55 protein-coding genes and 3 riboswitches (1 of these 58 only partly in view) are annotated in these 55,629 nt (G+C 67.7%); of the genes, 28 read left to right on the top strand and 27 right to left on the bottom strand.

Features of this window, described 5'->3' with window-relative positions; all coding sequences use genetic code 11:
* Positions 1-132, top strand: the final stretch of a protein-coding gene (locus AC5RWT_RS13360; RefSeq protein WP_494080606.1) for an alpha/beta hydrolase. Its footprint begins 885 nt before the window's first position; 132 of the gene's 1,017 nt are visible here — the last part of the coding sequence; its start codon lies beyond the left edge, outside the window; its stop codon occupies positions 130-132.
* Between the two features lie 34 nt (positions 133-166).
* Here the strand turns inward: AC5RWT_RS13360 and AC5RWT_RS13355 are convergent, their stop codons facing one another.
* Positions 167-1,741 carry an MDR family MFS transporter gene (locus tag AC5RWT_RS13355; RefSeq protein WP_494080605.1) on the bottom strand — a complete coding sequence of 525 codons (1,575 nt, stop codon included), beginning with the start codon at positions 1,739-1,741 and terminating at the stop codon, positions 167-169.
* A 223-nt stretch (positions 1,742-1,964) separates the two neighbouring features.
* Here AC5RWT_RS13355 and AC5RWT_RS13350 point away from each other — a divergent pair, with 223 nt between their 5' ends.
* Positions 1,965-3,002, top strand: coding sequence for an aldo/keto reductase (locus AC5RWT_RS13350; protein ID WP_494080604.1), 1,038 nt, complete (start codon positions 1,965-1,967; stop codon positions 3,000-3,002).
* Between the two features lie 33 nt (positions 3,003-3,035).
* Here AC5RWT_RS13350 and AC5RWT_RS13345 read toward each other — a convergent pair whose 3' ends face one another.
* The 3 genes from AC5RWT_RS13345 to AC5RWT_RS13335 form a co-directional block, all read right to left on the bottom strand.
* Entirely contained in the window at positions 3,036-3,542 is a 507-nt protein-coding gene (locus AC5RWT_RS13345; RefSeq protein ID WP_494080603.1) for a flavin reductase family protein, read from the bottom strand.
* A gap of 41 nt (positions 3,543-3,583) precedes the next feature.
* A riboswitch (SAM riboswitch) is annotated at positions 3,584-3,698 on the bottom strand.
* Between the two features lie 62 nt (positions 3,699-3,760).
* Positions 3,761-4,630, bottom strand: a complete 870-nt coding sequence (locus AC5RWT_RS13340; RefSeq protein WP_494080602.1) for a prephenate dehydratase — start codon at positions 4,628-4,630, stop codon at positions 3,761-3,763.
* A 102-nt stretch (positions 4,631-4,732) separates the two neighbouring features.
* On the bottom strand, positions 4,733-4,960 hold the full coding sequence (locus AC5RWT_RS13335; RefSeq protein ID WP_494080601.1) for a hypothetical protein: 228 nt from the start codon (positions 4,958-4,960) through the stop codon (positions 4,733-4,735).
* 274 nt (positions 4,961-5,234) lie between these two features.
* On the opposite strand from AC5RWT_RS13335, the gene AC5RWT_RS13330 reads away from it, so the two are divergent.
* Positions 5,235-5,687, top strand: coding sequence for a hypothetical protein (locus AC5RWT_RS13330; RefSeq protein ID WP_494080600.1), 453 nt, complete (start codon positions 5,235-5,237; stop codon positions 5,685-5,687).
* A gap of 16 nt (positions 5,688-5,703) precedes the next feature.
* On the opposite strand, the gene AC5RWT_RS13325 is transcribed toward AC5RWT_RS13330, so the two are convergent.
* The 4 genes from AC5RWT_RS13325 to AC5RWT_RS13310 form a co-directional block, all read right to left on the bottom strand.
* The gene (locus tag AC5RWT_RS13325; RefSeq protein WP_494080599.1) at positions 5,704-6,510 is read right to left on the bottom strand and encodes an amino acid ABC transporter ATP-binding protein; all 807 of its coding nucleotides are present in this window, start codon (positions 6,508-6,510) and stop codon (positions 5,704-5,706) included.
* Positions 6,497-7,156, bottom strand: a complete 660-nt coding sequence (locus tag AC5RWT_RS13320; protein WP_494080620.1) for an amino acid ABC transporter permease — start codon at positions 7,154-7,156, stop codon at positions 6,497-6,499. Before AC5RWT_RS13320 ends, AC5RWT_RS13325 begins: the two co-directional genes overlap by 14 nt.
* A 43-nt stretch (positions 7,157-7,199) precedes the next feature.
* Positions 7,200-8,018 (bottom strand): amino acid ABC transporter substrate-binding protein, encoded by an 819-nt coding sequence (locus AC5RWT_RS13315; protein ID WP_494080619.1) that lies wholly within the window; start codon positions 8,016-8,018, stop codon positions 7,200-7,202.
* A 176-nt stretch (positions 8,019-8,194) separates the two neighbouring features.
* A complete protein-coding gene (locus AC5RWT_RS13310) occupies positions 8,195-9,121 on the bottom strand; it encodes a diacylglycerol/lipid kinase family protein (protein ID WP_494080598.1) in 927 nt (308 codons plus the stop codon).
* Between the two features lie 172 nt (positions 9,122-9,293).
* On the opposite strand from AC5RWT_RS13310, the gene AC5RWT_RS13305 reads away from it, so the two are divergent.
* Positions 9,294-11,177, top strand: coding sequence for a penicillin-binding transpeptidase domain-containing protein (locus AC5RWT_RS13305; RefSeq protein ID WP_494080597.1), 1,884 nt, complete (start codon positions 9,294-9,296; stop codon positions 11,175-11,177).
* A 125-nt stretch (positions 11,178-11,302) separates the two neighbouring features.
* Here the strand turns inward: AC5RWT_RS13305 and AC5RWT_RS13300 are convergent, their stop codons facing one another.
* From AC5RWT_RS13300 to AC5RWT_RS13275, 6 genes are all read right to left on the bottom strand, one after another.
* Complete coding sequence (locus AC5RWT_RS13300) at positions 11,303-11,845, bottom strand: AMIN-like domain-containing (lipo)protein (RefSeq protein ID WP_493966866.1); 543 nt, start codon at positions 11,843-11,845, stop codon at positions 11,303-11,305.
* Positions 11,846-12,276: 431 nt separating this feature from the next.
* Complete coding sequence (locus tag AC5RWT_RS13295; protein ID WP_494080596.1) at positions 12,277-12,573, bottom strand: acylphosphatase; 297 nt, start codon at positions 12,571-12,573, stop codon at positions 12,277-12,279.
* 49 nt (positions 12,574-12,622) lie between these two features.
* Positions 12,623-13,012 (bottom strand): VOC family protein, encoded by a 390-nt coding sequence (locus AC5RWT_RS13290; RefSeq protein ID WP_494080595.1) that lies wholly within the window; start codon positions 13,010-13,012, stop codon positions 12,623-12,625.
* A gap of 180 nt (positions 13,013-13,192) precedes the next feature.
* The gene (locus AC5RWT_RS13285) at positions 13,193-13,441 is read right to left on the bottom strand and encodes a hypothetical protein (protein WP_494080594.1); all 249 of its coding nucleotides are present in this window, start codon (positions 13,439-13,441) and stop codon (positions 13,193-13,195) included.
* Positions 13,442-13,801: 360 nt separating this feature from the next.
* On the bottom strand, positions 13,802-14,173 hold the full coding sequence (locus tag AC5RWT_RS13280) for a glyoxalase superfamily protein (protein WP_494080593.1): 372 nt from the start codon (positions 14,171-14,173) through the stop codon (positions 13,802-13,804).
* Positions 14,174-14,321: 148 nt separating this feature from the next.
* Positions 14,322-15,569: a pyridoxal phosphate-dependent aminotransferase gene (locus AC5RWT_RS13275; RefSeq protein ID WP_494080592.1), complete on the bottom strand. Its 1,248-nt coding sequence runs from the start codon at positions 15,567-15,569 to the stop codon at positions 14,322-14,324.
* A 163-nt stretch (positions 15,570-15,732) separates the two neighbouring features.
* Between AC5RWT_RS13275 and AC5RWT_RS13270 the strand changes: the two genes are divergently transcribed.
* Positions 15,733-16,128, top strand: a complete 396-nt coding sequence (locus AC5RWT_RS13270; protein WP_494080591.1) for a RidA family protein — start codon at positions 15,733-15,735, stop codon at positions 16,126-16,128.
* Positions 16,129-16,510: 382 nt separating this feature from the next.
* On the opposite strand, the gene AC5RWT_RS13265 is transcribed toward AC5RWT_RS13270, so the two are convergent.
* The gene (locus AC5RWT_RS13265) at positions 16,511-16,981 is read right to left on the bottom strand and encodes a carboxymuconolactone decarboxylase family protein (protein ID WP_494080590.1); all 471 of its coding nucleotides are present in this window, start codon (positions 16,979-16,981) and stop codon (positions 16,511-16,513) included.
* A gap of 78 nt (positions 16,982-17,059) precedes the next feature.
* Between AC5RWT_RS13265 and AC5RWT_RS13260 the strand changes: the two genes are divergently transcribed.
* Both AC5RWT_RS13260 and AC5RWT_RS13255 read left to right on the top strand, forming a co-directional pair.
* Positions 17,060-17,800, top strand: coding sequence for a DUF427 domain-containing protein (locus AC5RWT_RS13260; RefSeq protein ID WP_494080589.1), 741 nt, complete (start codon positions 17,060-17,062; stop codon positions 17,798-17,800).
* A gap of 557 nt (positions 17,801-18,357) precedes the next feature.
* Entirely contained in the window at positions 18,358-19,071 is a 714-nt protein-coding gene (locus AC5RWT_RS13255) for a sigma-70 family RNA polymerase sigma factor (protein WP_494080588.1), read from the top strand.
* Here the strand turns inward: AC5RWT_RS13255 and AC5RWT_RS13250 are convergent.
* The gene (locus tag AC5RWT_RS13250) at positions 19,004-20,020 is read right to left on the bottom strand and encodes a glycosyltransferase family 9 protein (protein WP_494080587.1); all 1,017 of its coding nucleotides are present in this window, start codon (positions 20,018-20,020) and stop codon (positions 19,004-19,006) included. The genes AC5RWT_RS13255 and AC5RWT_RS13250 overlap by 68 nt on opposite strands.
* Positions 20,021-20,173: 153 nt before the next feature.
* Between AC5RWT_RS13250 and AC5RWT_RS13245 the strand changes: the two genes are divergently transcribed.
* The 7 genes from AC5RWT_RS13245 (at position 20,174) to AC5RWT_RS13215 (ending at position 27,100) form a co-directional block, all read left to right on the top strand.
* Entirely contained in the window at positions 20,174-20,713 is a 540-nt protein-coding gene (locus AC5RWT_RS13245; protein WP_494080586.1) for a D-glycero-alpha-D-manno-heptose-1,7-bisphosphate 7-phosphatase, read from the top strand.
* Complete coding sequence (locus AC5RWT_RS13240; RefSeq protein ID WP_494080585.1) at positions 20,710-21,777, top strand: glycosyltransferase family 9 protein; 1,068 nt, start codon at positions 20,710-20,712, stop codon at positions 21,775-21,777. The genes AC5RWT_RS13245 and AC5RWT_RS13240 overlap by 4 nt, the downstream gene beginning before the upstream one ends.
* Entirely contained in the window at positions 21,774-22,778 is a 1,005-nt protein-coding gene (locus tag AC5RWT_RS13235; protein WP_494080584.1) for a glycosyltransferase family 4 protein, read from the top strand. Before AC5RWT_RS13240 ends, AC5RWT_RS13235 begins: the two co-directional genes overlap by 4 nt.
* Complete coding sequence (locus AC5RWT_RS13230; protein ID WP_494080583.1) at positions 22,775-24,037, top strand: glycosyltransferase; 1,263 nt, start codon at positions 22,775-22,777, stop codon at positions 24,035-24,037. Before AC5RWT_RS13235 ends, AC5RWT_RS13230 begins: the two co-directional genes overlap by 4 nt.
* Positions 24,038-24,153: 116 nt before the next feature.
* On the top strand, positions 24,154-24,852 hold the full coding sequence (locus AC5RWT_RS13225; protein ID WP_494080618.1) for a D-sedoheptulose-7-phosphate isomerase: 699 nt from the start codon (positions 24,154-24,156) through the stop codon (positions 24,850-24,852).
* Positions 24,849-26,258 carry a PfkB family carbohydrate kinase gene (locus tag AC5RWT_RS13220; protein WP_494080582.1) on the top strand — a complete coding sequence of 470 codons (1,410 nt, stop codon included), beginning with the start codon at positions 24,849-24,851 and terminating at the stop codon, positions 26,256-26,258. The genes AC5RWT_RS13225 and AC5RWT_RS13220 overlap by 4 nt, the downstream gene beginning before the upstream one ends.
* A 140-nt stretch (positions 26,259-26,398) precedes the next feature.
* Positions 26,399-27,100 (top strand): SDR family oxidoreductase, encoded by a 702-nt coding sequence (locus AC5RWT_RS13215; RefSeq protein ID WP_494080581.1) that lies wholly within the window; start codon positions 26,399-26,401, stop codon positions 27,098-27,100.
* Here AC5RWT_RS13215 and AC5RWT_RS13210 read toward each other — a convergent pair.
* Entirely contained in the window at positions 27,066-28,274 is a 1,209-nt protein-coding gene (locus AC5RWT_RS13210) for a glycosyltransferase family 9 protein (RefSeq protein WP_494080580.1), read from the bottom strand. The two genes, AC5RWT_RS13215 and AC5RWT_RS13210, sit on opposite strands and share 35 nt — an antisense overlap.
* 353 nt (positions 28,275-28,627) lie before the next feature.
* Between AC5RWT_RS13210 and AC5RWT_RS13205 the strand changes: the two genes are divergently transcribed.
* From AC5RWT_RS13205 to AC5RWT_RS13195, 3 genes are read left to right on the top strand one after another with little or no spacing between them, the layout of a single operon-like run.
* The gene (locus AC5RWT_RS13205; RefSeq protein ID WP_494080579.1) at positions 28,628-30,025 is read left to right on the top strand and encodes an aldehyde dehydrogenase family protein; all 1,398 of its coding nucleotides are present in this window, start codon (positions 28,628-28,630) and stop codon (positions 30,023-30,025) included.
* Positions 30,022-31,665, top strand: a complete 1,644-nt coding sequence (gene rfaE2 / locus AC5RWT_RS13200; RefSeq protein ID WP_494080578.1) for a D-glycero-beta-D-manno-heptose 1-phosphate adenylyltransferase — start codon at positions 30,022-30,024, stop codon at positions 31,663-31,665. Before AC5RWT_RS13205 ends, rfaE2 begins: the two co-directional genes overlap by 4 nt.
* Complete coding sequence (locus AC5RWT_RS13195; RefSeq protein WP_494080577.1) at positions 31,662-32,519, top strand: glycosyltransferase family 2 protein; 858 nt, start codon at positions 31,662-31,664, stop codon at positions 32,517-32,519. The genes rfaE2 and AC5RWT_RS13195 overlap by 4 nt, the downstream gene beginning before the upstream one ends.
* Before the next feature lie 54 nt (positions 32,520-32,573).
* On the opposite strand, the gene AC5RWT_RS13190 is transcribed toward AC5RWT_RS13195, so the two are convergent.
* A complete protein-coding gene (locus AC5RWT_RS13190; protein ID WP_494080576.1) occupies positions 32,574-32,903 on the bottom strand; it encodes a hypothetical protein in 330 nt (109 codons plus the stop codon).
* 13 nt (positions 32,904-32,916) lie between these two features.
* The gene (locus tag AC5RWT_RS13185) at positions 32,917-33,114 is read right to left on the bottom strand and encodes a hypothetical protein (RefSeq protein WP_494080575.1); all 198 of its coding nucleotides are present in this window, start codon (positions 33,112-33,114) and stop codon (positions 32,917-32,919) included.
* An 865-nt stretch (positions 33,115-33,979) separates the two neighbouring features.
* Between AC5RWT_RS13185 and AC5RWT_RS13180 the strand changes: the two genes are divergently transcribed.
* Positions 33,980-35,164, top strand: coding sequence for a TerC family protein (locus AC5RWT_RS13180; protein WP_494080574.1), 1,185 nt, complete (start codon positions 33,980-33,982; stop codon positions 35,162-35,164).
* A gap of 258 nt (positions 35,165-35,422) precedes the next feature.
* The gene (locus AC5RWT_RS13175) at positions 35,423-36,580 is read left to right on the top strand and encodes a baeRF2 domain-containing protein (RefSeq protein ID WP_494080573.1); all 1,158 of its coding nucleotides are present in this window, start codon (positions 35,423-35,425) and stop codon (positions 36,578-36,580) included.
* 68 nt (positions 36,581-36,648) lie between these two features.
* Here AC5RWT_RS13175 and AC5RWT_RS13170 read toward each other — a convergent pair whose 3' ends face one another.
* Together AC5RWT_RS13170 and AC5RWT_RS13165 are read right to left on the bottom strand one after the other, a co-directional pair.
* Positions 36,649-38,538 carry a glycogen debranching N-terminal domain-containing protein gene (locus AC5RWT_RS13170; RefSeq protein WP_494080572.1) on the bottom strand — a complete coding sequence of 630 codons (1,890 nt, stop codon included), beginning with the start codon at positions 38,536-38,538 and terminating at the stop codon, positions 36,649-36,651.
* A 121-nt stretch (positions 38,539-38,659) separates the two neighbouring features.
* Positions 38,660-38,923, bottom strand: coding sequence for a hypothetical protein (locus tag AC5RWT_RS13165; RefSeq protein WP_494080571.1), 264 nt, complete (start codon positions 38,921-38,923; stop codon positions 38,660-38,662).
* Positions 38,924-39,030: 107 nt separating this feature from the next.
* Between AC5RWT_RS13165 and AC5RWT_RS13160 the strand changes: the two genes are divergently transcribed.
* From AC5RWT_RS13160 to AC5RWT_RS13130, 7 genes are all read left to right on the top strand, one after another.
* Positions 39,031-39,708, top strand: coding sequence for a GntR family transcriptional regulator (locus AC5RWT_RS13160; RefSeq protein WP_494080570.1), 678 nt, complete (start codon positions 39,031-39,033; stop codon positions 39,706-39,708).
* A gap of 96 nt (positions 39,709-39,804) precedes the next feature.
* Positions 39,805-41,187, top strand: coding sequence for an MFS transporter (locus AC5RWT_RS13155; RefSeq protein WP_494080569.1), 1,383 nt, complete (start codon positions 39,805-39,807; stop codon positions 41,185-41,187).
* A gap of 36 nt (positions 41,188-41,223) precedes the next feature.
* Positions 41,224-42,276: a S66 family peptidase gene (locus tag AC5RWT_RS13150; protein WP_494080568.1), complete on the top strand. Its 1,053-nt coding sequence runs from the start codon at positions 41,224-41,226 to the stop codon at positions 42,274-42,276.
* A gap of 126 nt (positions 42,277-42,402) precedes the next feature.
* The gene (locus AC5RWT_RS13145) at positions 42,403-42,915 is read left to right on the top strand and encodes a mycothiol transferase (RefSeq protein WP_494080567.1); all 513 of its coding nucleotides are present in this window, start codon (positions 42,403-42,405) and stop codon (positions 42,913-42,915) included.
* A gap of 100 nt (positions 42,916-43,015) precedes the next feature.
* Positions 43,016-43,116: riboswitch (glycine riboswitch) on the top strand.
* A riboswitch (glycine riboswitch) is annotated at positions 43,117-43,232 on the top strand.
* A 54-nt stretch (positions 43,233-43,286) separates the two neighbouring features.
* Entirely contained in the window at positions 43,287-46,166 is a 2,880-nt protein-coding gene (gene gcvP, locus AC5RWT_RS13140; protein ID WP_494080566.1) for an aminomethyl-transferring glycine dehydrogenase, read from the top strand.
* A 38-nt stretch (positions 46,167-46,204) separates the two neighbouring features.
* Positions 46,205-47,335: a glycine cleavage system aminomethyltransferase GcvT gene (gene gcvT, locus AC5RWT_RS13135; protein WP_494080617.1), complete on the top strand. Its 1,131-nt coding sequence runs from the start codon at positions 46,205-46,207 to the stop codon at positions 47,333-47,335.
* 77 nt (positions 47,336-47,412) lie between these two features.
* Positions 47,413-48,840 (top strand): L-serine ammonia-lyase, encoded by a 1,428-nt coding sequence (locus AC5RWT_RS13130; RefSeq protein WP_494080565.1) that lies wholly within the window; start codon positions 47,413-47,415, stop codon positions 48,838-48,840.
* Here the strand turns inward: AC5RWT_RS13130 and AC5RWT_RS13125 are convergent.
* Entirely contained in the window at positions 48,837-49,598 is a 762-nt protein-coding gene (locus AC5RWT_RS13125) for a hypothetical protein (RefSeq protein ID WP_494080564.1), read from the bottom strand. The genes AC5RWT_RS13130 and AC5RWT_RS13125 overlap by 4 nt on opposite strands.
* A 259-nt stretch (positions 49,599-49,857) precedes the next feature.
* Here AC5RWT_RS13125 and AC5RWT_RS13120 point away from each other — a divergent pair, with 259 nt between their 5' ends.
* Positions 49,858-51,204 carry an NAD(P)/FAD-dependent oxidoreductase gene (locus tag AC5RWT_RS13120; RefSeq protein WP_494080563.1) on the top strand — a complete coding sequence of 449 codons (1,347 nt, stop codon included), beginning with the start codon at positions 49,858-49,860 and terminating at the stop codon, positions 51,202-51,204.
* 278 nt (positions 51,205-51,482) lie between these two features.
* Positions 51,483-52,730, top strand: coding sequence for an MFS transporter (locus AC5RWT_RS13115; RefSeq protein ID WP_494080562.1), 1,248 nt, complete (start codon positions 51,483-51,485; stop codon positions 52,728-52,730).
* Positions 52,731-52,750: 20 nt separating this feature from the next.
* Here AC5RWT_RS13115 and AC5RWT_RS13110 read toward each other — a convergent pair whose 3' ends face one another.
* From AC5RWT_RS13110 to AC5RWT_RS13090, 5 genes are all read right to left on the bottom strand, one after another.
* On the bottom strand, positions 52,751-53,602 hold the full coding sequence (locus AC5RWT_RS13110; RefSeq protein ID WP_494080561.1) for a DNA-3-methyladenine glycosylase family protein: 852 nt from the start codon (positions 53,600-53,602) through the stop codon (positions 52,751-52,753).
* Positions 53,603-53,605: 3 nt separating this feature from the next.
* The gene (locus tag AC5RWT_RS13105; protein ID WP_494080560.1) at positions 53,606-53,998 is read right to left on the bottom strand and encodes a universal stress protein; all 393 of its coding nucleotides are present in this window, start codon (positions 53,996-53,998) and stop codon (positions 53,606-53,608) included.
* A 146-nt stretch (positions 53,999-54,144) separates the two neighbouring features.
* On the bottom strand, positions 54,145-54,747 hold the full coding sequence (locus AC5RWT_RS13100) for a DNA-3-methyladenine glycosylase I (RefSeq protein ID WP_493966828.1): 603 nt from the start codon (positions 54,745-54,747) through the stop codon (positions 54,145-54,147).
* A 65-nt stretch (positions 54,748-54,812) separates the two neighbouring features.
* A complete protein-coding gene (locus AC5RWT_RS13095) occupies positions 54,813-55,478 on the bottom strand; it encodes an alpha-ketoglutarate-dependent dioxygenase AlkB family protein (RefSeq protein WP_494080559.1) in 666 nt (221 codons plus the stop codon).
* A partial coding sequence (locus AC5RWT_RS13090) for a methylated-DNA--[protein]-cysteine S-methyltransferase (RefSeq protein ID WP_494080616.1) occupies positions 55,475-55,629 on the bottom strand: 155 nt, incomplete at its 5' end. The genes AC5RWT_RS13095 and AC5RWT_RS13090, both read right to left, overlap by 4 nt.

The raw sequence follows: 55,629 nt of genomic DNA, 5'->3' as shown, positions 1-55,629 counted from the left end.
GCCACGGTGGAGGCCTTCTTTCCCGAGACGGATGCCGGACTCGGGCACCAGTTCCAGTTCAACCTGGATCTGGAAGCAGCCTGGCAGGGGCTGGAGCGCAGCGTGGAGTTCCTCCGCCGCTACACCCGCTAGGCGAGCTCTTCGGCGTCCGTATCTGCAGCGTGGGTCAGTCTCGCCGGGCCGGCTCGCCCGCGTCACCAATGGTTTCAGAGAGCGGGATCTCCTGGACGAAGCAGGCCAACACCAGTGCCGCGAGCACAATGGGCACCGCGAAGAGGAAGATGGGCGGCAGCGCCTGGGCAAAGGCATTCGCAATGAACTCCCGGGCGGGACCGGGAAGCGAGGCGAGCAGCGCGGGGTTGAGCGAACTGAAATGCTGGCCGCCGCCGGAACCGAGCGCTGCCAGCAACTGGGGCGGCGCCGTCGTAAACTGTTCCGTCAATCGGCTGATAAAGATGGCGCCGAAGAGCGAGATGCCGAAAGTGGCGCCGATTTGGCGGAAGTAGTTGGTGGTCGAGGTGGCCGTGCCCATATCCCGGCGCCTGACGCTGTTTTGCACGATGAGGACCAGGTTCTGCATGATGCAGCCCAGCCCCAGGCCCATAACCAGCATTCCTGTAGCGGTGAAGGCGTAGGGGGTCGTATCGGAGATCCTCGAGAGGAGGATCAGCCCGGCCGCGATCAGCACGGTGCCGAGGATCGGGAAGATCTTGTACCGGCCGGTCCGGGACACCAGTTGGCCCGTGGCGGTAGTAGCGCCGACCATGCCTGCTGTCATTGGAATCATCATCAAACCGGACTCGGTGGCAGTGGCGCCGTTGACCATCTGCAGGAAGGTAGGCAAATAGGCGATCGCGGAGAACATCGCCATGCCCACCGCCACGCCCATCAGAGTCGGCAGGGTAAAGTCCCGGTTGCGGAAGAGCCGCAGCGGCAGCACCGGTTCCTGCGCCCGGCGCTCGGCCAGCGCGAACAGAACCGCCGCGACGACGGCGATGGCTCCGAGGGCGATGATCACCGGGCTGTCCCAGGCGTAAGTGGTCCCGCCCCAGCTGGTGAAGAGGATGACCGCGGCACTCGCGATCGCCAGCAGCAAGGTTCCCAGGTAGTCCAGTTTTGGCCGGGGACCGGTGGGTTTGTGCAAGTGCAGGGTGGAGATGATGACCACCAGTGCGACGGCCCCCAGCGGCAGGTTGATGTAGAAAACCCAGCGCCAGCTCCAGTAATCGGTGATGAATCCGCCCAGCAGTGGTCCGCTGACCGAGGCGAGTCCGAAGGCGGCGCCAATCAAGCCCATGTACTTGCCGCGTTCGCGCGGGGAGACCAGGTCGCCGATAATGGCCTGCGCACCGATCATCAGCCCGCCGCCTCCAATGCCCTGCACGGCCCGGAACGCGATCAGCTGCGTCATATCCTGGGCCACGCCCGAGAGCACGGAGCCGCCCAGGAACACAGCGATCGCGAAGACGAAGATGCTCTTGCGCCCGAAGAGGTCCCCGAGCTTGCCGTAGATCGGCAGGCCGATGGTCGCGGCCAGGATGTAGGCGGTGATCACCCACGAGATATGTTCCAGCCCGTTCAAGTCTCCGACAATCGTGGGCAGCGCCGTGGCCACGATGGTTTGGTCCAGGGCCGCGAGCAGGACGGCGAGCATCAGACCCAGGAACACCACGATGATCCGGGTAGGAGCTGTTCCCTGCGGTTCCTGGCTTCGAGCCGGGGGACCAGGGGCAACGTCCAAACCCGGGACTGGACGCGGATCTTGGTCGGGGCTGGGGGGAAAGGCCATGGCGTAACTTCCACGGCGGGTGGCGCAGGCGGCCGGGACGAGGTTGCCTGGGGACGCTACCCGCTCCGCGTCAGTACCGTACTGCCGTCGGCAAGGCAGCACAAGGGCTTCGGGCAGAGACCGGTGCCGGCTGAACGTCGTACGCTGGGACCCTGCCCAGAGAGGGGACACATCAATGGACGACGCCGGATCGCGCCTCATTTTCGGCTGCATGGGTTTGGGCGGTGGCTGGGGGAGCGGACCGCTGGAAGCGGCTGACGTTGCCGCAGCGCATGCCGCCGTGGACGCGGCCCTGGAAACCGGAATCAAAACTTTTGACCACGCCGATATTTACGCCCGCGGCAAGGCCGAGGCTGCCTTCGGGCGGGTACTAACCGAACGTCCGGAGCTGCGGGAGTTAGTCTACCTGCAGAGCAAATGCGGCATCGTGTTGCCCTCTCCCGGTATGGCAGGACATTACGACTCGTCCCGCCGCGCGATCCTGGCCCGCACCGAGGAGACCCTGCGCCGGCTGCATGTCGACCACCTGGACACACTGCTGATTCACCGCCCGGACCCGCTGGCCCCGGTCGAAGAGATAGCCAGGGCCTTCAACGAACTCCGGATGGCCGGAAAGGTTGGCCGTCTTGGTGTCTCCAATATGTCAGGCGAACAAATGCGCTGGCTGCAGTCGGCGCTGGACGAGCCGCTGGCCGTGAACCAACTGGAGATGAGTTTGTACCGGCGGGACTGGCTGGAGTCCGGCGTGCTGGTGAACCATCCGGACGGAACGGGCATCAGCTTCCCGCACGGCACACTGGAATACTGCGCAGCCAACGGAGTGCAGCTTCAGGCCTGGGGGTCCCTGGCCCAGGGCCGCTACAGCGGGCGTGCCGGCCTGACCGAGACGGTGCGCGGTCAAGGGAGCTCCGCGGCCGGGAGCCCGCAGGATACCGCCGGGGAGGATGGGGCTGCCGGCACCGGTACTACCGCCGCGGCGGACGCTTCAGCCGCAGCCCTGGTCGCCGAACTTGCCAAGGACAAGGGCTGCACTTTGGAAGCCGTGGTGCTGGGCTGGCTGCTGCGCCATCCGGCGGGCATCCGCCCTGTCGTGGGTACCAGCAGCCCTGACCGGATCAGGGCCTGCGCCGAGGCAGAGGCAGTCGGGGAGGCGATGACGCGCCAGGAATGGTACGCCCTGTGGGTGGCGGCACGCGGGCGTCCCCTGCCCTGAGCCTTCCGCTTCTCCCGCGCCCAGACCTGGTCTCTAGACGAGGACGGGCTGCTTCAGCCGCCGGAAGACGGAGTCGTGGAAAACCAGCGGCTCATGAGTACCGTCATGGGTGGACAAGCCGTGCACCTCCAGCAGCACGACGTGGTGATCACCGGCCGGAACTTCTTGGTGCACTGAGCAGTCCAGCCACAGCGCCGCGTCGTTCAGAAAGAGGGCTCCCGGGTCGGTGCTGTGCAGGCTGAGGCCGGCGAAACGGTCGCCGTTCTTCGAGGCGATCTGGCGGCAGACGCCGTCGTGCTCCGTGCCCAGCACCGAGACGCCGATTCGTTCTGCCCCGCGGAGCAAAGGCCAGGTGCGGGACGTATTCTGCACGGCAAACATGACCAGCGGCGGCTCGAGCGAAACCCCGACCGTGAAGGAAGAAGCGACGATGCCTTGGGGCGCGCCGTCGACGATCGCGCACAGTGCGGCGATGCCCGACGGGAAGCGGCCGAAGGCGGAGCGGAGGGTATTGGGTGTCAGGTCATAATGGAGCGACATGGCCGTCCTTGAAGCTAGGGCGCATCCGCTGCTGCGGGGAGTACGCGTACTTGCTCGCCGACAAACCCGGCGGGCCGAATCATCACCTGGAGCACCCCGCTACGGTAGAGGGTTGCCGGCCAACCAGCCAGGGCTGTGCAGTTGGCGCTCTTGATTCGCTTCCACGCTAAGAGCCGGACGGGGGCCGCGTCAAACCCCGGTAACAGTTCGTCAAGATGTCATGATCCGTCGACGCCGGCACGGACCGTACGCCGGCGGAACGGGTGCGCCGGGTAGACGCCCAGCAGTCGGATTTCCGTGGTGAAGAAGTCCAGTTCCTCGAAGGCGTGGACCATTGCCTGATCTTCGGGGTGGCCTTCCACATCCACCATGAACACGGTGGCAGCGAACTCGCCGCCCACCATGTAGCTCTCCAGCCGGGTCATGTTGATCCCGTTGGTGGCGAACCCACCGAGAGCTTTGTACAGGGCCGACGGCACGTTCCGCACCCGGAAAACAAAGCTGGTCACGGCCGGACCGGGCAGCTCCTCCCGGGTCGGTACGGGCCGGCGGTCGGCCAGCACCACAAACCGGGTGGTGTTCGTGGGATCGTCCTCGACTTCTTCCGCGAAGACCTCCAGGCCATAGAGCTCGGCAGCCATCGGCGGCGCCAGGGAGACCTTGGTCGGGTCGTTCCACTCCGCCACCTCGCGCGCCGAACCGGCGGTGTCGCCGGCGATCACCGGCGTCAAGCCAAGCCGACGGATGAGGTTACGGCACTGGCCCAGCGCGTGAATGTGGCTATGCACCTCGCGGGCCTGCTCCACAGTCGCTCCGGGTACGCCCAGGAGGCTGAAGCGGATCGGCAGGAAAAACTCCTCCACGATCTGCAGGGTGGACTTGGGCAACAGCGCGTGGATGTCCGCTACCCGGCCGGCGATTGAATTATCGATGGGAATCATGGCCAGTTCGGCCGTGCCGCTTGTGACGGCGGCGAAGGCGTCCTCAAAGCTGGCGCACGGCACGGCCTCCCAGCCGGGGCGCACCTCAAGGCACGCCATGTGGGAGTTCGAACCGGGTTCACCTTGGTACGCAATAGCTGGAGCCATGGGCGAAATTATCCCACCGGGGCCGCCCGGCGCTTCATTCCGGGGCTTGGCCTGGCGTCACAAAAGCGCGGCAGCCGGTGCAGGGAGCCGGCTGCCGGACTTTTAGGCCAGCTGGGATTCCTGCGTGATGCCGTAGGGCACGTCCTCGCTCAGTTCCACGGTGAACTGCCCGGGGCCGGTGCGGGTAACGAGGATGCCGCACTCGCCGTCGATGGCCGCGATTTTTTGCAGCTCTTCTACCGCGGCATTGAGGAGGTCGTCGGCCTCGGAAGCCGTGTGTGCCGTCAAGGACTTGGAGGCCCAGGACGCGGGAGCCAAGGAAGTGGCCATGGTTCTGCCTTTCGTGACCGGAAACTGCCGCAGAGGAGAAAGCGCGGGAACGCAGCGTCAAGTCGGAACGATCGTGCCATGCGGAACGGTGCATGGAACTTTACATTCTGCCATCCCAATGGACATCAGATGAATTTTAAGGCGGCGTGGCGTTCCGCACGCAGGGAGGACCGGGCCGTCCCGCGGCCTTGTGGCGGGCAGCCGGGCCGCGGCCATGCCGAACAAGAAGAGGGTGGACGTAACGGGGCAGGTCGGGAGCCCGATAGTGGGAAGCATGAACTACCGCTATATTCCGCCAGCTGCTGCCCTGACCATGTGGGGCACCGTCCTCTTCGTTGCGGGAGGGGTGATGAGTGCCTGGATGTCAGCGTCGGCAGTCCGGGAGTCGTTCCTGGATGCCACCAGCATGTTTTACAGCTCGGACGCAGATGTGTATTCGGGTCTTGCGGTGCTGTTCGCCCTGATCTCGATCGCAGGCTTCGCGCTGTTGGCAGGAGGCGTTTCCCGCGCCACGAAGCGCGCTGACCAGCGGTACGACGCGTGGTTCCGCACACTGCAACCCGGCCAACTCCAGCCGGCAGGAGCCCACGTGTCCGCGCCAGGCCCGGCCGAGGCCACCCCGGCCTTGTCCGCGCCAGGCCCGGCCGTGGCCGCCCCCAGCCCTAACCGGAAACAGCCAGCGGCGGTCATTCCGCCCCTGCCGCCCCGGGGTCCGTCGCTGCCTTAGGCGCTTTTTCCACAGCCTAAAAGGGGTTCAGCAGCCGGTGGACGAACTGCCGGGTCCGCTCTTCCTGCGGTTCGCGCAGCACCTGTTCGGGGTGCCCTCGTTCCACCACCACGCCGCCGTCCATGAACACCACTTCGCTGGCCACTTCACGGGCGAAGGCCAGTTCGTGGGTGACAAGGGCCATGGTCCAGCCTTCGTCGGCCAGCTCCTTGATCACATGCAGCACATCACCGACCAGTTCCGGGTCCAGCGCCGAGGTGGGCTCGTCGAACAACAGCAGCGAGGGCTTGAGCGCCAGCGCCCGGACGATGCCGACCCGCTGCTGCTGCCCGCCGGAGAGCTGATGCGGATACTGGTCTTCCTTGCCGGAGAGGCCGACGCGGTCCAGCAACGACCTGGCCTCGCGCACAGCTTCGGCTTTGGGCCGCTTCTGCACCTGGACCGGACCCTCAATGATGTTTTGCAGCACGGTCATGTGCGGAAAGAGGTTGTAGTGCTGGAACACCATGGCGCTGCGGTCACGCAGCGCGGCGATCTGTTTCCGGTTCACCGGCGAACCGAAGTCCACGGCTGGGCCGCCCGAAAAGGCAACTCGTCCGCCGTCGGGCGTTTCCAAGCCGTTGAGGCAACGTAGCACGGTGGTCTTGCCGGAGCCGGACGGTCCGATCAGGGCCAGCACGCCACCGGCCTGGACCGACAGGTCGATGGACTTGAGCACCTGGTTGTCGGCGAAGGATTTGCGCAGCCCCTCCACGGAGAGCACGGGCTCGGCTGCGGCGCCGGGCTGCGACACGGCAGCGGCAGGGCCGTCAATGGGCGACATAGCGTTCCAGCCTCTTCTCCAGTCGGGACTGCCCGGCGGACAGCACCAGGCAGAACACCCAGTAGACAACCGCGGCCTCTATGTAAAGCAGCATGAACTTCTGGCTGAACGCGGCAATCTCCTGCGCCGCACGGAATGCCTCGGTGACCAGGATCAGGGAGGCGAGGGACGTGTCCTTGACCAGGGAGATGAAGGTATTGGACAGCGGCGGCACCGACACGCGCGCAGCCTGCGGCAGGATGATGCGGCGCAGGGTGGTGGTGCCGGCCATGCCAATGGTGTGGCCGGCTTCCCACTGGCCCTTGGGGACGGACAGAATCGCGGCCCGGATGATTTCGGCCGCATAACCGCCCACGTTCAGGGAAAACGCGATGATCGCGCTCGGCCACGGGTCGAGGACCACGCCGATCGACGGGAGGCCGTAGAAGATTACGAACAGCTGGACCAGCAGCGGAGTGCCGCGGATCACCGACACATAGGCGCGGGCGATGCCGGCCAGGAGCCGGTTGCGGCTCAACCGCATCAGGGCAACCACAAGGGCCAGCATCAGGCCGATGGCGAAACTGGCCAGCGAGAGGGGGATGGTGCCGGTCAGCCCGCCCTGAACAATGGGCCAGAGCGAACTGCCGACAAGCTCCCAGTCGATGTCCATACGGCTACGTTAGCGTTTCCCTTCAGACCCAGCCCCTCTACTTGGTGACGTCCGCGCCGAAGTACTTGTTGGAGATTTTGGCCAGCGTGCCATCGGCCCGCAACTCCTCAAGGGCCGTATCAACGGCCTTGACCAGGTCGTCGCTGCCCTTCTTGAAGGCGAAGGCACTCTGCGTCTTTTCGTCCGTTTCGGCAGCGACCTTGATGTTCTTGTTGTGGTTGGTGGCCTGGTAGTCCAGATAGGTCAGCTTGTCGTTGACGGTGGCGTCAACGCGGCCCTGCTCCAGCAGCGTCACCGCCTGTGCCCAGCCCTCCACGGCCTGGACCTTGGCGCCGGCGGACTTGGCCAGTTCGTAGAAATTACTGGTCAGGGACTGGGCGGTGGTCTTGCCCTTCAGATCCGCCAGGGAGGCGATGTCATTGTTGTCCGACTTTACGACGACGACGCCGGTGCTCACCGTGTAGGGATCCGAGAAGTCGAACTTGGCCTGGCGCTCCTTGTTGATGGAAACCTGGTTGGCGATCACGTCGAAACGGCCGGCATCCAGCCCGGCGAAGATGGCGTCCCATTGGGTTTCTTCAAACTTCACGTCCACGCCCAGCTTTTTCGCCACGGCGGTGACGATCTCGACGTCGTAGCCGGTCAGGTCGCCGGTGCCGTTCTCGTGGAAGCTGAACGGCCGGTAGGTCCCCTCGGTGCCCACGGTGAGCACGCCGGCGTCCTGGATCTCCTGCAGACTGCTCGGGGCAGCGGAGGTCGCCGGCTCCGACCCGGACTGCGAGGAAGTGCCGCAGCCGGCCAGCACCAAGGCTGCGGCGACGGCGGCACCGAGGACGGACAAACGACGACGGATCATGGTGGAACCTCTTGAGATGTTGGAGGGGAAGCTGGCCGGCGGGTATCCGGCGACGCTGAACGCTAGCACGTACAACAACAGCCACCTCAAGATATGTTCCGGATTGTGTCGGCACTGTGAGCAGCGGCACGCTGCCGGACGTGCGCCCGGCGGCTTGCACCGCCGTCGTAGTTCCTCTAATCAGCCGCTACCCGAACCAGCAACGCACCCGGATCGACGCGCATGGAGAGGCGGGAGCCCATGCCGATATGGTCGCCGTCCAGCTGCATCTCCTGGGGCCGGCCGGCGTAGACCTCGACTTCTTTGCCCTGGTAGTAGTCCACCGAAGGGTCCACGCTCCGGCCGCGTTTGGCCAGTCCGGCCAGCACACCGAGCCAGCCCAGCCGGCCGCGCGGGGAGATGGTCATGATGTCCAGCAGGCCGTCGTCGAGCTGGGCGCCGGGGAACATCTCGAATCCGCCCTGGATCTTGCCGCAGTTGCCTCCCATCACGCTGCGCATCCGCAAGGTCATGGGCTTTCCGCCGTCAATGCTGAGCGTGGCGCGGACCGGCTTGCCCGGAAGGTTGCGCAGGCCCGCTTCTACGTAGGCCAGCCAACCGATCCGGTCCTTCAGGCCGTCGTCCGTGCCGCCGATGACAGCAGCGTCGAAGCCGAGACCGGCCATGACCAGGAAAACCGAGTCGCCGCCCGCTCTGTCCACGGTGGCCCGGACGACGTCGATCCGCCGGTCCCGGCCGGCCAAGGCGATGCCAGCGGCGGTCTCCGGGTCGTCCACCGGAAGGTCAAGGTTGCGCGCCAGCAGATTGCCGGTGCCCAAGGGGATAACGCCCAGCGGCAGGCTGGTTCCCGCCAGCCGGCTGGCCACCCGCCGCACCGTCCCGTCGCCGCCGGCGGCGATCACCAGGTCGACGCCGGCATCCTGGGCCTGGCGTGCCTGCCCGGCACCCGGATCCTCCAGTGTGGTCTCCAGCCAGAGCGGCGGCTGCCAGCCGGTGTCAGCGCACAGACCCTCGACCAGCGCGAATAGGTCAAAGTTGAACTTTTTGGACGGGTTCCAGACCACCGCGGCACGGCGGGAAGCTGGGGGAGCGGATTCAGTCATGATGTCCTTACTGTCTTGTCCGCCGGCTCCTTTGGCCAGCGACCCGACGGAACCCATTCAAGCACCATCCGTCCGGTGCCGCCCGGCTCGACATCGCTGCCGGCCGCTTATAGGTTCGATCAGGACACCCTCGGATCCGGGAGAAGATTTGCTTCGGCGCGCACTTGTACTCATGATGGCCCTGCTGCTGACGGTATCCGTGGCTGCCTGCGCGCCGGAGCGGGAATCGCCGGATCCGACAGCCCGGGCTCTCGCGGAAGCGCTGACCGCCAACGACGTCTCCGACGTGGCGTTCGAGGGCACCACCGGAGCCCACGTGCAGGAGCAGCTGGCGGTGCTGGCCGAGGGAATGGACCCGTGGCAGCCGGAAGTCACTGTGGCGGGCGTCGAAGAAGTCGAATCGAACCTTTTCCGGGCCACCCTTTCCTACGCCTGGGGGGTGCCGGACTCCGAACCGGGCTGGAGCTACAGCACCACGGCGGACCTGCACTTCGCCGATGATGCCTGGCAGGTCCGGTGGTCGCCCGCTGTCCTCGAATCCTCGCTGTCCGAGGGCGAACGGCTGGTGTTGTCCACCGAAGAGCCGCGCCGGGGCCAGATTCTCGACGCCGGCGGCGAGGCGATCGTCAAGAACCGTCCGGTCAAGATTGTCGGGATCAACAAGAGCGGCCTCACCGACTCTGCCGCCAAGGACTCTGCCGTCGCCCTGGCCAAGCTGGTGGACATCGACGCCGCCGACTATGTGAAAAAGGTTGCCGGCTACGGGCCGGAAGCGTTCGTGGACGCCATCACTTTGCGCGCGGGCGACTTTGAGAAGCTCAACCAGGGCAAGCTGGAGGGTATTGACGGCTTCCTCGCGGTAGATGACCAGATCCCGCTGGCACCAAGCCGGACCTTCGCCGCTCCGGTGCTGGGCTCCGTCAGGGAGGCCACAGCCGAGGACATCGAGAAGTCCGAAGGCACAGTGGTGGCGGGCGAGACGGTAGGGTCCTCCGGTCTGCAGGCGGCCTTTAACGCCCAGCTCTCCGGCACCCCGGGCTTCACCGTGTCCGCTGTGGGGCAGCCGGCGCAGGAAGGCGCCAAGGCTCCGTCCCGCGAGCTGTTCCACCAAAACCCTGCCGACGGCGGGAACCTGAAGACCACGCTGGAGCCGGACCTGCAGGCGGCAGCCGAGGACATCCTGTCAGACGTCGACTCGCCGAGCTCGATTGTCGCGCTGCGCCCGTCGACCGGTGCCGTGCTCGCAGCCGCAAACGGGCCGGACAGCGAAGGCTACAACACTGCGTTCCTGGGCCGGTACGCGCCGGGTTCCACGTTCAAGATCGCCACCGCCTTGGGTCTGCTGCGCAATGGCATGACCCCGGAGTCTACCGTCACCTGCGATCCGGAACTGGCGGTGGATGGCCGCACCTTCGAGAATGCGGACAGCTACCCGACGGCCTTCACCGGCAAGATCACCCTGACCGAGGCCATCGCCCACTCCTGCAACACAGCCTTTATTGCCGAGTACCAGGATCTCTCCCAGGACCAGCTCGCGGATGCCGCCGGCGCCCTCGGCATCGGCATGACTGCCAACCCCGGGATGGAGGCCTTCATGGGCAACGTGCCGCGCGAGGATTCCAAGGGAACCGCGCACGCCGCCTCGATGATCGGCCAGTCCCGGGTGCAGACCTCGCCATTGGCGCTGGCCACGCTGATGGCTGCCGTGGTCGAAGGCAAACCTGTAGTGCCCACGCTGGTGGACGGCCACGATCCGAAGGCCAAGCTCCCGGATGTGCCGGAACTGACGGCCAAGGAAGCCAAACAGCTGCGCACGATGATGCGCTCCGCCGTGGTGGACGGTTACCTGGCCAACTTGGCCGACCTGCCTGGAGCGCCCGCCATCGGCAAGACCGGAACGGCAGAATACGGCTCACAGGACCCGCCGCACACCCACTCCTGGGTCATCGCCGGGCACGGCGACCTAGCCATTGCCGTGTTTGTGGAGGACGGCGGCCTCGGCGCGGAAACCGCCGGTCCGCTGGCGGAGGCCTTCCTGGAGGCCGCCGCCGGCTAGGCGTTAAACAACGACGGCGGTGCCCGCCCCAGGTGCGCACCGCACCCAAGACGTGCACCGCCGTCGTCAGCGGCGGGCCCTACCAGCGGGCAGGTCCTGCGGGGGCAGACCCGGCTGGCAGCGGACTACCAACGGTGGGCCACATCTACCACCAGGCGGGACATATGGCCAGGGCCGTCCAGCGTGAACACTCGGAACGGCAGGCGGGCGCGGACCCCCAGGCCAATGGTGGTGTGGCCTTCGAAGCTGCCGCCCCAGGAGAGCTGGCGGAACGTCCTGTAGCCGGCGACGTTGGCCAGTTCCTTCCGGTTGGCGGGCCGGTAGGTGGCGTGGCCGGCGGAGTCGTAGGCCGGAGCATTTACCACCACGGCCAAGTCGGCGCCGCCACGCAAGTGGATGACGCGGCCGGATCCCTCGGCCCGGACGGTACCGTATCTCACCGAATAGCCGGCCACGTCGCCGCGGAGGTCGATGACCATGCGGTCGTAGCAGGCGTGCCGGCCGGTGCGCACGTTGGTGATGGGGGCGCTGGTCATCCCGGGGGCGGACTTGGCCATCGAGCCCCAGGTGATGCCGCAGTAGGGGGCGGCAACGGCAGTTCCGGGCGCCACCAGGCCCAGGCCGAGAACCAGCAGGATTACGGACAGCCATGTGGGGAATTTGCGCATGGCACACCGCCTTTCATCGGGTGACTGATGCACTCAGGATAGGGGCGTTCCCGGGTGCTGGACCCGGCGGTTCCAAGATCACGCCGAAACCGTTATGGCGCCCTGTTTCGGGGCGCATTTCTTGACCATCCGGTGACGGAAACGGCCGCTGGCCCAGTCAGAGCGGCCGTGGCGAACTATTACGGGTTTCCGTAACATAAATCACACATCTGTAGTTTTCGGGCGGCCAGTGGCATAATTTCAGCGTTAGCCGGTTGCGGACCCCCCATTTTTTACCGCGCCGGTGATCCCCCAAGTGCCGGCCCCGCGTGAATATACCGCGGGGCCGGCCAGTTTAAACGTCACACCTAACGCCTGCAATGATCCTGCATGGTCTGTTGCATCGCGAACCGGTCACGCGGCCGCAACAACTGGATGACGGGTCCTGCCCGTCAGCCCACCTCGAAGCCGGCGAACCCGCCCGCGGCCGCCGCGTAGCGAGTTTCGACGCCGTCCACACGCCCCGGCGTCCGGCCGGACTCCAGCGCCGCCGCGAGCCGTTCCACCGCATCGCGCGGGCCCTCGGCCACTACCTGGACTGTGCCGTCCGCGCGGTTTGCCGCGAGGCCGACCAGCCCCAGCCGCTCGGCCTGGTCGCGCGTCCAGTAGCGGAATCCAACACCCTGGACACGGCCGCTCACCGTCGCGCTCAGGCGGACGTCTCCGCGGGGCCCGACCTGTTCGTTCATGCATTCCTCCCGGTCCGGCTCCGTCCAGCGTACGACGGCGGTGCCCGCGTCAGCCGGTGTCGGAACCGTAGGGCCGGGTGATGGCTTCCAGAAAGTGTCCGTCCGGGTCGGTAAAGTAGACCCCGCGGCCGCCGTCGTTGTGGTTGATTTGCCTGGCCCGGCTGCATGCGGGGTCGGCCCAATAGTCGATGCCGGCGGACTGGATGCGGGCGAGGATCCCGTCGAACTCTTCTTCGGTGACGAGGAAAGCGTAATGCTGGGACTGCACGCTTCCATCTGCGTCTGCGTAGTCCAGAGCCACGCCGTCCTCCAGCAGGACGGTCATGAAGTAACCAAACATCGGTTGCGGCGGACCAAGTCCGAAAATCCGCGCAAAGAAGTCAGCTGACGCTTTCTTGTCCGCCGCGTAAACAATGGTGTGGTTGAACGAAACAGCCATGGCGCTCTCCCATCGCCCGACCGTTCCCGGCACGGCCCGGCCACATCGCTGGCTCCCATTCAACTCCGCGCCGCCCTGCCGGACAAGTAGCCCGCTTTAACGCACTAACGGACGACGCGCACTGTGGTGAGTGCCGGCGTCGTCCGTTGCTTTGAGGCGGTGGGGCTGCCCGAAGGTCTGCTAGCCGTCCTGAGGCAACCGCCAGACCGTGCAATCCTGCGTGCTGAGGGCCCGGCGGGAGCCGTCGGCATCGTCGCGGATCCAGACCAGGCCCACGCCCGGCGCCGTGCGGTCGACGCGCCCCCGGTACTGGACGGCGTTGTCCATGCGGGCTTCGACCGAATCGCCGCGGCGCAGATGGCCGAGATTACGGATCCGGGTGGGGGTGGAACTGACCAGAGGGGACTGACCGGGTGCGGAAGGTGTCATACGTGACCTCCTGTGTTGTAGCGGTAAAGGGCGTGCGATACCCAACGGATCGGCTGCGGGCTGATCCTGCTGTGGCAACGTTTTCGGGGACTGCTGGGACGGAACGCGCCGGATGCCGGCGCTGGTGAGCGCCAACAACAGGGACGGGGGAGGGAGGCAGCAGGGCGCGGAATTGAAGATTGTCCGCTGATCTCCTGCTCCAAACGGGCTGATCCCTCAGTAGTCCCAGTGCAGTCTCATATCAGGGAACGGCTGGAAAGCCTTGATTTATTCCGCCGGAGGGGAAATATCTCGGGTCCACCAAGCGCAGGCGCCGGAAACCCCCGCGCGCCTGCGTCCCGATCTTTGGCTGCCAGGCTCTCAGGTCCAGGGAGGCAATTGCTGCAACGACCACCTGTTGCCGTCCGGGTCGCTGAAGTAAACGAAGTTGCCCCAGGGCTGTACATCCACGTCGCTGGCGGCGACACCACGGCTGGTCAGTTCTGCCCGGGCCGCCGCGGCATCGGCAACGACCATCTGCAGGCCTTGCTGGGAGCCGGGAGCCATCTGCGTGATGCCGTCGCCGATGACAATGGAACAGGCGGAGCCGGGCGGCGTGAGCTGCACGAACCGCAGCCCCGGGCTCACCTGGTGGTCGTGGTCTGCGTTGAAGCCGACTTGCTCCACGTAGAACTGCTTGGCACGGTCCACGTCGGTAACGGGCACGGCAACGAGTTCGAGCTTCATCTCCATACCGGACACGCTAGCGCCGGCGGGGATACTGGGATAGGGGCCCATGGCCGATCTCAGGCCCTGTCCCTGGAGATGTCTACCGGGAGCCCGCGGCAGGTAGGGGCGGGCGCTGTGCGGCGGCGGAACTACGCCGCGGTTCGGGTTCCTTTCACACGGTGGCGACAGCAGCGGCGTCGGCCGTCTTCTTCCGGTAGATGGCCAGGAAGGATGAAATCCTGCGCACGGCCTCTTCAATGTCCTCCACCGACGGGAGGATCACGAAGCGGAAGTGGTCGGGCGAAGGCCAGTGGAAAGCTGTGCCGTGCGAGACCAGGATCTTTTCCTCTTCGAGCAGATCCAGCACGAATTTTTCGTCGTCCTCGAAGGGATAGACGGCTGGATCGAGCTTGGGGAACAGGTACATGGCCCCTGCGGCCGGGACACAACTGACGCCCGGAATCTGGTTGAGCAGCCGCCAGGCCAGGTCGCGCTGCTCGTGCAGGCGCCCCCCGGGCTTCACCAGGTCTGCGATGGACTGGTAGCCGCCCAGCGACGTCTGGATGGCGTGCTGCGCCGGCACGTTCGAGCACAGCCGCAGCGAGGCCAGCAGCTCCAGCGATTCGCGGTAGGCCGCGGTCTCCGCGCGCGGCCCGGTGATGGCCACCCAGCCAGCCCGGTAGCCGGGCATGCGGTAGGCCTTGGAGAGGCCGCTGAAGGTCAGCACCGGCAGGTCCGGCGCTACTGACGCCGTGTGGATGTGGACGGCGCCGTCGTAGGTGATCTTCTCGTAGATCTCATCCGAGAACAGCACCAGATTGTGCTTGCGGGCCAGCGCCGCGAACTGCTCCAGCACATGCCGGGGGTAGACGGCGCCGGTGGGATTGTTCGGATTGATCAGCACGATCGCCCGCGTCCGGCCGGTGATCTTGGCCTCGACATCGGCCATGTCCGGCCACCAGTGGTTGTCTTCGTCGCAGAGGTAGTGCACGGCCTTGCCGCCGGAGAGCGTGACGGAGGCGGTCCACAGCGGGTAATCGGGCGCAGGGATCAACACCTCGTCACCGTTTTCCAGGAACGCCTGCAGCGTCATGGAGATCAGCTCGGAGACACCGTTGCCGATGAAGATGTCCTCCACGCCGATCTGCATCAGGCCCTTCGTTTGGTAGTACTGCGAAATGGCCGTGCGGGCGGAGAAAATTCCCTTCGAATCGCTGTAGCCCTGGGCGCCGCGCAGGTGGTGGATCATGTCCACCACTATCGATTCCGGCGCTTCCAGCCCGAACGGCGCCGGATCCCCGAGGTTCATCCGCAGAATGCGGTGTCCTTCCGCTTCCATCTTCTTGGCCGCGTGCAAAATCGGGCCACGAAGTTCATAGCGGACGTTCTGGAGTTTGCTGGAATGTTGCATGGGGCGCATGCCCTATTTTTTCACAGAGTGAGCTGAACACTGATGTGGCCTGCGCCACGGCGGCTGGTCTGGCGCCCCGCGCGGGAACCCCCTACCGTGGTTACCCTCCCGCTGGGCATCGGCACGCGGTGCCCCTCAAGCGCTCTGGTAACCGGAAAACGGAGGAAATGCCATGGCTCTCACCCACATCAATCCGGCCGGCCTGTACCGCAGCCCGGCCTTTTCCCAGGGCGTGCTCGTGGACGGTCCCGGGCGGCTGCTCATTGTCGGCGGCCAAAACGGGGTCGATGCCGACGGCCAGCTGGTCAGCGACGATCTCCGCGGCCAAACGGTGCAGGCGATGCGCAACCTGTTGGCAGTGCTTAACGAGGTAGGGGCCGGTCCGCAGGATGTGGCGAAGTTGACCATCCACCTGGCAGCCGGACAGGACGCCAATGAGGGGTTCGCCGCAGCCGCCGGGATCTGGGGACCTGTTCCCACCGCGATCACCGTGGTGCAGGTTGGCTTTGCCCGGCCCGGTGTGCTGGTCGAGATCGACGCGCTCGCGCAGGTGCCGGAGCAGGCCTGACGTCGCCGCCGGCCGTGCACCTCGCCGTCCGCCGTTGACCGGCCGTACGCCCTCGTCGTCCGCCTCCATCCGCCGACCGTGCGCCGTCGCCGTCGCCGTCCGCCGCGCTGCGCTCGTCGTCCGCCTCCCGGTGCGCCGCCGTCGTCCGCCGCCTCAGTACGCCCCGCCGTCGTCCGCCTCCATCCGCCGACCGTGCGCCGTCGCCGTCCGCCGCCTCGGTACGCCGCCGTCGTCCGCCGCCTCGGTACGCCGACCGCGCGCCGCCTCCCGGTGCGCCGCCGTCGTCCGCCGCCTCGGTACGCCGACCGCGCGCCGCCTCCCGGTGCGCCGCCGTCGTCCGCCTCCCGGTGCGCCGCCGTCGGCAGCTTCGCCCAGGCGCGGCTTACTGTGGCCGAACCGGATGCTTGCTGACGATCGACACCCGGTTGAAAGCGTTCATCGCGACCGTGATCCAGCTGACCGCGGAGAACTCGTCGTCGGTCAGTTGCTCGCGTGCCGCGGAATAGGCGCGCTCCTGACTGTAGTGGTCCGGCAGTTCCGTGAGCGCCTCGGCCAGTGCCAAGGCGGCGCGTTCCTTGTCGGTGAAGACCTCCGTGTCCCGCCAGGACGGAAGCACGGAGAGCCGTTGAGCGGATTCGCCCTCGCCCAGGGCCAACCGGGTGTGCATGTTCAGGCAATAGGCGCAGCCGTTGATCTGCGAGATGCGCAGGTTGAGCAATTCCACCAGTTTGCGGTCCAGCCCGGCTGCCTCGGCCGCCTCCGCAACTTTGAGGGCCACCCCGTTCAACGCACGGTAGGCAGCCGGGGTCTGCTTGTCGATGTAAAACTTGGCCGGACGTTCAACGGTGCTCACTCAAGCCTCCTGATTGCTGGGGAATCTCCATTCTGACAGCACTGCCCGCGGCGCCCCGATGGGAGTAGCGTGTGCCGCATGGAATTCCCCCCATCCTTTACCGAACCGACCGACCGGCGCATCCGGGTGCGGCTGGGCGGCAGCCTGGTAGCGGACAGCACCCGCGCCAGACTGCTCATCCAGTACGGAGCCGGGGGCCTGCCGACGTACTACCTGCCGCGTGAGGACGTGGCGGAAGGGGTGCTCGCCAATCCGCGCACCGGCTCTGCCGGCCAGCGGCTGTGGGACGTGGCCATTGGCAACAAACGGGCCGACGCCGGGGCATGGGAGCACCCCGATCCATCTGGAGAGCTGGCAGCGCTGGCAGGGCACCTGACCTTCTCCTGGCGCCAGTTGGAATGGTACGAGGAAGACGAACGGGCGCTGGTGCATGCCCGTGATCCCTACAAGCGGGTAGACACGCTGCGCAGCTCGCGCCGGGTCCAGATCTACGTCGATGGCGAGAAGGTCGCCGACAGCATCCGGCCGCTGCTGCTCTTTGAAACCCATCTGCCGGTGCGCTACTACCTGCCGGCGGAGGACGTGCGGACGGATCTCCTGGAAGCCAGCGACGCGGTGACCAGCTGCCCGTACAAGGGCCAGGCCCGGTACTGGTCGGTCCGCATCGGCGAGAACGTTGTCCGTGACGTGGTGTGGAGCTACCCGGATCCCATCCCGGAAAATCCCAAGATCCGCGACCTCTTCTGTTTCTACAACGAGAAGGTGGACCTCGTGGTCGACGGCAAACCCCAGGAGAAACCCGACACGCCCTGGTCCTGATGCACCGCCCAGAGTTCAAGCTGCCATCGAGACCGGCCGATACTCGACGCGGGCACGTCGGGGAAGGCCGTTCTGGCATAGCTCGGCCGCTCTGGAAGTTTTAGGCCGCTCTGGGAGATTGGGCAGCCCCCGAAGGTGTTAGGCCGCGCCGGAAGGGTTAGGCTGCGCCGGAAGGGTTAGGCTGCCCGGAAGGTTAGTCCGCTCTGGCAGGTTAGGCCGCGCCGGAAGGGGTAGGCTGCCCGGAAGGTTAGGCCGCGCTGGCAGCTTAAGCCAGGTCAGGGGGTTGGGCCCTCGCCGCCCCGCTGTCCATGCCGTCCTGATTGCCTGAGCCGTGGTCGGCTTGCTTCTGCTGCTTATACCTTCTTCCTGCCGGAGAAGAAAAGACTTTTGCTCATAAAATCGACGCCAAACTGTTGCACAATCAGCATGCTTATGTTCTCTTGGGGGAGAAGCGGTTCTGGTCCCGCGCTTCCCCGATAGAGAGTGGGCCTCTGGTGCAGCACAACGACCAAGAAATTCGGATTTTGTTCCGCAAGGCGAGACGCGCCACGGGATCCTTGCGCGCGGCACTGGAAGAGGAACTTCTGCTGGGGAACCTGGGCATTGCGGAGGCCATCGCCCGCAACTATTCCGGCCCCGGCAGGGAGATCGACGACCTGCATCAGGTGGCACGGCTGGGACTGCTCAAGGCAGTGCGCGGTTTCAATCCCGACCATGGCGCGGACTTTCAGGCCTACGCCGTCCCGACGGTCCATGGCGAGCTGAAACGCTATCTTCGGGACAGTTCCTGGATGATCCGGCCTCCACGCCATCTTCAGGACCTGCGGACGGCGGCGATCAGGATGACGCCGGAACTTGCCCAGCGGCTGGGCCGCGAGCCCAGGCTGCAGGAACTTGCCCAGGCCCTCGCGGAATGCCCGGAGACGGTGGCGGAAGCCCTCAACTGCCACGGCAGCCTGCGGCCCGAATCGCTGGACGGAACTCCCGAGGGCCAGCATCTGGCCGAATCGCTCGCCGTGTTGGACGGGGGGACCGAACGGACTGAAGAACTGCTGGTGCTGAGGGGCGCCATCCGCGAGCTGGAGCCGCAGGAACGCCAGTTGCTCTTTTACCGGTACTTTCAGGAAGAGTCCCAGCGCCGCGTTGGAGAACGCATCGGCATGACCCAGATGCAGGTATCCCGCGCGCTGGCCAGGATCCTAATCAAGCTCCAGCGCCGGGTGCTGGGGGATCAGCCGGCGCCGGCCCGGCAGCGGATGCGAACGGCGTAGGCACCGGCAGTTGCTCAACGGCCGCCACAACGTCTTCCGGACCGATGGCCAGCAGTGCAGGGTCGGGGTCGGCAGAGAACGTCTCGCCCAGCCGCAGGCTCTCGTCGGTCAGGACACGATGGGGCCCGGGCGGTGGCCCCCAGACGCTGACCGGGGCGGGCCCGAAGATGACCACTGACGGCCGGGCATAGGCGGAGGCCAGGTGCGCAGCGCCGGTATCGGCGGAAATGACGACGGCGGCGTCGGCGATAACAGCTGCAAATTCCGCCAGGGGGAGTGTGCCGGCAACCACGGATTCCGGCCCCAGCCCCGCCAGTTCGGCGACGGCCTGTGCCCGTGGCCGCTCGGCCGGGCTTCCGGTGAACAGGACATGGTGTCCTTGGTCCGCCAGTTTCCGGGCGACGACGGCGAACCGCTCGGCCGGCCACAGACGGCTGCCGTAGGCCGCGCCGACGTGGAGCACCGCAGCTCCCGGCCAGGGGCTCTGGACGGCAGGTCTGTTCAGCCGGTAATCCAGTGGATCCGCCTCAATGCCGTGCCACTGCAGCATCCGGGCCCAGCGCTCGCGTTCGTGTACGCCCTCCGGCCACTGCGGACCGGGCCATCCGGGTGAGCGGTGGCCAATGCGGACCGCGGGCTGCAGGGCTTCCAGCCGGCCGCGGCTTTCGGGCCCGTTGCCGTGCAGGTTTACGGCGATCTCCACCCGGCCGGGCCTAAGCGCCAGCGGCACGTCAAGTCCATGCGTCGCCAGCAGGTCGTCGACCGCTCCGGTGAGTTCCAGCACCGGCTGCAACCAGGCTTGGGCAGCGTAGATGATCCGGTGTCCCGGATAGGCTGCGCGCAGCGCCCGCAGTGCCGGGACCGCGACGAGCAGATCGCCCAGCTTCAACGCCCGGAGCACCAGCAGCTCGGGCCGTTCGTCCCGTTCGAGTCCCTCAGGTTCTGCCACGGCGCCCTTCCTTCCCAGCCGGCTGTGCCCATCCTGCCAGATGAGCGCACCGTACGCCTCCGCCTGTCTTCCTTGGCCCCGGGGAAGCCCGCAACACAAAACTAGTAGCAACAGAAGTGTTTAGGTCGCAGCCGTGCTGGGAACAGTGCTGGTATGAGCACAACCGCCCAGTCCCCGCCGCGTGCCATCCTGTTTGACCGGGACGGCACGCTGGTCACGGACGTGCCCTACAACAGTGACCCCGGAAAGGTCCGCCCCGTAGCCGGCGCCCGCGCCGCGCTTGATGCGGTCCGTGCCGCAGGCCTGCCGTGCGGAGTGCTCACCAACCAGTCAGGCATCGGACGCGGGCTGTTGAACCGGCAACAGGTCGACGCCGTCAACACGCGGGTGGAAGAGCTGCTGGGACCGTTTGACGTGTGGGAGATCTGCCCGCACAACCCCGACGACGGCTGCCGCTGCCGGAAGCCGCAGCCCGGCATGATCCTTGCGGCCTGCCGCAGGCTGGGGCTGGACCCCTCGGAAGTGGCCTACATCGGGGACATCGGCGCCGATGTCGAGGCTGCGGCCGCAGCCGGGGCGACGGGGGTCATGGTGCCTACGCCGGTGACCCGGCGGGAAGAAGTCGACGCCGCCGCTCTGGTCGCCGAAGACCTCGCCGCCGCCGTGGCGCAGTTGCTGGCAGGCCGCCAGTGAACCGGGTGCTGGTGGCGCGGCTGGACAGCGCCGGCGACGTGTTGCTGGCGGGCCCGGCGGTACGGGCGGTCGCGGCCGGACAAGGCACCGGACCCCGGGAAGTCGCCGTGTTGTGCGGTCCGCAGGGAAAGGCCGCCGCAGAATTGCTGCCCGGCGTCGCCGAGGTTTTCAGCTGGGCCAGTCCTTGGATCGTGGATCCCGCCCCAGCGGCAACAGCGGAACATGTTGCCGCCCTGACGGACTGGGTGCGGGCTGCAGGCATCTCCGAGGCAGTGATCCTCACGTCCTTCCACCAATCACCGCTGCCGCTGGCGTTGCTGCTGCGGCTGGCCGGCGTCGAACGGATCACCGGCGCGTCAGTCGATTACGCCGGTTCCCTGCTGGACCGGCGGCTGCGCCCGGGCGAGGACTTCCCCGAGGACCAGCCGGAGGCCGAACGCGCGCTGCAGATCGCCGCCGCCGCCGGATACCGGCTGCCCCCCGACGACGACGGACGGCTGCAGGTGCGCGGCGTCCCCGATACCTCGGAGCTGACCGGCCCCGGGCCCTACATTGCCGTGCATCCCGGCGCTGCCGTGCCGGCGAGGGCCTGGCCGGATCTCCACCATGCCGCCGCCGTCGAACTGCTGATCGGTGCCGGGTACCGGGTGGTGGTCACGGGCGGTCCCCGGGAACAGGAACTGACGGCCACCGTCGCTGTCCCCGGCGCGCTGGATCTGGGGGGACAAACGGACCTGCGCAGCTTGGCGGGAGTGCTGGCCGGGGCCTCCGCCGTCGTGACCGGAAATACCGGACCGGCGCACCTGGCCGCCGCCGTGGGCACCCCGGTGGTGTCTCTCTTCGCACCGGTGGTTCCGGCGATCCGCTGGGCCCCCTACAAGGTTCCGGTGGAGGTGCTCGGGAACCAGGAGGCGCCCTGCAAGCTCAGCCGCGCCCGCGTCTGCCCCGTCCCGGGACACCCCTGCCTGGCAGATGTATCGCCTGATGAAGTGCTCGAGGCTGTCCAGCGGCTGACCCGGGACGTGACGTACCTGTCCGCCCGGAGAAAGACGAGGAACGCATGAGGATCCTGTTGTGGCATGTCCATGGCGGCTGGACCGACGCATTTGTGCGGGGCCGCCACGAATATCTGCTCCCTGCCACCGCCGACGGCGGACCGTGGGGGTTGGGCCGCGCCGGCCGGGACTGGCCGCCGTCGGTGCGCGACGTGGAGCCGGGCCGGCTGCAGGACGAAGAACCTGACGTTGTGGTGTTGCAGCGTCCGGAGGAGATCGCGGAATGCGAGCGCTTGCTCGGCCGACGGCCGGGCCGCGATATTCCGGCGGTGTTCCTGGAACACAACACGCCCAAGGGCGGCGTGCCCAACTCGCTTCACCCGTTGGCCGACCAGCAGGACATGACCATCGTGCATGTTACCCATTTCAACCAACTGTTCTGGGACTGCGGGACGGCCCGGACGGCGGTGATCGAGCACGGGATCATCGACCCCGGCAAGCTCTACACCGGCGAACTCGAACGCCAGGGCGTGGTGATCAATGAACCGGTCCGGCGCTGGCGCGTCACCGGAACCGACCTGTTGCCGGCCTTTGCGGAGGCAGGACCGCTGGAAGTCTTCGGCATGGGCACCGACCGGCTGGGCGCCGCCACCGGGCTCGGCGCGGATCAGCTGCACGTGCGCGGCGACCTGCCCGGCCCGCAGCTGCACGCCGAGCTGGCCCGTTGCCGCCTCTACCTGCACCCGCTGCGCTGGACGTCGCTGGGCCTGGCCCTGCTGGAAGCGATGCACTTGGGCATGCCGGTGGTGGCGCTGGCCACTACGGAGGCGGCCCGGGCCGTGCCACCGGAGGCAGGCGCCATCTCCACGGATGTTGACCAGCTGCGGCGCCAAGCGGCCCGCTTGCTGAAGGACCCGGACGAGGCAGCAGCCCGCGGGACCGTCGCCCGTAAGGCGGCGCTGCAGAACTACGGACTGCAGGCCTTCCTGGACAACTGGGACAGCCTGCTGGCTGAGACCACCATCCGCCCCGGACGATCCATTGCCGCCAACGAGAGGAGAAAGCCGTGAGGATATCGATGATTTCCGAACATGCCAGCCCGCTGGCCGCCCTGGGTGGTGTGGATGCCGGCGGCCAAAACGTGCATGTCGCGGCCCTCTCCGCCGCGCTGGCCCGGCGGGGACACCACGTGAGTGTCTACACCCGCCGGGATGATCCGCTGCTGCCGGTCCGCGTCACGATGCGACCGGGCGTGGAAGTCATCCACGTCAACGCCGGACCGCCCCGGCCCGTCGCCAAGGACGAGCTGCTGCCGTATATGGGCCGGCTGGCCGACGGGATCACCGCGGACTGGGCGGGCAACCCGCCGGATGTGGTGCACGCGCACTTCTGGATGTCCGGGGTGGCCGCCCTGGATGCCGCCCGCCGCCCGGGCACCAGACCGGTGCCGGTGCTGCAGACCTTCCACGCACTCGGCACTGTCAAACGGCGGCATCAGGGTTCCCAGGACACCAGTCCGGCCGAACGCCAATGGCTGGAACCGTCGGTTGGCCGCAGCATGGACCGGATCATCGCCACCTGCTCGGATGAAGTGTTCGAGTTGGTGGCCCTGGGCATCCCGCGCGGCAACATCTCCATTGCCCCCTGCGGCGTGGATTTGGGACTCTTCAAGGCCGACGGCGAAGCCGAGCCGCGGGGCCGCACCCACCGCCTTGTGACGCTGGGCCGGCTGGTCCCGCGCAAGGGCATTGACCTGGCCGTCCAGGCCCTGCGGCTGCTCAAGGACCAGGGCATGGACGACGTCGAACTGCTGGTGGTGGGCGGTGCGTCCGGTGCAGCCGGGCTCGCGGCCGATCCGGAAGCCCAACGGCTGCGCGGCCTCGCCCGCGGACTCGGCGTGGAGGATCAGTTGGTGCTGCGCGGCCAACTGCCGCGGGAAGAAATCCCGCCCGTGCTGCGCAGCGCCGACGTCGTCATCTGCGCGCCATGGTACGAACCGTTCGGCATCGTTCCGCTGGAAGCGATGGCCTGCGGCGTTCCGGTGGTCGCGGCCTCGGTCGGCGGGCTGATCGATACAGTGGTTGACCGCACAACGGGTCTGCACGTGCCTCCGCGCGATCCGGAAGCGGTCGCGGATGCGGTGGCCGAGTTGCTGGCCAATCCCGAGCTGCGCCGCGATCTTGGGCGGGCCGGACAGCAGCGCGTGCGGAACCGCTACTCGTGGGACCGGGTGGCCGCCGATACCGAAAAGGCCTACCACCTGGCCGTGAGCAGCGGCTCCAGGGCAGTCGCCGCCGGAGTCGGGCAGCTCGAAGGAGAAGCACTGTGAAACGGGCCGCCGGCATCGCCAAAGCAGCAGCACGGGCCACCGCACTGGCCGCGGCTGCCCCCGCCTCCGCCGCCCGCACCGACGTCTACGCGCGGCCGCCGCAACCCGGCCCCACGCTGGCGCCGGTACCGGAAGCCGATCCGCTCCACGCGCAGAGCGAAGCGGTGGACGCGGTTCTGGCGCACCTGCAGGCGGTGGCACCCGCCGTGGAGTCGTTGCGTGCCCAGGCCGGCCAACTGGCTGGCTGGGGAAGCGAGCTGGCCCGGAGGCTTCTGGGCGGAGGACGGCTGCTGGCGGCTGGCAACGGCGGCTCGGCAGCGGAAGCCCAGCACCTCACAGCGGAACTGGTGGGCCGCTTCGACGGCGAACGCCGCGCCTTCTCCGCCATCTCGCTGCACGCGGAGACCTCGGCTGTCACGGCAATTGCCAACGACTACGGATACGACCAGCTGTTTGCCCGGCAGGTGCTGGGCCATGGGCGGGCCGGCGACGTACTGCTGCTGTTGACCACCAGCGGCAAGAGCGGGAACCTGCTGCGTGCGGCCGAAGCTGCCCGCAGCATCGGCGTCACCTGCTGGGCGCTGACGGGCAGGGCACCGAATCCCCTGACGCAGCTCTGCGATGACTACGTAGCCGTGGACGCCCTGCCGGCCAATGTTCAGGAGGGCCACCTGATGGCACTGCATGCGCTCTGCCGGGCGTTCGACGCCGAGGTGGCGCGCCACGAAGACCGCGCAGCAGACCTCCCCGAAAACCCCGAAGTCATCGCCGGAAGCCTCCCCCAAGGCGGGCATGGGCAGGGAGGCCGGCCATGAAGATTGTGGTGGTGGGCGATGTACTCCTCGATGCGGATGTCGAGGGGGCGGCAACCAGACTGAGTCCGGACGGGCCCGTCCCGGTAGTCGACGCCGCGGAAACAACCTACCGTGCCGGGGGAGCCGGGCTGGTGGCCCGGATGCTGGCCCGCGACGGCCGGGACGTCCTTTTGGTCACGGCATTGTCCGACGACGGCGCCGCCTCCCGGCTGCTCCAGGCGCTGGACGGCATCCACGTGATTGCGGGACCTTCCGGAGCCCCGACGCCGGTAAAAACCCGCATCCGCGCCGACGGCCAGTCCGTGGTCCGGGTGGATGAAGGCTGCGCCGCCGCGCCGCCCATTCCGGTTCCCACACCGGCCATGCTCGAGGCGCTGGAAACGGCCGACGCCATTGTTGTTGCCGATTATGGGCGCGGCATGGCGGCTGTGCCCGAGCTTCGCGAAGCTTTGGCTGCGCTGGTGCACACGATCCCAGTGGTGTGGGACCCGCACCCGGCCGGACCTGCTCCGGTCGAGGGCGTCGCTGCTGCGACGCCCAACCTGCCGGAGGCCCTGCGGCTGGCCGAACCGGGCCACGGCGGAGAACAGCCAGGCCGCGGGGAGCAGCGGGGAGGGCACCAGAGAGGTGCCCGGGAAGCTGCGCTGGCCGCGGGAGAATTGCGCTCGCGCTGGAACAGCCGCGCCGTCGTCGTGACGCTGGGCGGGGATGGGGCCATGATCCAGACCGAAGGCGGGCTGCCGCAGGCTGTTCCCGCTCCGGCCATGGACCCGGCGGATACCTGTGGTGCGGGAGACCGGTTCGCCGCTTCGCTGGCGGTGGCGTTGGCCTCCGGGCAGCCGCTGGCCGCCGCGGTGGAGGACGCCGTGAGGCAGGCTGCGGCTTTCCTCGCTGCCGGGGGCGTGGCTTCGCTTCGCCGGGACAACGCTCCGGTACAGCTGCGCGGCCCCGGGGTGGACGCCATGTGTGTTGCCGCACACACCCGTGAAGCCGGCGGCACGGTAGTGGCCACCGGAGGCTGCTTCGACCTGCTGCACGCCGGCCATGCCAGGACCTTGGCGGCCGCGCGGAAGCTGGGGGACTGCTTGATCGTCTGCCTTAACTCGGACGATTCGGTCCGTGGCCTGAAAGGTGAAGAACGCCCGATCATGAATCAGGAGGACCGCACCGAACTGCTGCTGGCGCTGGAGTGCGTGGATGCTGTGCTGGTCTTCGACGAAGCCACCCCGGAAACCGCGTTGGAACGGCTGCGCCCGGACATTTGGGTCAAGGGCGGCGACTATACCGCCGACCAACTGCCCGAAGCGCGGCTGCTGCAGTCCTGGGGCGGCCAGACCGTCACCGTGCCCTACTACCCCGCCCGTTCCACCACCGGCCTGGCCGCCGCCCTGGCGAAAGTCGGCTGACGGGCCCCCCGGCGCCGCACCCGGGCATCCCGTCACCCCGGCCCATAAGCGCCCCCGCCAAGGAGCGCCAACCAACCCCGGACCGCCGGCCCCTGCAGGTCCCGACACGAACAACCATTCCTGAACCTGAGGAGGAAAAGATGAGCACTGCATTAACCAACCCTGGCCGTGTGCTGGTCACCGGCGGAGGATCCGGGCTCGGAGCTGCCGTCGTGGAGGCGGTCCTGGCGGCCGGCGGCACGCCCGTCGTGCTGGACCGTGATGTGAGCCGGGTAGGCCAGGCCAAGAGCATCGAGGTCGACGTCGCCGACAGGGCCGCCGTCGAAGCGGCCGTGCACCAGGCTGCCGGAACGCTCGACGGGCTGGACGCCGTCGTGACCGCTGCCGGCATTGACCGCTGCGGGCGCCTGGAAGACGTTCCCGCGCAGGAATGGGAGAAGGTCATCGGGGTCAACCTGATGGGCACGGTCTCGGTGGTGCGCGCGGCTCTGCCCCACCTGATGTCAACGCACGGGCGGGTGGTCACCGTTGCCTCGTCGCTGGGGATCAAAGCCGTCTCCGACGCCACCGCCTACTGCGCCTCGAAATTCGGTGTCATCGGTTTCAGCCGCGCGCTCGCCGCCGAAACCCGCGGTCGGATCGGCGTGACCACCATGATCCCGGCCGGCATGAAAACCCGGTTCTTCGATGACCGCACGGAGCAGTACAAGCCGCAGGACGACTCCCGGCTCAATGATCCGGAGCGGGTAGCCGAGGCCATACTTTTCGCCCTGTCACAGCCGAAGGGCTGCGAGGTGCGCGAGATGGTCATTTGCCACGAAGAAGAAGACTCGTGGCCCTAAGCTGGCGCAGATCCGCGTAGACGTCCTCTGCGCGGATCTGGTCCGTCAGGGAGAATTCATGGCTGCAGCGGTCGGCAGTCCAGCCCACCTGGGTCAGATCCGCTGAGCAGGCCGGGCAGCGCGTCATCCAGGACATGTGGGTCCGGTGCATGGTCCTGCCGAGCGCCCCGGCCATGATCATGTTCCCGGCCCAGTAAATGCCCACGGTTGGTGTGCCCACGGCCTGGGCCAGGTGACGCGGGCCGCTGTCGTTGCCCACCATCACGTCACTGGCGCGGAGCAACGCGGACAACTCGTCCAGCTCCAGCCGGCCGGCCACCGAGGTGATGCTGCCGCCGCCGGATCCGGCTGCCGCGCGGGCCAGTCCCACGACCTCGTCGGCCAGCGCCTCGTCGGATTGGTCGCCGACCACCAGAACCTGGCACCCGTCGTCGGCCGCCCATGCCGCCACGTGCGCAAAGTGCGACGCCGGCCACCGCCGCCGCTGGTCCGTGGCACCGGGGTGGATGGTCACCAGGGAGGGTCTGCCGTCGTCGAGCAGTGTCGCTACCAATGCCTCTTCGTCGGTCAGCGGCTCCAGTTCCGGCTGCAGCGCGGCCGGGGCGGCGCCGGCCAAACCCACCACCTCCAGCGCGCGCAACACCTCGTGCTGGTAGTAGAGATACGGGATGGACCGCTCAAGCGCCGCCGCGTCATCGGTCCGCGTACCCACGGTATGCCGCGCGCTGAGTTCCAGCAGGAACGGGTTCGAGTTCCGCCCGCCGCCGTGCAGTTGCACCGCCAGGTCGAACTGCTCCTGACGCATCCGCTGCTGGAACTCCTCGATGGCCTTCGGGTCCTCCGGGCCGGGGCGGACGCCGTACGCGAACGGCAGGGGTTCCACCCGATGCACCGGGCTCGGCCGGCCGCGGAACAGGGCGGCGTGGGCCTCTGTGCCCAGAAGCGTCAGGCTGGCGTCCGGATATGCGGCGGCCAGCGATTCGAGCGCCGGTACCGAAAACAGCACGTCGCCGAGTCCGCCGCCGCGCAGCACCGCAATTTTCCGGACTGCCTCGAAGGGTTCCAGCACCGGGCCGATGCCCCGGCCATGCCTGGCCTCGGTACTCAACCGCTGGTCGCCGAACGCGGCACCACCTGTGAGGGAACCTGCCATCTCTGCCGGGGAATCAGCCATCTCCACCTCCTGAATCAACGTCCATGGCTGACCACATCCACGCGGCACTCGGATTTCGTTTCCACGGCAGCCCCCATGGGACTCGTCGAGCCCCTCGTGAGCTTCACCTTAAGGTGCTTTCGAGCCGCTGGCCAGAGGCCGGATGGGGCCTGAAGCCGCAATGTGCCCGCGCAGAAACAGCCTGCTCACCGGAGTGTCTGAAACCCCTCGCGGAAGGGTAGGAGACCAGTACCACGCATGGTTGCCGGTGCCGGCGTGCCCATGCCGGGCGCTGCGCAGCCGCTGCGTGAACGTGGACTTAAGCCAGACATTGACGGGCCGGCCTCCGCCCCGCCTCGGATGGAAGGAGCGTTATGACCACCTATTCCGATACCGCCCGGGACCTCGCGTCGCTGGAGGTGCACGACCCGCGGGATGGCAGCCTGGTGGGCGTGCTGGAGGAAGCAGGCCCTGACGAGGTGCGAAACGCCGTTGCTGCCGCCAAGGCGGCCCAACCAGGCTGGGCCGCCACTGACGCTGCAGTCCGCGGGGAACTGTTGGAAGCCGCGGCGGCAGCTCTGCAGGAGCACTCCAGTGAGCTCGCTGCGATGAACGCGCGCGAGACCGGCCGGCCGGAACACGAAGCCCTGGAAAGCGTGATGGCTGGGGCCGGTACCTTGCGGCAGTACGCCCAGCTGGGTCCGGTGCACCGCGGCCGCAGCCTGCGCGGCGGGTCGCTGGCCGCCGACTACACCGTCATCGAACCGCGCGGCGTCGCGGTGGTGCTGACGCCGTGGAACGATCCCGTGGCAGTGGCGGCCGGGCTGCTGGGTGCAGCCCTTGCCACGGGCAATACCGTCCTGCACAAACCCAGCGAACGCTGCCCGCATGTGGGCGCGCTGCTCGGCCGCATTCTCTCGGAGGTGCTGCCCGAGCAGGTCCTTGTTACGCTCACCGGCGGACCAGCCGTTGGAGCAGCGCTGGCCGGCCATCCGGATGTCGACGTCGTCGCGCATGTCGGATCAAGTCTTACCGGTGCCCGGATTGCCCGGGCCGCGGCGCTCACGGGGGCCCACGTCATCCGGGAGAACGGCGGCAATGATCCGCTGATCGTTGATGACGGTGTGGACCCAGTGTGGGCGGCGGAACAGGCGGCGGTCGGCGCGTTTACCAACAGCGGGCAGATCTGCACCTCGGTGGAGCGCATCTACGTGCACCGCGCCGTCGCCGCCCGCTTCAGCGAAGCGCTCACCGCCGAAGCCCGCAAGCGCAACGAGGCTGCCCTGATGGCCCCGTTGGTGGACCGAAGGCTCCGGGACAGCGTGCACGCCCACGTGGTCGAGGCGCTGTCGCTCGGTGCGAGGGCTGCCGAGGGCGGTTCCGTGCCCGAGGGGCCGGGCGCGCACTATCCGGCCACTGTCCTGCTCGATTGCGAGGACCGGATGGCCGTGATGCAGGAGGAGACCTTCGGCCCGGTAGCACCGGTCCGGGTGGTCGACAGCTTTGATGAGGGTCTGACTTTGGCGGCCGAGGGCCGGTATGGTTTGGCCGCTACTGTCCTGACCGCCGACATGGAGCATGCGCACCGGGCCGTGGCGGCGCTCCAGGTGGGCACGGTCAAGATCAATGCGGTCTTCGGCGGCGCCCCGGGCGGTTCAGCCCAGCCCCGCCGGGACAGCGGCGACGGTTTCGGGTATGGCCCTGAGCTGCTGGACGAATTCAGCGCCGTGAAGGTAGTCCACGTCGGTCTGCCCGGCGGAGCACGGGCATGACCACGCCCCTGTCCGACGTGTCCGGGCTGGCGGGTTGGCTGCCGTCCCGGCTGGCCGAGGCTGCACCCCGGGTGACAGTGGTGGGCGACGTGATGCTGGACGGCTGGTTCAGCGGGCGGATCGAACGGTTCTGCCGGGAAGCCCCGGCACCGGTGGTGGACCTGACCAAGCGGGAGTACGCCCCGGGCGGCGCGGCCAACACGGCCATGAACCTCGCGGCCCTCGGCGCACGGGTACGGATGGTCGGATTGATCGGCGCGGACGACGCCGGACGTCGCCTGAGTGCCCTGCTGCTGGGGGCAGGGGTGGACATCTCGGGACTGATGGAACACGAAGACGTCCTGACGACCACCAAGTACCGCATCATTGGCGGCGACCAGATCATGCTGCGGCTGGACGAGAGCACGGACCGGGTATCGGAAGCGGCGCAGGCGCGGCTGGCCGCAGCCGTTCCGAATGCGCTGGCCGGCAGCGCCGCCGTGATGGTGTGTGATTACGGTTCCGGCGCCTTAGGCGATGCCTTGCGCACGGTGCTGGCCCAACACCGCGATGGCCGGCTGCTGGTAGTTGACGCCCACGATCCGCGGCCCTGGTCGGTCATCGCACCGGACCTCGTGACCCCGAATGCGGCAGAAGCGGCAGCACTGCTTGGCGTGGCGCTGGACCCGGAGACGGATCGTGCCGCCGCCGTGGCCGACCATGCGGATGAGCTGCTGGAGGCAACCGGAGCCGGCGCCGCCGTCGTCACGTTGGATAAGGACGGTTCCATCCTGCTGATGCACGACGGCGGACCCCACCGCACGTGGGCAAGTCCCGTCACCGAGAAACAGGCTTCGGGCGCCGGCGACACGTACGTGGCATGCCTGACCCTGGCCCGGGTTGCGGGTCTGCCGCTGAGCACCAGCCTGGACCTGGCCCAAGCCGCCGCGGATGTAGTGGTCCGCCGGCGCGGCACCTCGGTCTGCGGCACTGCTGACCTCGCCGCACACCTGGGCAGTTTCTCCGATGCTGCACTGGACGAGGCAGCGCTCGGGCAGACGATCGCAGCCGAACGGGCTGCGGGCCGGCGCATTGTGCTGACCAACGGGTGTTTCGACGTGCTGCACCGCGGGCACACCCGCTACCTGACCCAGGCCAAGCAGCTGGGCGACGTGCTGGTGGTGGCGCTGAACAGCGACGCCTCCGCGCGGCGGCTGAAGGGGCCGGACCGGCCGATCAACCCGGTCGCCGACCGGGCCGGCATCATCGCCGCGCTCAGCTGCGTCGACTACGTGACGGTCTTCGAGACGGATACGCCCATCCCGCTCATCGAAGCGATCCGCCCGGACATCTATGCCAAGGGCGGGGACTACTCGCCGGAAATGCTCGAGGAGACCACGGTGGTGGAAGCCTGCGGCGGCGAGGTCTGCATTTTGGACTACGTGGCCGACCACTCCACGACGGCGGTCGTCCGCCGCATCCGCGGTTCGGCGCCGGCGGCAGGAACCGGCGCGGCCCCGGCGTCGGGCGGCGGCCCGAAGCCGTCCGGAGCAACCCTGGGGCAGGGCACTGCAACAGGTTCGGCGCATCCTGCAGGAGCCGGGCCGGTGCCCGCAACGGGAATCGATTCGACGCCGGCACCGGGAGCCGGTTCGGCATGAGCCGCAGGACTGCGGGCAGCTGGGCCCTGACACCGCAGGAAACAGGGCCTGAGCTGGACGTGTTGGTGCCCAGCTACGGCCGGGAGGCGGAGCTGGCGGTCACGCTCTCCGGCTTGGCGGCCCAGGACGGCCCGGCGTTCTCAGTCATTATCAGCGACCAGACCGACGGCGCCCCGGTCTGGGAGCACCCGGCCGTGGCCGCCATGACCAGGGTGCTGGAAGCCCAGGGGCGGCCCGTGCGGCTGGAACGGCACCTGCCCCGACGCGGACTGGCCGAGCAGCGCGACTTCCTTCTCCAGCTGGCTACCGCTGAACTGGTGCTCTTCCTGGACAACGATGTGTGGCTGGAACCGGGCATGCTGGCCAGGATGACCGCGGCAATCCGGGAGGAAGGGTGCGGGTTCATCGGCGCGGCGGTGCAGGGCATGTCCTTTTTGGAAGACGTGCGCCCGGGGGAGCAAGAACCGTTCGAGCTATGGGACGGCCCGGTGCGCCCTGAGCGTATCCGCCGGGCGGACGACGGGTTTGATCGCTGGCGGCTGCACAATGCGGCCAACCTGACCCATATTGCGGCAGAGTTGGAGATTCCCGACGCCGGCTGGCGGCTGTACAAGATCGCCTGGGTGGGCGGCTGCGTCTTGTATCGGAGAAACGCGCTGCTGGATTGCGGGGGCTTCGGGTTCTGGCAGGAGCTGCCAGCCGCCCACGCCGGCGAAGATGTGGTGGCGCAACTGAAAGTCATGGAACGCTTCGGCGGCGCCGGCATCCTGCCCTCCGGCGCGGTGCATCTGGAATCGCCCACCACTGTCACCGACCGCTCCACCGAAGCCTTGGACGTGGTTTTGAGGGATTAGCCGCCGGGGCCAGAACGGTGGTACTACTCGACGTTCTGCCAGCCGCCGCAGCGACTACTCGACGTCCTGCCAGCCGCCGCCGACCGTGTAGCTGGCCACCAGAGTGCCTGATCCCGGCTGCAAGGAGTCGTCCTGATCGTTGAAAAGTTCCGCCCGGTCGGCCTTGCTGTTCGACAGGATGGACTCCGCGGCCTCCTTGGCTTCGACCAGCGAGGCTCCGTACACCTCGGTGCGCGCCGGCAGCTTGTCGGTACGGACCACTTCCACGTCCTCTTCGATTTCGCTTAGCGGAACGGTGTAGCCGCGGTGCTCTTCGCTGACAGGAAACTCGAAGTCTCCCTGTTCCGCATCGGCCGGGATGACGTATTCGAGGTAGTAGGACACGTAGGTGCTCCTTTCAGCGCTGGTCAGCCGCCAGCTCGTCGCGAGCGGCTGCCAATTCGTCGTACGCGATGACCCAGGCCCGGCCCTTGGCGGAAAGCGCGGCATTGCCGGCGGCGTCCTGTTGCGCGATTTCCTTGCGGTACTCGGCGGCCGCCATGCGTTCGGTGTCGGTGGCCAGTTGCACTGCCTGTTCAAGATCGGCTCTGTCCATGCCCCTACCCTGTCACAGCGAATAACCAGTGCATAGTAGGTCCCCTGTGCTGAGCGCAGCGTCAAAACTCGAGCGCAGCGGCAAAAGGGGGAGCCAGGAGCCCGGGACGCCTTGCCGGGGGCGGCTCTCCTTGATTTCGACGACGGTGCTGCAGGAGGGTGAGCCGACCCATGATCCCGTTCTTGCCGGAGTAGACCAGTGGCAGCCCCGGCCTGACGAAGGTTGTGAACCATCATGACTCGGGGGAGCGCTGCACCGGCTGACAGGCAGGACCAGCGCCCAGACCGGCGGAAACCCGACACCGTCGCGTCGGGTTAGGCCGTTCTGGCATGTATCGGCCGCTCTGGACGATTCCGGCCGCTGTCGATGTCGCGAAGGGCCCGGCCGGTGTGGGGTGGGGACGTGGTGCCCGGCCGCGGGAGGCGACGATCCATGGCTGACGGGCAGGACCAGCGCCCAGACCGGCGCAAACCCGACACCGGCGCGTCGGGTGAGGCCGTTCTGGCATGTATCGGCCGCTCTGGACGATTCCGGCCGCTGTCGATGTCGCGAAGGGCCCGGCCGGTGCGGGGTGGGGAGGTGGTGCCCGGCCGGTGCGGGGTGGGGCCGCTGCCGATGTCGCACCGGCGTCCAGGAGCACGGCGACGGTTATGCACAGGCCGCCCGGTCCATATCACCCCGGATATCGCGGGGTGCATTAGGCGGGCACCGCCGTCGTCGTTAGACTGACTGATGCGTAAGGGAGTATCCCCATGCGCTGCAGCCGTCAACACGTAGGGCACCGATGCCCGGCCGGCTGCAGCGACCGGCCTGGCCGGAGGAGAGACTTGCGGGCTCACCGCTACCCGCTTACGAAAGGGAATTCATGAGTGTTCCTCCCCTGATCTGGGGCATCACGATCGTCGTCATCCTGGCGCTGCTCGCCTTCGATTACTTCTTCCACATCCGCAAGGCGCACGTGCCCTCGCTGAAGGAAGCAGCCATCTGGTCCGCCCTGTATGTGGGCATCGCCATCGTCTTCGGCATTCTGGTTTTGGTCTTCGGCGGCGTGGAGATGGGCTCCGAATACTTCGCCGGCTACATCACGGAGAAGGCGCTCTCGGTAGACAACCTGTTTGTTTTCCTCATCATCATCGCCAGCTTCGCCGTTCCCCGCGAAGACCAGCAGAAGGTGCTGCTGTTCGGCATCGTCTTCTCGCTGATTGCGCGCACCGCGTTCATCTTCCTCGGCGCCGCCCTGATCAACTCCTTCGCCTGGGTGTTCTACGCTTTCGGCCTGATCCTGATCATCACGGCCGGCAATCTGCTCAAGCCCAGCCACGGCGGCGATGAGGCGGACAACTTCATCATCCGGTTGGCCCGGCGCTTCTTCCACACCACCGATTATTACGACGGCGACAAACTGTTCACCATCCAGAACGGCAAACGCGCCCTGACGCCCATGCTGCTGGTCATGGTGGCGATCGGCGGCACCGACATCCTGTTCGCGCTGGACTCCATTCCCGCGATCTTCGGCCTGACGCAGAACGTGTACATCGTCTTCACTGCCACCGCGTTCTCGCTGATGGGCCTGCGGCAACTGTACTTCCTGATTGACGGCCTCCTGGACCGGCTGATCTACCTGTCCTACGGTCTGGCGGCGATCCTCGCGTTCATCGGCGTGAAGCTGATCCTGCATGCGCTGCACGAGAACAACCTGCCGTTCGTCAATGACGGACAGCCGGTTCCGGTCGTTGAGATCAGCACCGGGGTCTCGCTCACGGTCATCATCGGTGTCCTGATCATGACCGTTGTTGCCTCGCTGATGAGCAAGGCCGGCAAGGCCCAGAACGCCATCAACAACGCACGCCGGCACGCGGTCAGCTACATGGACCTCTCCTACACGGCCGATCCGGCAGAACGTGAACGCGTCTACAACCTGCTGGTGGAAGAAGAACGCCAGATCGTGCAGATGGATCCGAAGTACCGCAACAAGGCCAAAGACGTGGACAAGATCCGCGAACAAGTGGCCGAAGCCCACCGCCAGCACGCGGAATACCAAAGGGGCTAGGGCACACCGCAGGCCAGCTGCCAGGAGACATCACGGCCGGTAGGTGCGGTCCCGGCGGACGGTCCGTCAACCTGCCGATGACGGTTACACCGCACTCCGGCGGCCCAGGAGCGAGGGCGCCGGACCGGCCGGGGAATGATTTCCCGGGCCGGTCCGGATAAGTTCTGCTGCCTCTTCAAGGGCAAATCCTGCGGTGCTACGGTGAGGGCTACTGATCAAGAAAACCCGCATCTCCAACCGCCCGGGAAGGTGATCACGATGACCGAGCAGGTCAACACGTCCCATGCAGCGAACAAGAAGTACGCCGAGCTGTACAAGAAGCCTGGGCCTTGGATCACCGTCTACGTCGACGCCAGCACGGGCACCGTGGAGACACTGCGGGCCGGGGATGTACTTCCGGACAAGCTGAGTGACTCGCTCGAAAAACAGGGCGCCTCGAAAGCGGACATCCAGGCTGTGATCGACGCCGTTTCCCCCGCCACCGGTGTTCCCTCTCCGGTCAGCCGCTACGTGGTGGTCCGTGGCGGTGAGGTTGAAATCAACGAGGTGCTCCCGGGGGAGATGGCCGGCCCGGAAGTTGTGCAGGCCGGCCCGATTCCGGACCTGGTGCCCCTGTTCAAGGCGCGCGGCGACGACTTCCCCTATGTCGTGGCGGAGGTGGGACGCGACGGTGGCGAAGTACACCTTCACTACGCTCGACGCAACGGAGTGGCCGAAACGAAGACGGTGGAGGGCGAGCGGGAAAACCTCACCAAAGTCCCTGGCGGGGGGTGGTCCCAGGGCCGCTACCAGCACCGCACCGAGGAAATTTGGCGCAAGAATGCCGATGAGATCGCTGGCGAAATCGACCGCGTGGTGCAGGCCAGCAAAGCGCGGCTGCTGATTGTCGCCGGGGACATCCGGGCCCGGGAGTTGGTGGTCGAGCAGCTGTCCGAAGCCAGCCGCGCGATCGAATCCACCATCGAGTCCCATACTCGCACCGGTGGCGCGGACAAGGACGCGCTTCGTGCCGAAATCGCCGCGCGCGTGGCCCACGTGTGGACCGAACAGCGCAAAGCCATTCTGGACCGGCTGGCCAACCAGACCGGCCAGGCCCATCCCGAGTGGACCGTGGGGTTGGGCGAGTGCATCCGCGCACTGCAGCAGGCGCAGGTCGGCACCCTGATCATGAACGACGGCGCTATCGCCGACCATCACGTGCATGCCCTGACCGCCGAACCGTGGATTGCCACAGCGGGTGAGCAAGCGGTGGGCGGCGAACTGCTGGCCAAGGTTCCGGCCCCGGCGGCGTTGGTGCGCGCCGCGGCGCTGACCGACGCCCGGGTGGCCATGGTCCCCGAAGGTGCGCTTCCCGGAGGAAAGAGCATCGCGGCCCTGCTCCGCTGGCCCACCGGACCGGATGTGCCACGGGGCTAGGACCCGTCGCGGCGCGGGGCTGGACGGCGTCCTCCCGCGGGCAGGTTCTAGTCAGCCAGGTGGGGAGCCTACAGCGCCGTGGCGCTGAATCCGCCCAGGGCCAGCGCCACCGGCACCGCGGCAGAGGCAGCCCCGGCGTGCGGCCGGCAGGCAGACGGATACGGCAGCGGAGGCCGGACCTCCATGGCAGACTGCCCGCTGAAGAGTTCCGGCAGCCGGTAGTCGAATCCCTCTGCCGCGTCCAGCAGTCCTGCCGCCAACTGGGCTGCCTCATCCTGGAAGCCGGTGCGCAGCAGCCCCATCACGATCCATGCCGTGTCCTGCGACCAGACCGCCCCGGCACGGCGCCTGGTGGGCCAGTACCCGGGATTGGCAGTGGACAGGCTGCGAATGCCGTAGCCGGAGAACAAGGTGCGGTCCATCAACCGCGCAGCCACGGTCCGGGTCTCCTCGGGGTTCAGCAGTCCGGTGCCCAGCAGATGTCCCATGCCGGACCCGACGCCGTCCACCGCCTGTTTTTGGTCATCGAGCGCCATCGCCGGATACGGGCCGGCGTCGTCGGAGCACCAGAAGCGGCTGCGGAAATTCTCCGACAGCCCGGACGCGTAGTCACGCCACTCCCCGCCGGAATCCGTTTCCCCGAAGTAATCCAGCAAGACCGCCGCGGCCCGGGCTGCCTCGTAGGCGTAGGCCTGCAGTTCCGCGGGCGCCACGGTACCGGCTGCTGTGCCGCCGTCCAGATAGCGGTAGGCACCGCGGGTATCACCGGACCCCTGGTGCGCCGGACCCTGAAGGGGCCCAACCGGCGTCTCCAGGAAGCCGTCACCGTCGAGGTCGGCTTCGTGGCGCAGCCAGTCCAGTGCGGCCTCCAAGGCGGGCAGCAGGTCCCGGACGGCATCCTCCGGCATCCCGGAGTGCCACGCGTCATGCAGCAGCACGATCCACAGCAGCGTGGCGTCCGGTGAACCGTACAAAACAGCGGGAAGCTGCCGGACCACGGCGTCCGACGGCATCGAGAGCCGGCGCTGCCGCACTTCCTGGACCATAAGGCCGGGAAGCTCGCCGGTTTCTTCCGACTCGGCCGTGCCCTGCCACCCCGCGACCGCCCGCAGCGTCCCCTCCGCAACCCCCAAGTCGACCGGCAACAGCAAACGTGCGGCGACCAGCGCTTCCCTGCCGTACAGGGTCAGGAACCAGGGTGCACCCGCCGCCAGGAAGACGTCGCCCGGAGTTTCCCGGCCGGCCATGCGCAGGCTGTTGAGGTCGGTCATGGAGCGGCTCATCAGCCGCTGCAGCCGGGGATCGCCCGCTAACGAGGCCGTGCGCAGCGGGGGCGCAGCCGCGGCAGTCAGCGGAGCCCCGGCGTCGTCCACTTCAAGACCCCAGGAAAGGACGACGACGGCGCCCGGCTTGAGCACCTCGGTCCACTCCAACCGGACCAGGCTGCCGTCAAAGCTGGTCCGGGCTCCTTCGGCCGTCAGCGCGGCGCGGGTGTTGTCCCGCCAGCTCCACGATGCCTGGCCCGGCGCCACCGAACCGGCCTCGCCGGCAGCCCCCGCCCGCACCTGCTCCAGCGGAATGGCGTCGGCCACCACATCGACCTGCACCTGGAGTTCCAGCTCCCCCTCAAGGGCAGAGGTGAACGTGAGCGTCTCGGTCAGCCGGCCGCCTTCCACCGCCCGCGAGCGGTTCACGGTGACCACGGGATCGGTGTCGTCCGTTGCGGTCCGAATGAAGGAGAGGAAATCCGCGCGTCCGGCGGAGCGCGACTGCGTGGAAATCCATTCCGGCTCCTGACCGTTCACCGTCAACAGGCAGCGGGCCAGCACCCGGTCATCCCCGCAGTAGGCACCTTGGGCGCCGGTACCCCGGATCTGGCCGTGGGGCTCGCTCCACACCTGGACGGGCGCTGCAAAAACTCCCGTGAGGTCGTGCAGATACGGCTGGCGGTAGAGCATGGACTCATCTTGGCAGGATCGGCAGCCGCAGAACAGTCTGACGCCGGCGGGCCAATCACCCGCGCCGGCCGGCATGCAAGCCCGCCGGCAGTCAGGCCAGCGGCCAGCAATCCGGAGGGATTCAGGTTCCGGTGCTCGACACGGCGGCGTCCCGTCCGCCAGATGCTGTGCCAGGGGTCCAGGAAAGGTTGAACCGGACCCCGGTTTCCGTCTCCTCAATGACCAAACGCAGATCTTCGCCGTAGAGCTCCGCTTGCGATGCGGACCCGTCTTCGCACTGCTGCAGCAGGTCAGCCACGGCGGTCGCCATCGCCCGGCCCCAGTCGTGAGGGTTCTTGCTGTTGGCGGTTGCGGTGGCGGTGTAGGTGGCGTTCATCCTGCGCACGTCCTGACTGCACGTTTAGAACCTGCCGCACGACGCTGTGCCGCAGGTCTCACCAGAGTAGCCATCGCCGTGACCGTGATCTACCTTTTCGCGTACATTACTCATATGTGACGCCAGTCATAGTCCGGCAGGAGGTCGTCATCATGGGCAGCGGGGCGGAGCAGGCGGAACGCGATGAGGTGGTCCGGAGGCTGCGGGAGGAAATCCTGGCCGGCCGTCTTGAACCCGGCTCCCCGGTAACCGTTGCCGGCTTGGCGGGACACCTGGGCATCGAAGACGCACTGGTGCGCGGAGCCGTGACTGTGCTTGCGGAGGAAGGCCTGATTGAGGCAGCCGGACACGAACACCGCATCGCGAATCCCGGCCGGCTGCAGGCCGTCCAACTTCTGGACGTGATGGGCGTGGTGCTGGTCGCGTTGTTCGAACGGGCCGCGCCCCGGTTGACCCCGGCCGAGATCGATTCCATGGCTGCGCTGGCAGACGAGCTGCGGACAGCCATCCAGCGGGAGGACATGCTGGCCTCGCACCGCATCATGGGCAGCCTGGTGGACATCATTTTGCAGGCAGCGGACCACCAGGAACTGCGGGCTGTGAATACCCATGTGCTGGACCGCTCGCTGGCACGGCTGCACCTCTTCCAACACGCCGAGGCCTATCCCATCTGGGTCGATGGCTGGCGGGAAACCGTTCAGTATCTCCAGCGCGGCCAGCATGAGGCGGCGGTGGAGAGGCTGCGGCGGACTTTCTGGATCCTCGCTGAGGAACTGGCTCCGGAGAATTCCTAGCCTGCCTCCCGGGCAGGCGGGCCGGGACGGGATAAGGTGAATCCCGGCCGGTGCGACCCCGGCCGCCCACCCGGCCGTTCGACCCATGGACCACGCTTGACCTCGCCCGCGCAACAGACTGCCGATACCCGCCCGAACCCTGATTCCACCTCTGGCCCACATTCCACCCCCCGGCGGACCGCCCCGTTTGCCGGCCGGTTGACGGTCCTCTCCGGCATCCTGCTGCTTGCGCTCAGCTTGCGGCTGGCCGTCTCCGGCGTGTCACCCGTTCTGGCTGACATTGCCGCAGAGCTGCCCTTCGGCACCGCTTCCACCGGCGTGCTGGGCATGTTGCCCACCGCAGCCTTCGCTGCTGCCGGTTTCGCGGTTCCGGTGCTGCTGCGGTGGCTTGGACTGGAAGCCCTGTTGCTGGTGGCAATCGCCATGGCCGCGTTCGGACAACTAGGCCGCGCAATGGCCACCGATGTGCCGTCGTTCCTGGTCCTCTCCGGCCTGACCATGGCCGGTTACGGCATCGGCAACATTCTGCTGCCGCCACTGGTGAAGCGCTATTTTCCAGACCGGATGGGCATCGTCACGGCGCTTTACGTGACATTGCTGGCGGTCAGCACGGCGTTCAGCCCGCTGCTGGCGGTGCCGCTGGAGCAGGCTGCCGGCTGGCGTTTCTCGATCGGAATCTGGGCGTCGGTGAGTGTTGCGGCACTGGTGCCGTGGCTGATGACCGTTTGGACCGAGCGCACACGCCGCCGGACCGCGCACATGGTGCTGCAGCCCTACCGGCCCGGCGGGCTGGAAATCCCCCCGCCGGAGGAGCGGTATCAAGCACCGCCAGTTGCCGAATCGCACGGTAACGGAGCGGGAACCGCAGCCGGTTCCGGCAGCACGACGGCGGTGCGCCTCTGGCGCTCGCCCGTCGCCTGGGGGGTGGCGCTGGTCTTCGCCGGAACCTCGTCAAATACCTTCGCCATGTTTACGTGGCTGCCGCCCCTGCTGGTGGACAGCGGAATGCTGGCGCCGATGGCGGGCACCATGTTGGCCTATTACGCAATCCTGGGTTTGCCGACCAGCTTGCTGGTGCCGCTGATCGCCGCGCGGCTGCGCAATCCGCTGGGGTTGGGCCTGCTGTTCATCGGCTTCTACGCGGCCGGATACGCCGGGCTGCTGCTGTCGCCCTCCTTCGGCACGTGGCTGTGGATCACTTTGGCCGGGCTGGGCCAGGGCACCTATGCCATGGCACTGCTGCTGGTGAACCTCCGGACCCGCACCACTGCCGGCGCCGGAGCACTCTCCGGATTCGCACAAGGCATCGGCTACACCGTTGCCTGCGCCGGTCCGCTGGCCTTCGGGCTGCTGCGCGATGCCAGCGGCGGCTGGGGGGCTTCCTTCGGCCTGCTGGCTGCGGCCTTGCTGGTCCTGGCCGTGGGCCTGGTCATTGTGGGGCGGCCACGGTACTTGGAGGATCCGGCCCGCGGCGAGTGACGCCCGCTGGCGGATTGCCCGTGGTTGGATGGGACGATGCCGACCAGTCATGGCCCCGCGTCTCCGCCCAAGCTGAAAACGGGGGATCAGATCGCAATCTTGTCTCCGTCGTTTGCAGCTCCCGGGTTGGCGCCTGATGTTCACGAGCAGGCAATGCGTCGTCTCGTCGCCGAAACGGGGCTGGTCCCGGTGGAATACCCGACCACCCGAAAGCTGGGTGCTTCGGCCGCTGAGCGTGCGGCGGATTTCCATGCCGCGTTAGTGGACCCGGCCATCCGGGCCATCGTCGCGACGATCGGCGGTGACGACCAGATCTCCGTCATCCCTCACCTGCGCGCGGATCTCGCCGCCGCGCACCCGAAAATCTTCATGGGCTACAGCGACAACACGAACCTTTTGAACTGGTTGTGGTCACTCGGAATAGCAGGCTATTACGGCGGTTCCACCCAGGTGCACCTCGGAGCCGGGCCGCGCATCGACGACGTTCACCTCGCGTCGCTGAAGGCAGCGCTGTTCACAGGCGGTGAGTTGGAGATTGTTGACCCGGGCGAGTCCGAGGACTTTGGGCCGGACTGGCTGACTCCGGAAGCCCTGGTGGATTTCGGCCGGCGCGAGCCCACGCAGCCGTGGACCTGGGCGGGGCCGGAGCGGGAAGCAACCGGCCGCACCTGGGGCGGGTGCCTGGAGGTCATCGATCAGCTGGCGATGGCTGATCGGCTGCCGCCCCGCAAGGCGCTCGAAGGATCGATCCTGCTGCTGGAGTCGAGTGAGGAGCTGCCTCCTGCCGTGTGGGTCAAGAGGTGGCTCCGGGCGTTGGGGGAAAGGGGCATCCTTTCAGCGGTTGCGGGAGTCATGGTTGCGCGGCCGCCGGTGAGCAGCCACGACAAGGTCCCGCCAGCAGACGAGCGGTCCGCGCTTCGGGACGCGCAACGCGATGCTGTCCTTGCCGAGATGAGGCGCTACAACGATCAGGCCGTGGTCTGCATCGGAGTCCCGTTCGGCCACACCCGGCCACAATGGATTGTGCCCTACGGCGGCACCCTGCGGCTGGATGGCCGGAAGCGAACCGTCACCGCGGACTACAGCTAACACCTCATGGACGGGCCCCTGACGAGGGACGGCGCTGTCACCGCCGGTTGTGACCTTGAGGAAACCTGTTCCACGCAACGGCACGGGTCGGTAGGCTGGCGCAAAAGTCGACCACGAGGAGGCGCCGTGAAAGTCAATGAGCTGCTGGCCGATGCCTACGGCCGGATCCAGGAACGTGTGCATGCAGTGCTGCAGGGGCTGGATGCCGGGCAAATGGCCGCCCGGCCAGGCGGCGACAGCAACTCAATCGCCTGGCTGGTATGGCATCTGACGCGCATCCAGGACGACCACATTGCCGACGTGGCCGGCACTGACCAGTACTGGCTGACCGGCTGGGCCGAACGGTTCGACCTGCCGCTGCCCAGGAAAGACCATGGCTACGGCCACACACCCGAGCAGGTCGCTGCCGTTCGGGTGGAATCGGCCGACCTGCTGCGCGGCTATTACGACGACGTCCATGCCGGCACCCTGAAATATCTGGCAGGACTGACAGAAGAGGACCTGGACCGGATTGTCGATACGCGGTGGGACCCGCACGTCAGTCTGGGTGTCCGGCTGGTCAGTGTCCTGGACGACTGCCTGGAGCACATCGGCCAGGCTGCCTACGTGAAAGGCATGCTCGCCCGCGCCGAGGCGTAGCGGCAACGGCCGCCGGTGACCGTGCTGCGGGAGTCGCCGCCTTGTTGCCCGCCAGCGGCTCGACTACCATCAAGGAGATAGAAACAACTGCATAAGCCTTCGACATGCGGCGGGAGAGTCCTGCTGAGCACTAGGTCAGCAGGCGCCGTAGGAGCAATACCTCCCCAGGAATCTCTCAGGCCCCTGTACCGCCGCGGAGAGGCAACTCTGGAAAGTAGCCGGACCGTCCGCGGACCGACTCACCGACGGTGCAAGCAGGAAGCGGCCCTGGGCCGAAGCCTGCGGAATCTCTCAGGTTCAGCCACAGAGCGGGGAGGAACCCTTCACTACCGGTACGGCCATGCCGTGCCGGGGATCAACGGAGTTCCTCAATGACGGCTAAATCCAACATCGGCACCCGGCCCGGCAGCGCTTCCTTCACCGACCGCCACATCGGTCCGCGCCGGAACGACGCGGAAACCATGCTCAAGCAGCTGGGTTACGGCAGCATCGACGACCTGGTGGACGCGGCGGTGCCCGCCGACATCCGCCAGCAGGAACCGCTGGCCCTGCCCGCCGCCCGCAGCGAGTCCCAGGTGCTGGGGGATCTGCGTGCCCTCGCCGGGAAGAACGTAACGGCCGTGCAGATGATCGGCCAGGGCTACTACGACACCATCACTCCGGCCGTCATCCGCCGCAATGTGGTGGAGAACCCGGCCTGGTACACCGCCTACACCCCGTACCAGCCGGAAATCTCGCAGGGCCGGTTGGAGGCGCTGCTGAACTTCCAGACCATGGTCCAGGACCTCACCGGGCTGCCAATCGCCAATGCCTCGCTGCTGGACGAAGCCACCGCCGTAGCCGAAGCCGTCCTGTTGATGCGCCGGTCCAACAAGTCCAAGTCCGCCGGCAAGACCGTGCTGGACGCGGACCTGCTGCCGCAGACCATCGCCGTCGTCAAGGGCCGGGCCCAGGCACTGGACTTCGACGTGGAAGTGGCAGACCTTTCCGCCGGGCTCCCCGACGGCGACATCTCGGGCATTGTGCTGCAGCAGCCGGGAGCCTCCGGCCGCGTGGTCGACCACGCCCCGGTGATCGCCCAGGCCAAGGAACGCGGCGCCCTGGTCACCGTGGCCGCCGACCTGCTGGCCCTGACCCTGATCACCCCGCCGGGCGAGCAAGGTGCGGACATCGCCGTCGGCAATACGCAGCGTTTCGGTGTGCCGCTGTTCTTCGGCGGCCCGCACGCGGCCTACATGGCCGTGCGCAAGGGCCTGGAGCGCTCGCTGCCCGGCCGTCTGGTGGGCGTCTCCAAGGACGACGCCGGCCGCCCCGCCTACCGTCTGGCTTTGCAGACCCGCGAGCAGCACATCCGCCGCGAGAAGGCCACCTCCAACATCTGCACCGCGCAGGCGCTGCTGGCCGTCGTCGCCAGCATGTACGCCGTCTACCACGGCCCGGAGGGGCTGAAGGCGATTGCGCAGCATGCCAACGAGGCCGCCCGCACCCTGGCCGGCGTGCTCACCGGTGCCGGCTTTACCCTTGCCGCGGACCGGTTCTTCGACACCCTCACGGTGAAGGCTCCCGGCAAGGCCGCGGAGATCGCCGCCGCCGCGGAGGCCAAGGGCGTGAACCTGCGCCGCATTGACGCCGACCACGTGGGCATTTCCGCTGATGAAACAACGACGGCGGAGCACCTCGCCCTGGTTGCCGAGGCCTTCGGTGTGGAGGACGCCGCCGGCAAGACCGCCGAAACCGCCGGAAACACCGGCTTCGAGCTGCCGGATGACCTGCTCCGCAGTTCGTCCTACATGGACCATCCTGTGTTCCACAGCCACCGCTCCGAAACCCAGATGCTGCGCTACCTGCGCCGGCTGTCCGACCGCGACCTGGCGCTGGACCGGACCATGATTCCGTTGGGTTCGTGCACCATGAAGCTGAACGCGACGGCGGAAATGGAGGCGATGACCTGGCCCGAATTCGCCTCCATCCACCCGTTCGCCCCGGCTAGCCAGACCGCCGGCTGGCGCGAACTGATCGCCGATCTGGAAGAACGCCTCGCGGCGATCACCGGTTATGCCGGCGTCTCCATCCAGCCCAATGCAGGTTCGCAGGGCGAATACGCGGGCCTGCTCGCCATCCGGCGCTACCACCTGGCCAATGGCGACGACAAGCGTGACGTCTGCCTGATCCCCGCCTCCGCGCACGGCACCAACGCTGCCTCGGCGGTACTGGCCGGCATGAAAGTTGTGGTGGTCGCCACGGCTCCGGACGGCACCATCGACCACGCGGACCTGCGCGCCAAGATCGACCAGCACGCGGACGCGCTCTCGGCCATTATGATCACCTACCCCTCAACGCACGGGGTGTACGACGCCGATGTGCGCGATGTCTGCGAGGCGGTCCATGCGGCCGGCGGGCAGGTCTACATCGACGGGGCCAACCTCAATGCGCTGGTAGGACTCGCGCAGCCGGGCAAGTTCGGCGGCGACGTCTCCCACCTGAACCTGCACAAGACCTTCTGCATCCCGCACGGCGGCGGCGGCCCCGGCGTCGGGCCGGTAGCGGTGGCCGAACACCTGGTTCCGTTCCTGCCGGGCAACGCCGCGCTGGCCGAACACGAGGGCAAGGGCGTGCCGGTCTCGGCCACCGAGTACGGCTCGGCCGGCGTACTGCCGATCTCCTGGGCTTACGTGGCCATGATGGGCGCCGAAGGCCTGACCGAGGCAACGAAGAGTGCCCTGCTGGCCGCCAACTACGTCGCCAAGCGGCTGAACGAGCACTTCCCGGTGCTCTACACGGGCAACGACGGACTGGTCGCACACGAGTGCATCCTGGACCTGCGCGAACTCACCGCGAAGTCCGGCGTGACCGCCGAAGACGTGGCTAAGCGCCTGATCGACTACGGCTTCCACGCGCCCACGCTGTCCTTCCCCGTGGCCGGCACCTTGATGGTGGAGCCGACCGAGTCCGAGGACCTGGGGGAGATTGAGCGGTTCATCGACGCGATGGTCGCCATCCGCGGCGAAATCGACCAGGTGATCAACGGGGAATTCCCGCTGGAGAGCAGCCCGCTCCGGCTGGCCCCGCACACCGCCGCGGCCGTCATCAGCTCCGACTGGGACCGCCCCTACACCCGCGAACAGGCGGCCTTCCCGGTCCACGGCCTGCAGGTGGACAAGTACTTCGCCCCGGTCGGACGGATCGACGGCGCCGCCGGCGACCGCAATCTGATCTGCAGCTGCCCGCCGCCCGAAGCCTTCGAGAACTAGGAAAGGGTCAGTACTCCGTGACTACCGAGACCACCACCATGCCCCGGCACACCGCGCTCTACGAAGAACACGAGCGGCTGGGCGCCTCCTTCACCGACTTCGGCGGCTGGATGATGCCGCTGAAGTACAGCAGCGAACTGGCCGAGCACCACGCCGTGCGCAACAGCGCCGGCCTGTTCGACCTCTCGCACATGGGCGAAGTCTGGGTCACCGGCCCGGAAGCCGGGAAGTTCCTGGACTACGCACTCGTCGGCAAGCTCTCCGCCGTCACCGAGGGCCGGGCTAAGTATTCGCTGATCTGCACTGCAGATGGCGGAATCATTGACGACCTGATCGTCTACCGGCGCCCTGCCGTCCAGAACGGGGACCGCTTCCTGGTGGTGCCCAATGCCGGCAACGCCCCGACGGTCGCCGCGGAACTCGCCGCACGCGCCGAAGGCTTTGACGTCACGGTGGAGGACGCCACGGCCGAGACGTCGCTGGTAGCAGTCCAGGGCCCCAAGTCCGTGGAGATCCTGCTCCAACTGGTGCCCGCCAACCAGCACGCCACGGTGCAGGACATGAAGTACTACGCCGCCGACGAGGTGGACTTCACCGTTTCCGGCGCGCCGCTGAAGCTGCTGCTGGCCCGGACCGGCTACACCGGCGAGGACGGGTTCGAGATCTACGTCCCGAACACCAACGCCGCCTCGCTCTGGAATGCCTTGCTGGAAGCCGGGAAGAGCGCCGACCTGCTGCCGGCAGGGCTGGCCTGCCGCGACTCGCTCCGGCTGGAAGCGGGCATGCCGCTCTACGGCAACGAGCTCACGATGCAGACCAGTCCCTTCGATGCCGGCCTGGGCGGCGTGGTGGCGCTGAAGAAGGACGGCGACTTTGTGGGCCGCGAGGCCCTCGAGGCGCAGAAGGAAAAGGGCTCACCCCGCAAGCTTGTGGGGCTCAAGGGAGCCGGTCGGCGCGCCGGCCGCTCCCACTACCCGGTGCTGAAAGACGGCCGGACCATCGGCGAAGTCACCTCCGGACAGCCCAGTCCGACGCTCGGCTACCCGGTGGCGCTGGCCTATGTTGACGTGGAGTACGCCGAACCCGGAACACGGGTGGACGTTGACCTGCGCGGCAAACCGGAGCCGTTCGACGTGGTCGAGCTGCCCTTCTACCGGCGGGGCAGGTAACCGCTGAGCGGCGGAGAAGAACCGCGGCACTGCGGGCCCGTTGTGCCTGACCATTGCCTGATACGGAAAGGGATGACATGGCTGTAGGCGTTTTCGATCTTTTCTCCGTGGGCATCGGCCCCTCCAGCTCGCACACGGTGGGCCCCATGCGGGCTGCCTCCGTGTTCGTGCGGGAGGTGGCTGACGCCGGCCTGCTGGACCGGGTAGACGACCTGCGCGTGGACCTGTACGGGTCGCTCGCTGCCACCGGCCGGGGGCACGGCACGTTCACCGCCGTGCTGCTGGGGCTGGAAGGCTTTGAACCGGAACAAATCCTGCCGGCGCAGGTCGAAGAGCGGCTGGCGGACATCGCCGACTCCGGCCGGCTGCAACTGGGGGCCGAACTGCCCGGCGCCACCGCCCGGCCGCTCGACTACGGCGTGCAGGATATGGTGCTGCACCCGCTCACGGTGCTGCCCCGGCACACCAACGGCATGACGTTCCAAGTGCTGGAATCAACCGGCGACGGCGAGGCCCGCCTTCTGCACGAAGCCACCTTCTTCTCCGTCGGCGGCGGCTTCATTGTCCGCGGCGGGGAGGAGCAGGCCGCCCGGGAGGAACTGGAGTCCTCCAAGCAGCAGTTGCCCTATCCGTTCCGCACCGCGGCCGAGTTGCTCGAGCACTGTCGCAACACCGGACTGGGCATCAGCGACATCATGATGCTCAACGAAGAAGTTTCACGCCCGCGCGAAGAAATCGAGGCCGGACTCGTGCACATCTTCGACGTGATGGAGGAGTGCAAGGACTCCGCGATCCGCCGGGAGGGCGACCTGCCCGGCGGACTCAATGTCCGCCGTCGTGCCCCCGCCTGGCACGAGCGGCTTCGCAAGGAGGACCCGGACCGGGACCACAAGTACTGGCAGGAATGGGTGAACCTCGTGGCGCTGGCGGTGAACGAGGAAAACGCCTCGGGCGGGCGGGTGGTTACCGCGCCCACCAACGGGGCCGCCGGAATCATCCCCGCCGTGCTGTTCTACGCCACGCACTACGCACCGGGCATGGAGCACGCCACCCGAGAGGACAAGGAGCAGGTGGTGGTCAGGTTCCTGCTGACCGCCGGCGCCGTCGGGGTCCTCTACAAGGAGCAGGCCTCCATTTCCGGTGCCGAGGTTGGCTGCCAGGGCGAAGTCGGTTCGGCGTCGTCCATGGCTGCCGCGGGGCTGGCCGAAATCCTCGGCGGAACCCCCGCCCAGGTCGAGAACGCGGCCGAAATCGCGATGGAACACAATCTGGGGCTCACCTGCGACCCCATCGGCGGGCTGGTGCAGATCCCGTGCATCGAACGCAACGCCATCGGCGCGGCCAAGGCCGTAAACGCGGCCAAGATGGCGATGATGGGCGACGGCACCCACCGGGTGTCGCTGGACCAGGTGATCGTGACCATGCGCGAAACCGGGCGCGACATGAGCGACAAATACAAGGAAACCGCCACCGGCGGCCTCGCGGTCAACGTCGTGGAGTGCTAGGACGCCAGGTCTTCGACGGCCTGGGCCGGCCGGGCGGGCTCCGGGACTAGGGACGGGCGCCGCGGCGGCATCGGCGGCCGGCGCGGGACCGTGGGCTTCCGCGCGCCCGGCAGGCAGGCGGGAGCTCCTGGCCCGCCCGGCTGCGTGAAAGATACTGGCCGCGCCTGCTGCGCCTGCTGCGCCTGCTGCGCCTGCTGCGGCACGTCCGGCCGGCGTCCGGCGGCGACACATGGCTCTTTGGCGCCTGAACCGTGCCGGATGGCACCCGCCCGGAGCCGTCCCGCCCCCGAGCGGAGCCGCCCGGCCCCCGTCCCGAGCCGTCCGGCCCCTGAGCGGAGCTTTTCGGCACCGGACGTGGCGCCGCCACCAATGCGGCTGGCAGCCGGACCCACTGTGCGGCCCAGCTCCTGGACCCGCCGTGCGGCAGCGCGCCATGGCAGCGCGGAAATCGCCCGGGCGACAGCCCGGATGGCCGCGAAAAGCCGGTTTGCTGCCGGCCGGCGCCCGTCCGCTGCGGGCCGATTGAGTGCCATCAGGACGCCTGCGAGCAGGCCGACCGGGATGGACACCAGCACGGCGACGGCACCGGCGTACATGGCCAGGAAAAGCTTGGTGGGGGAGTCGAACATTCCCGCGACAAATGCTGCCGCTCCCAGCAGCAGCCAGAGCCAGAACACTACAACGCCAATCAATGTGGTGCGGGCCCTGCGGTAGGTACGGGGCGACCGCCCGCGCACTGTGTGCTTCGCCGCCTCCACCGTTTCCTACTCCCCAACAACAGCCCCGCGAGCCGGGGCACTTGAGCACATTGTAGGTCGCCGCCCGAGCGGGAACGGGCAGGGCACGCCGATGGTCCGGGCCGGCGCGATTGCCGCACGACCGGCGACTGCCTCACGCCAAGGGTTCAGCTGCGTAAGGGCCGGTGCTAGTCTGGCCGCAGGCCGGCCCGAACGATGCGGGCGCAGGATGCACCAGGACCACTGAATCACTGTCGCCAACAGAGAGGGAGCCTGGACTATGTCCACTTCAGCGACGCCTCACATACTCATTCTGGGCGGCGGCTACGTCGGCCTTTACACCGCGTGGGGGATCCGCAAGCGGCTGGCGCCGACTGAAGCACGGATTACCGTGGTGGAGCCCAACTCCTACATGACGTACCAGCCGTTGTTGCCGGAAGTAGGCGGCGGGGAGATCGAACCGCGGATCGTCACCGTCAACCTGCGCAGGGCGCTAAAGAACGTGGACATCGTCCGCGGCAAGCTCGTGTCCCTGGATGTGCAGGCCAGGAACGCGCGGCTGCATGAGATCGGTGGCGATGACTTCTCGGTGGACTACGACCACGTCGTGTTTGCCCTCGGCGCCGTCACCCGGACTTTCCCCACGCCGGGGCTTCAGGAGCACGGCATTGGGTTCAAGACGGTGGAAGAGGCGATCTACTGCCGGGACAAGGTGCTGGACAATGTGGCGCTGGCCGCCGGCACCAGCGACCCGGACGAGCGGGCCAAAGCGCTGACCTTCGTGGTGGTCGGCGGCGGCTATACCGGCGTGGAAGCCCTCACCGAGCTGAGCGACCTGTCCAAGCTCGCCGTGGACGCGCATCCGGAGCTGGACCGGTCCCAACTGCGCTGGGTGCTGATCGAGGCACTCGACCGTGTGGCCCCCGAGGTCGGGCCGGCCCTCTCGGAGTGGACCTTGGGCCAGCTGCGTCAGCGCGGCATCGATGTGCGGCTGAAGACCACCATGCCCTCCTGCGAGGACTCCGTGGCCGAGCTCAGCACCGGCGAACGCATTCCCGCCGGCCTGATCATTTGGACGGCAGGGATGAAGCCCAACCCGGTCCTGGATGACACCAACGTTCCGCGCGGCCCGAAGGGGCACGTCAACGCGAACGCGCGGCTGCAGGTCATCGACGATGCCGGCCAAGTGGTGCAAGGCGCCTGGGCCGCGGGCGACTGCGCGCAGGTTCCGGACCTGGCCGCGGAGAAGCAACCGGCCTATTGCCCGCCCAACGCCCAGCACGCGGTTCGCCAGGCGAAACTGCTGGCCCAAAACGTCGTCAACGCCGTGCACGGCCACGGACCGGCCGAATACAGGCACAAATCGCTCGGCACGGTGGCCACTTACGGGGTCGGCCGAGGCGCGGCCAAGATCTTCGGCTTCGACCTCAAGGGAAAGCCCGCATGGTACGCCGCCATGGGCTACCACGGGTTGGCGCTGCCGACCTGGATTCACAAATGGCGCCTGCTGGCAGGCTGGAGCCCGCTGGTCTTCGGCGATCGGGACATTACGTCCATGGGTGCGGTCCAGCAGCCGCGACGCGCTTTCGTCGAAGCGCATGCCGACACGCAGAAGGGCAGGAAGTAGACCCCGGCTGCAAAGCACGGCCCTGGGCCAGTGAGCCCCGGGGCCCTCAGGGGTCCCCTAAGTTCCCCTGGGATCACCGCCGCCGAACCGCACGTTCCCAGTATTAACGTGCCGGTCCGTGCGCCGTAGCGGCGGCCGTCACCGAAAGTGCCGCCGCACGTGAGCCAGCTCTCCATTGTTACGGCGGCTGACCCTTCTGCTGCGATGCCTGCGCCGGAAGACGGTACCCGGGAGTACCCTGCTGGACGGAGCCCAATCCGGGCAGCAAGGAGTGCAGCATGTCCACACGGCCCAGCGGCGCACTCCTCTTTGTCCTCACCTGCGCGATGGGCGTCGGCCCGCTGCTGAACTACGGGCTGAGCACCGTCAGCCCGCTTGTCATCCAGGACCTGGACATCAGCGAGGGCCAGTTCGGGCTGTTGGCCACGGCCATTTTCGCCAGCGCCGCGGTCTGCAGCATGTGGCTGGGCAAGCTCAGTGACCGGATTTCCAACCGTGCGCAGCTGGTGCTGATCTTCGCCGGCACGGCCGTTGCCCTGCTGGTCGCCGCACTGTCCCACCACTATTTGGTCCTGATCGTCGCAGCGCTGCTGGCCGGACCCGCACAGGCCATCTCCAACCCGACCACCAACCGGATCATCATGACGCAGGTTCCGGCACCCAAACGCCCTGGCTGGATCGGCGTGAAGCAATCAGGCGTCCAGGGCAGCCAGCTGTTCTCCGGCCTGTTCTTCCCCGCCGCCGCCCTCTGGGCCGGCTGGCAGGGCGCCACCGCCATGGCCGCCGTCGTCGCCGTGGGACTGCTGCTCTACGGCCTGCGCAAACTCCCGGAAGATCCACCGACGACGGCGGTGCGGCCGCCGGCCGCCCGTGCTTCCCCTGACCGTCCGGCGCCCTCTTCCGCCGGCAAGGTCCCCGGCGAAGCCGGCGCCCCGCCCCGGTTCCCGTTCTCGGTCTGGATATTCGCCGGCTACGCCCTGCTCTCCGGCCTGGGCATGCAGGCCACCAACGTCTACCTGCCGCTGTTCGCCGTTCGGGAACTGGGGTTCAGCCTGGTGATGGGCGGCGTGGCAGCCGGCGTCTCAGGCGTGGTCGGCGTGACGTCCCGCGTGCTCTGGGGGCGGCGGATGGCCAAGGGCGTGCGGGCCTCCACGCTGCTCATCCTGCTCGGGATCGGCGCGCTCGGGGGAGCAGCTGCATTCCTCGCCTCGGGTTCGCTGGGCATCCCGGCCTTGCTCTGGGTGGGCGTCGTCCTGCACGGTGCCACCGTGTTGGGCACGAACGTGGTGGTGATAGCCGGCGTCATGCGCGTGGTACCGGCCGAGCGGGTCGGGGCGGCTTCCGGCATCGTGTCGATGGGGATGTATGCGGGTTTCGCTGCCGGGCCGCTGTTCATGGGCCTGTTGCTGGAGACGACCGGCAGCTTCCACGTGGGCTGGTTGCTGGTAGGTGCCGCGTACCTGCTGTGCTCGCTGCTCGCCGTCGTCCTGCGGGCGTACGGCAACCGCGCCGGCGTTCTCCGCTGACCGAGCACGGTGCATGGGGGCTAGGGAAGGTAAGCCGCAGCAGTCCAGAGGTGGAAGACCGCGTACGCCCGGACCGGGGCCCATGATTGGCCCAGAGCGCGTGCTTCTTTGGCCGTCTTCACGCCAAGGGCCCGCTGCAGCACCAGATCGCCCGCCGGGTAGGCGTCACGGTCGTGCAGCGCCCGCATGGCCAGGTACTCGACGGTCCACGCGCCGATCCCGGGCAGCGCCAGCAGGCGCCGCCGGGTGTGGGCGTGGTCTGCGTGCGGAGAGATGCGGAGTCCGTCCGCGCAGGCCTCCGCCAAAAGATGGACGGTGCCGGCGCGGGCGCCGGTCAGGCCGACGGCCGTCCGAATGGCATCCGGGCCCGCGCTGGCCAACAGGTCCGGGCCGGGGAAGAGCGCCAGACCGTGGGCAGGGGAGCCGAAGGCCGCCACCAGGCGGGCGGTGAACGTGCGGGCTGCAGCCAGCGAGACCTGCTGGCCGATCACGGTGGAGACAGCACCTTCGAAGCCGTCGGGGTAGCCGAGGATGCGGAGTCCGGGGCGGTTCGTCAGCAGCGGCCCGACCACCGGGTCTCGGCCCAGCACCGCCGCCACCCGCTTCGGTTCCAGGTCAAGGTCGAGCCAGCCGCGCGCCGCCGTTGTAATCTCCCCACGGACGGCAGCGGAATCGCTGCGGATGTCCAGGGTGACGGCGTCCGGTGACAGCGTGGCCGTGACCGGGACCGGGCCGGCGCTCGTGTTGAAGAGACGGGTGCAGGTGCCTGCGGTTGGATCGACGGTTTCGAGGCCGGGTACCGCGTGGGCGGCCAGGGCCGCCAGTGCGGCGGCGTCGTCGAACGGTGGAGTAAGCGGCAGGTTGACCTGCATGGATCAGCGGGCCTTGACCGCCAGGACCGGGCAATCGACGGTCAGCAGGATCTCCTGGGCGGTGCTGCCCATGATCAGCTTGCCCACCGGGGAGCGCCGGCGCAGGCCGATGACCAGCAGCGAGACCGAGAGTTGATCAACCATGTCCACGATCTCTTCCACCGCGTCCTTGCCGCGGACGAACTGCTTGAACTCGCTGTCCAGGCCGGACTTGTGCAGTTCCTGCTGCACCCAGGTCGCGTCGTGGGCATCAGCGAACGACTCGTCCTTCTGCGTTCCGCCGGGGCTGGCGTTGACTACCACCAGCTTCTCATTGTTCTGCGTGGCCATCTGAATGCCCTTGCTCAGGGCAGCACGGCCCTCCGGGCGCGGGGCGTAGGCAACAAGAATCGTCAACGTGGTCTCCTTACCGGATAACTCCTGCGGTGCCGGCAACAGGGGCGGGAGGGCGGGTCACGGTCCCCCATGCCGGCGGGTGCACTACATTGTGGCACGCCTCTCACCGCGTCAGCGGCTGCGTGAACTGAATGTGAAACCGGGCGTCAGTTCCAGACGCCGGAGGTGCCCCGGCGGTGGCTGTCCACCAGATGGGTGTCAATCATGCCGATGGCCTCCATCAGGGCGAACATGGTGGTGGGGCCCACGAACGCGAAGCCGCGCTTGCGCAGCGCCTTGGACAGCGCGACGGACTCCGGGGACGTGGTGGGCACATCCTGGATGTGCCGTGGGGCAGGAGTGCTGGCCGGTTGGAAGGACCAGACGAAGTCGCTCAGGCCGCCCTCGGCGCGCAGCGCAATGGTGGCGTTCGCGTTGGTGATGGCCGCGTTGATCTTGGCGCGGTTCCGTACGATGCCGGCGTCCTGCATCAGCCGCTCAACATCGTCCTGCGTGTACCCGGCAACGGTGTCTACGTGGAATCCGCGGAACGCTTTCCGGAAGGCCGGGCGCTTGCGCAGGATGGTGGCCCAGGAGAGCCCGGCCTGGAAGCCTTCCAGAGTAATGCGCTCGTAGACGCCTTGTTCGCCGCGGACCGGCATGCCCCATTCGGTGTCGTAGTACTCGCGCAGCATCGGATCGGTGGCGGCCCATGCCGGCCGGGCCAGACCGTCGTCGCAGAGCACGACGCCGGAAGCGGTTTTCTCCATGGTTTGATTCTCTCCTACACTGTTGGCCGTGATGGCCTGTCCTGCCGGTACCGGCGGCGCAGCGCTTAGCCCAGGCCGGTGACCCGCATGGTCAGGTTAAGCCGTCCGCCAGTCAGTCCGCAGGCAGGATCGGCGGTGCCCGGATAGATTTTGGGCACGCCGTGGTAGGCGAACCGGGCCGGTCCGCCGAAGACGAACAGGTCACCGGAGCGCAGCCGGAGATCGGTGTAGGGCTTGGTGCGCGTTTCGGTATTGCCGAAGCGGAACAAGCAGTCATCGCCGACGCTGAGCGAAACCACCGGGAAGTCCGTTTGCTCGTCTTTGTCCTGGTGCATGCCCATCTTGGCGGTGTCGTCGTAGAAGTTGATCAAGGCAGTGTCGGGCTCATAGCCCTGGCCGGCAGCAGGATCGTCATAGGCATCGGCCAAGGCACGCCTGCCCCACTCGGCCAGCCAGCCGGGAAAGTCCAGCACGCGGGCGCCGTTCACGTCGTCGGCTGTGCGGGTGTACTTGTACGGCGCCCAGTGCCAGCCCAGGCACAGCGTCCGCACGCTCATCTCGTGGCCGCCCGGCAGCTTCGCCGCACGGTAGGGGACCGGTCCGCGGCCGAACTCCCGGCACGCTTCGACCAGTTCCCGCTGCTGCTCCACGGTCAGCCAGCCCGGCACATGGACCGCGCCCGGCGCGATCCCGCGGGGGCCGGCCGGAGCGTCGTCGAACAAGGTGCTCACGCCGCTGCCTCCAGGCCCAGCAGGTAGGCCTTCGCATCCGGTCCGCCGAGGTACCCGCCGAAGGCGCCGTCCGAGCGCAGCACGCGGTGGCAGGGCACGACGACGGGCAGCGGGTTGGTGGCGCAGGCGCTGCCCACGGCGCGCACGGCCT

The sequence above is a fragment of the Arthrobacter sp. Dra40 genome, from assembly GCF_059091905.1.
Note: the sequence above shows the minus strand (reverse complement) of the source record. Positions and strands in the feature narration are given on the sequence as shown.

Bases quoted from the DNA above. Each gene is read 5' to 3' on its own strand.
- AC5RWT_RS13210 (WP_494080580.1), bottom strand. From the start codon at position 28,274: ATGGCTGATTCCCCGGCAGAGATGGCAGGTTCCCTCACAGGTGGTGCC.
- AC5RWT_RS13260 (WP_494080589.1), top strand. From the start codon at position 17,060: ATGGAATTCCCCCCATCCTTTACCGAACCGACCGACCGGCGCATCCGG.
- gcvP (WP_494080566.1), top strand. From the start codon at position 43,287: ATGACGGCTAAATCCAACATCGGCACCCGGCCCGGCAGCGCTTCCTTC.
- AC5RWT_RS13205 (WP_494080579.1), top strand. From the start codon at position 28,628: ATGACCACCTATTCCGATACCGCCCGGGACCTCGCGTCGCTGGAGGTG.
- AC5RWT_RS13290 (WP_494080595.1), bottom strand. From the start codon at position 13,012: ATGGCTGTTTCGTTCAACCACACCATTGTTTACGCGGCGGACAAGAAA.
- AC5RWT_RS13120 (WP_494080563.1), top strand. From the start codon at position 49,858: ATGTCCACTTCAGCGACGCCTCACATACTCATTCTGGGCGGCGGCTAC.
- AC5RWT_RS13275 (WP_494080592.1), bottom strand. From the start codon at position 15,569: ATGCGCCCCATGCAACATTCCAGCAAACTCCAGAACGTCCGCTATGAA.
- AC5RWT_RS13345 (WP_494080603.1), bottom strand. From the start codon at position 3,542: ATGTCGCTCCATTATGACCTGACACCCAATACCCTCCGCTCCGCCTTC.
- gcvT (WP_494080617.1), top strand. From the start codon at position 46,205: ATGCCCCGGCACACCGCGCTCTACGAAGAACACGAGCGGCTGGGCGCC.
- AC5RWT_RS13245 (WP_494080586.1), top strand. From the start codon at position 20,174: ATGAGCACAACCGCCCAGTCCCCGCCGCGTGCCATCCTGTTTGACCGG.
- AC5RWT_RS13235 (WP_494080584.1), top strand. From the start codon at position 21,774: ATGAGGATCCTGTTGTGGCATGTCCATGGCGGCTGGACCGACGCATTT.
- AC5RWT_RS13310 (WP_494080598.1), bottom strand. From the start codon at position 9,121: ATGACTGAATCCGCTCCCCCAGCTTCCCGCCGTGCCGCGGTGGTCTGG.
- AC5RWT_RS13325 (WP_494080599.1), bottom strand. From the start codon at position 6,510: ATGTCGCCCATTGACGGCCCTGCCGCTGCCGTGTCGCAGCCCGGCGCC.
- rfaE2 (WP_494080578.1), top strand. From the start codon at position 30,022: ATGACCACGCCCCTGTCCGACGTGTCCGGGCTGGCGGGTTGGCTGCCG.
- AC5RWT_RS13100 (WP_493966828.1), bottom strand. From the start codon at position 54,747: ATGGAGAAAACCGCTTCCGGCGTCGTGCTCTGCGACGACGGTCTGGCC.
- AC5RWT_RS13335 (WP_494080601.1), bottom strand. From the start codon at position 4,960: ATGGCCACTTCCTTGGCTCCCGCGTCCTGGGCCTCCAAGTCCTTGACG.
- AC5RWT_RS13280 (WP_494080593.1), bottom strand. From the start codon at position 14,173: ATGGAGATGAAGCTCGAACTCGTTGCCGTGCCCGTTACCGACGTGGAC.
- AC5RWT_RS13270 (WP_494080591.1), top strand. From the start codon at position 15,733: ATGGCTCTCACCCACATCAATCCGGCCGGCCTGTACCGCAGCCCGGCC.
- AC5RWT_RS13185 (WP_494080575.1), bottom strand. From the start codon at position 33,114: ATGGACAGAGCCGATCTTGAACAGGCAGTGCAACTGGCCACCGACACC.
- AC5RWT_RS13175 (WP_494080573.1), top strand. From the start codon at position 35,423: ATGACCGAGCAGGTCAACACGTCCCATGCAGCGAACAAGAAGTACGCC.
- AC5RWT_RS13110 (WP_494080561.1), bottom strand. From the start codon at position 53,602: ATGCAGGTCAACCTGCCGCTTACTCCACCGTTCGACGACGCCGCCGCA.
- AC5RWT_RS13350 (WP_494080604.1), top strand. From the start codon at position 1,965: ATGGACGACGCCGGATCGCGCCTCATTTTCGGCTGCATGGGTTTGGGC.
- AC5RWT_RS13220 (WP_494080582.1), top strand. From the start codon at position 24,849: ATGAAGATTGTGGTGGTGGGCGATGTACTCCTCGATGCGGATGTCGAG.
- AC5RWT_RS13115 (WP_494080562.1), top strand. From the start codon at position 51,483: ATGTCCACACGGCCCAGCGGCGCACTCCTCTTTGTCCTCACCTGCGCG.
- AC5RWT_RS13340 (WP_494080602.1), bottom strand. From the start codon at position 4,630: ATGGCTCCAGCTATTGCGTACCAAGGTGAACCCGGTTCGAACTCCCAC.
- AC5RWT_RS13150 (WP_494080568.1), top strand. From the start codon at position 41,224: ATGCCGACCAGTCATGGCCCCGCGTCTCCGCCCAAGCTGAAAACGGGG.
- AC5RWT_RS13215 (WP_494080581.1), top strand. From the start codon at position 26,399: ATGAGCACTGCATTAACCAACCCTGGCCGTGTGCTGGTCACCGGCGGA.
- AC5RWT_RS13300 (WP_493966866.1), bottom strand. From the start codon at position 11,845: ATGCGCAAATTCCCCACATGGCTGTCCGTAATCCTGCTGGTTCTCGGC.
- AC5RWT_RS13315 (WP_494080619.1), bottom strand. From the start codon at position 8,018: ATGATCCGTCGTCGTTTGTCCGTCCTCGGTGCCGCCGTCGCCGCAGCC.
- AC5RWT_RS13130 (WP_494080565.1), top strand. From the start codon at position 47,413: ATGGCTGTAGGCGTTTTCGATCTTTTCTCCGTGGGCATCGGCCCCTCC.
- AC5RWT_RS13170 (WP_494080572.1), bottom strand. From the start codon at position 38,538: ATGCTCTACCGCCAGCCGTATCTGCACGACCTCACGGGAGTTTTTGCA.
- AC5RWT_RS13180 (WP_494080574.1), top strand. From the start codon at position 33,980: ATGAGTGTTCCTCCCCTGATCTGGGGCATCACGATCGTCGTCATCCTG.
- AC5RWT_RS13195 (WP_494080577.1), top strand. From the start codon at position 31,662: ATGAGCCGCAGGACTGCGGGCAGCTGGGCCCTGACACCGCAGGAAACA.
- AC5RWT_RS13285 (WP_494080594.1), bottom strand. From the start codon at position 13,441: ATGACACCTTCCGCACCCGGTCAGTCCCCTCTGGTCAGTTCCACCCCC.
- AC5RWT_RS13330 (WP_494080600.1), top strand. From the start codon at position 5,235: ATGAACTACCGCTATATTCCGCCAGCTGCTGCCCTGACCATGTGGGGC.
- AC5RWT_RS13305 (WP_494080597.1), top strand. From the start codon at position 9,294: ATGATGGCCCTGCTGCTGACGGTATCCGTGGCTGCCTGCGCGCCGGAG.
- AC5RWT_RS13295 (WP_494080596.1), bottom strand. From the start codon at position 12,573: ATGAACGAACAGGTCGGGCCCCGCGGAGACGTCCGCCTGAGCGCGACG.